The organism is Salinarimonas chemoclinalis (genome assembly GCF_041514305.1).
GTDB classification, from domain to species: domain Bacteria; phylum Pseudomonadota; class Alphaproteobacteria; order Rhizobiales; family Beijerinckiaceae; genus Salinarimonas; species Salinarimonas chemoclinalis.
Map to the genome: position 1 here is coordinate 1 of NZ_JBGMWH010000016.1, position 54,618 is coordinate 54,618.

54 protein-coding genes and 1 tRNA gene (2 of these 55 cut by a window edge) are annotated in these 54,618 nt (G+C 73.1%); 29 read left to right on the plus strand and 26 right to left on the minus strand.

What is annotated here, in order from left to right; all coding sequences use genetic code 11:
• Positions 1-3: 3 nt before the first annotated feature.
• From AB9M23_RS18525 to AB9M23_RS18540, 4 genes are all read left to right on the plus strand, one after another.
• On the plus strand, positions 4-1,503 hold the full coding sequence (locus tag AB9M23_RS18525; RefSeq protein WP_372426144.1) for a phosphomannomutase/phosphoglucomutase: 1,500 nt from the start codon (positions 4-6) through the stop codon (positions 1,501-1,503).
• A gap of 74 nt (positions 1,504-1,577) precedes the next feature.
• Positions 1,578-2,441, plus strand: coding sequence for a 3-deoxy-8-phosphooctulonate synthase (gene kdsA / locus AB9M23_RS18530; protein WP_372426066.1), 864 nt, complete (start codon positions 1,578-1,580; stop codon positions 2,439-2,441).
• Entirely contained in the window at positions 2,438-3,430 is a 993-nt protein-coding gene (locus tag AB9M23_RS18535; protein ID WP_372426067.1) for a KpsF/GutQ family sugar-phosphate isomerase, read from the plus strand. The genes kdsA and AB9M23_RS18535 overlap by 4 nt, the downstream gene beginning before the upstream one ends.
• Positions 3,427-3,678, plus strand: coding sequence for a type II toxin-antitoxin system prevent-host-death family antitoxin (locus AB9M23_RS18540; protein WP_372426068.1), 252 nt, complete (start codon positions 3,427-3,429; stop codon positions 3,676-3,678). The genes AB9M23_RS18535 and AB9M23_RS18540 overlap by 4 nt, the downstream gene beginning before the upstream one ends.
• A gap of 19 nt (positions 3,679-3,697) precedes the next feature.
• Here AB9M23_RS18540 and AB9M23_RS18545 read toward each other — a convergent pair whose 3' ends face one another.
• The 5 genes from AB9M23_RS18545 to AB9M23_RS18565 form a co-directional block, all read right to left on the minus strand.
• Positions 3,698-4,114, minus strand: coding sequence for a type II toxin-antitoxin system VapC family toxin (locus AB9M23_RS18545; protein WP_372426069.1), 417 nt, complete (start codon positions 4,112-4,114; stop codon positions 3,698-3,700).
• Entirely contained in the window at positions 4,096-4,323 is a 228-nt protein-coding gene (locus tag AB9M23_RS18550; protein WP_372426070.1) for a type II toxin-antitoxin system Phd/YefM family antitoxin, read from the minus strand. The genes AB9M23_RS18545 and AB9M23_RS18550 overlap by 19 nt, the downstream gene beginning before the upstream one ends.
• A gap of 61 nt (positions 4,324-4,384) precedes the next feature.
• Positions 4,385-5,791 carry a S8 family serine peptidase gene (locus AB9M23_RS18555; RefSeq protein ID WP_372426071.1) on the minus strand — a complete coding sequence of 469 codons (1,407 nt, stop codon included), beginning with the start codon at positions 5,789-5,791 and terminating at the stop codon, positions 4,385-4,387.
• Positions 5,792-5,943: 152 nt separating this feature from the next.
• Positions 5,944-6,663 (minus strand): S8 family serine peptidase, encoded by a 720-nt coding sequence (locus AB9M23_RS18560; protein WP_372426072.1) that lies wholly within the window; start codon positions 6,661-6,663, stop codon positions 5,944-5,946.
• Positions 6,660-7,220: a sigma-70 family RNA polymerase sigma factor gene (locus AB9M23_RS18565; protein WP_372426073.1), complete on the minus strand. Its 561-nt coding sequence runs from the start codon at positions 7,218-7,220 to the stop codon at positions 6,660-6,662. Before AB9M23_RS18565 ends, AB9M23_RS18560 begins: the two co-directional genes overlap by 4 nt.
• 226 nt (positions 7,221-7,446) lie before the next feature.
• Here AB9M23_RS18565 and AB9M23_RS18570 point away from each other — a divergent pair, with 226 nt between their 5' ends.
• Entirely contained in the window at positions 7,447-8,622 is a 1,176-nt protein-coding gene (locus tag AB9M23_RS18570; protein ID WP_372426074.1) for an autotransporter outer membrane beta-barrel domain-containing protein, read from the plus strand.
• Positions 8,623-8,686: 64 nt separating this feature from the next.
• On the opposite strand, the gene AB9M23_RS18575 is transcribed toward AB9M23_RS18570, so the two are convergent.
• The gene (locus AB9M23_RS18575) at positions 8,687-9,109 is read right to left on the minus strand and encodes a hypothetical protein (RefSeq protein WP_372426075.1); all 423 of its coding nucleotides are present in this window, start codon (positions 9,107-9,109) and stop codon (positions 8,687-8,689) included.
• 148 nt (positions 9,110-9,257) lie between these two features.
• Entirely contained in the window at positions 9,258-10,067 is an 810-nt protein-coding gene (locus tag AB9M23_RS18580) for an outer membrane protein (protein ID WP_372426076.1), read from the minus strand.
• A 333-nt stretch (positions 10,068-10,400) separates the two neighbouring features.
• On the opposite strand from AB9M23_RS18580, the gene rfbF reads away from it, so the two are divergent.
• Genes rfbF through AB9M23_RS18610 form a run of 6 tightly spaced genes read left to right on the plus strand, consistent with a single transcriptional unit; the run spans position 10,401 to position 15,654 of the window.
• Entirely contained in the window at positions 10,401-11,174 is a 774-nt protein-coding gene (gene rfbF, locus AB9M23_RS18585) for a glucose-1-phosphate cytidylyltransferase (protein WP_372426077.1), read from the plus strand.
• Positions 11,156-12,154 carry an NAD-dependent epimerase/dehydratase family protein gene (locus AB9M23_RS18590; protein ID WP_372426078.1) on the plus strand — a complete coding sequence of 333 codons (999 nt, stop codon included), beginning with the start codon at positions 11,156-11,158 and terminating at the stop codon, positions 12,152-12,154. Before rfbF ends, AB9M23_RS18590 begins: the two co-directional genes overlap by 19 nt.
• Complete coding sequence (locus AB9M23_RS18595; RefSeq protein WP_372426079.1) at positions 12,151-13,395, plus strand: methyltransferase domain-containing protein; 1,245 nt, start codon at positions 12,151-12,153, stop codon at positions 13,393-13,395. Before AB9M23_RS18590 ends, AB9M23_RS18595 begins: the two co-directional genes overlap by 4 nt.
• Positions 13,395-13,940 (plus strand): dTDP-4-dehydrorhamnose 3,5-epimerase, encoded by a 546-nt coding sequence (gene rfbC, locus AB9M23_RS18600; protein ID WP_372426080.1) that lies wholly within the window; start codon positions 13,395-13,397, stop codon positions 13,938-13,940. The genes AB9M23_RS18595 and rfbC overlap by 1 nt, the downstream gene beginning before the upstream one ends.
• Positions 13,937-14,887: an NAD-dependent epimerase/dehydratase family protein gene (locus AB9M23_RS18605; protein ID WP_372426081.1), complete on the plus strand. Its 951-nt coding sequence runs from the start codon at positions 13,937-13,939 to the stop codon at positions 14,885-14,887. Before rfbC ends, AB9M23_RS18605 begins: the two co-directional genes overlap by 4 nt.
• Positions 14,884-15,654, plus strand: a complete 771-nt coding sequence (locus tag AB9M23_RS18610; RefSeq protein WP_372426082.1) for a cephalosporin hydroxylase family protein — start codon at positions 14,884-14,886, stop codon at positions 15,652-15,654. The genes AB9M23_RS18605 and AB9M23_RS18610 overlap by 4 nt, the downstream gene beginning before the upstream one ends.
• A gap of 28 nt (positions 15,655-15,682) precedes the next feature.
• On the opposite strand, the gene AB9M23_RS18615 is transcribed toward AB9M23_RS18610, so the two are convergent.
• From AB9M23_RS18615 to AB9M23_RS18640, 6 genes are all read right to left on the minus strand, one after another.
• A complete protein-coding gene (locus AB9M23_RS18615; protein ID WP_372426083.1) occupies positions 15,683-16,909 on the minus strand; it encodes a molybdopterin molybdotransferase MoeA in 1,227 nt (408 codons plus the stop codon).
• A gap of 15 nt (positions 16,910-16,924) precedes the next feature.
• Positions 16,925-17,404: a cyclic pyranopterin monophosphate synthase MoaC gene (moaC, locus tag AB9M23_RS18620; protein ID WP_372426084.1), complete on the minus strand. Its 480-nt coding sequence runs from the start codon at positions 17,402-17,404 to the stop codon at positions 16,925-16,927.
• Positions 17,401-18,198 (minus strand): indole-3-glycerol phosphate synthase TrpC, encoded by a 798-nt coding sequence (gene trpC, locus AB9M23_RS18625; protein WP_372426085.1) that lies wholly within the window; start codon positions 18,196-18,198, stop codon positions 17,401-17,403. The genes moaC and trpC overlap by 4 nt, the downstream gene beginning before the upstream one ends.
• Before the next feature lie 11 nt (positions 18,199-18,209).
• Entirely contained in the window at positions 18,210-19,223 is a 1,014-nt protein-coding gene (gene trpD / locus AB9M23_RS18630; protein WP_372426086.1) for an anthranilate phosphoribosyltransferase, read from the minus strand.
• Between the two features lie 82 nt (positions 19,224-19,305).
• The gene (locus AB9M23_RS18635; protein ID WP_372426087.1) at positions 19,306-21,483 is read right to left on the minus strand and encodes a ComEC/Rec2 family competence protein; all 2,178 of its coding nucleotides are present in this window, start codon (positions 21,481-21,483) and stop codon (positions 19,306-19,308) included.
• A gap of 130 nt (positions 21,484-21,613) precedes the next feature.
• Entirely contained in the window at positions 21,614-23,146 is a 1,533-nt protein-coding gene (locus tag AB9M23_RS18640; protein ID WP_372426088.1) for a helicase HerA domain-containing protein, read from the minus strand.
• A 208-nt stretch (positions 23,147-23,354) separates the two neighbouring features.
• On the opposite strand from AB9M23_RS18640, the gene AB9M23_RS18645 reads away from it, so the two are divergent.
• The 3 genes from AB9M23_RS18645 to AB9M23_RS18655 all read left to right on the plus strand — a co-directional run bounded on the left by AB9M23_RS18645 (position 23,355) and on the right by AB9M23_RS18655 (position 25,019).
• Positions 23,355-23,528, plus strand: coding sequence for a hypothetical protein (locus AB9M23_RS18645; RefSeq protein WP_169728792.1), 174 nt, complete (start codon positions 23,355-23,357; stop codon positions 23,526-23,528).
• Between the two features lie 149 nt (positions 23,529-23,677).
• Complete coding sequence (gene fdxA, locus AB9M23_RS18650) at positions 23,678-24,016, plus strand: ferredoxin FdxA (RefSeq protein WP_372426089.1); 339 nt, start codon at positions 23,678-23,680, stop codon at positions 24,014-24,016.
• A gap of 406 nt (positions 24,017-24,422) precedes the next feature.
• On the plus strand, positions 24,423-25,019 hold the full coding sequence (locus tag AB9M23_RS18655; protein ID WP_372426090.1) for a CarD family transcriptional regulator: 597 nt from the start codon (positions 24,423-24,425) through the stop codon (positions 25,017-25,019).
• Between the two features lie 325 nt (positions 25,020-25,344).
• Here AB9M23_RS18655 and AB9M23_RS18660 read toward each other — a convergent pair whose 3' ends face one another.
• Positions 25,345-26,307 (minus strand): hypothetical protein, encoded by a 963-nt coding sequence (locus AB9M23_RS18660; RefSeq protein ID WP_372426091.1) that lies wholly within the window; start codon positions 26,305-26,307, stop codon positions 25,345-25,347.
• Between the two features lie 206 nt (positions 26,308-26,513).
• Here AB9M23_RS18660 and AB9M23_RS18665 point away from each other — a divergent pair, with 206 nt between their 5' ends.
• Positions 26,514-27,380, plus strand: a complete 867-nt coding sequence (locus AB9M23_RS18665; protein WP_372426092.1) for an RNA polymerase factor sigma-32 — start codon at positions 26,514-26,516, stop codon at positions 27,378-27,380.
• 18 nt (positions 27,381-27,398) lie between these two features.
• Here AB9M23_RS18665 and AB9M23_RS18670 read toward each other — a convergent pair whose 3' ends face one another.
• Both AB9M23_RS18670 and AB9M23_RS18675 read right to left on the minus strand, forming a co-directional pair.
• Positions 27,399-28,832 carry a M48 family metalloprotease gene (locus tag AB9M23_RS18670; RefSeq protein WP_372426093.1) on the minus strand — a complete coding sequence of 478 codons (1,434 nt, stop codon included), beginning with the start codon at positions 28,830-28,832 and terminating at the stop codon, positions 27,399-27,401.
• On the minus strand, positions 28,829-29,632 hold the full coding sequence (locus AB9M23_RS18675) for a thermonuclease family protein (RefSeq protein ID WP_372426094.1): 804 nt from the start codon (positions 29,630-29,632) through the stop codon (positions 28,829-28,831). The genes AB9M23_RS18670 and AB9M23_RS18675 overlap by 4 nt, the downstream gene beginning before the upstream one ends.
• 174 nt (positions 29,633-29,806) lie before the next feature.
• On the opposite strand from AB9M23_RS18675, the gene AB9M23_RS18680 reads away from it, so the two are divergent.
• Both AB9M23_RS18680 and AB9M23_RS18685 read left to right on the plus strand, forming a co-directional pair.
• Positions 29,807-30,460 (plus strand): hypothetical protein, encoded by a 654-nt coding sequence (locus tag AB9M23_RS18680; protein WP_372426095.1) that lies wholly within the window; start codon positions 29,807-29,809, stop codon positions 30,458-30,460.
• A 194-nt stretch (positions 30,461-30,654) separates the two neighbouring features.
• Positions 30,655-32,025, plus strand: a complete 1,371-nt coding sequence (locus AB9M23_RS18685) for a cytochrome P450 (protein WP_372426096.1) — start codon at positions 30,655-30,657, stop codon at positions 32,023-32,025.
• Between the two features lie 9 nt (positions 32,026-32,034).
• On the opposite strand, the gene copM is transcribed toward AB9M23_RS18685, so the two are convergent.
• Positions 32,035-32,421: a CopM family metallochaperone gene (gene copM, locus AB9M23_RS18690; RefSeq protein WP_372426097.1), complete on the minus strand. Its 387-nt coding sequence runs from the start codon at positions 32,419-32,421 to the stop codon at positions 32,035-32,037.
• Positions 32,422-32,497: 76 nt separating this feature from the next.
• Positions 32,498-32,713 carry a heavy-metal-associated domain-containing protein gene (locus AB9M23_RS18695; protein ID WP_372426098.1) on the minus strand — a complete coding sequence of 72 codons (216 nt, stop codon included), beginning with the start codon at positions 32,711-32,713 and terminating at the stop codon, positions 32,498-32,500.
• 118 nt (positions 32,714-32,831) lie between these two features.
• Between AB9M23_RS18695 and AB9M23_RS18700 the strand changes: the two genes are divergently transcribed.
• Positions 32,832-32,908: transfer RNA gene (locus tag AB9M23_RS18700), tRNA-Arg, on the plus strand.
• A gap of 45 nt (positions 32,909-32,953) precedes the next feature.
• Here the strand turns inward: AB9M23_RS18700 and AB9M23_RS18705 are convergent.
• Entirely contained in the window at positions 32,954-33,265 is a 312-nt protein-coding gene (locus AB9M23_RS18705) for a DUF1476 domain-containing protein (RefSeq protein WP_372426099.1), read from the minus strand.
• 276 nt (positions 33,266-33,541) lie between these two features.
• Between AB9M23_RS18705 and purC the strand changes: the two genes are divergently transcribed.
• Positions 33,542-34,336 carry a phosphoribosylaminoimidazolesuccinocarboxamide synthase gene (gene purC / locus AB9M23_RS18710; protein ID WP_372426100.1) on the plus strand — a complete coding sequence of 265 codons (795 nt, stop codon included), beginning with the start codon at positions 33,542-33,544 and terminating at the stop codon, positions 34,334-34,336.
• 333 nt (positions 34,337-34,669) lie between these two features.
• On the opposite strand, the gene AB9M23_RS18715 is transcribed toward purC, so the two are convergent.
• Positions 34,670-34,963, minus strand: coding sequence for a BolA family protein (locus AB9M23_RS18715; protein ID WP_372426101.1), 294 nt, complete (start codon positions 34,961-34,963; stop codon positions 34,670-34,672).
• A gap of 138 nt (positions 34,964-35,101) precedes the next feature.
• On the opposite strand from AB9M23_RS18715, the gene AB9M23_RS18720 reads away from it, so the two are divergent.
• The 6 genes from AB9M23_RS18720 (at position 35,102) to AB9M23_RS18745 (ending at position 42,388) form a co-directional block, all read left to right on the plus strand.
• Positions 35,102-35,755, plus strand: coding sequence for a J domain-containing protein (locus tag AB9M23_RS18720; protein ID WP_372426145.1), 654 nt, complete (start codon positions 35,102-35,104; stop codon positions 35,753-35,755).
• Between the two features lie 152 nt (positions 35,756-35,907).
• The gene (gene cobS / locus AB9M23_RS18725) at positions 35,908-36,909 is read left to right on the plus strand and encodes a cobaltochelatase subunit CobS (RefSeq protein ID WP_372426102.1); all 1,002 of its coding nucleotides are present in this window, start codon (positions 35,908-35,910) and stop codon (positions 36,907-36,909) included.
• A 30-nt stretch (positions 36,910-36,939) separates the two neighbouring features.
• Positions 36,940-38,859, plus strand: a complete 1,920-nt coding sequence (gene cobT / locus AB9M23_RS18730; protein WP_372426103.1) for a cobaltochelatase subunit CobT — start codon at positions 36,940-36,942, stop codon at positions 38,857-38,859.
• A complete protein-coding gene (locus AB9M23_RS18735) occupies positions 38,856-39,890 on the plus strand; it encodes an esterase-like activity of phytase family protein (RefSeq protein ID WP_372426104.1) in 1,035 nt (344 codons plus the stop codon). Before cobT ends, AB9M23_RS18735 begins: the two co-directional genes overlap by 4 nt.
• Before the next feature lie 81 nt (positions 39,891-39,971).
• Positions 39,972-41,081, plus strand: coding sequence for a serine hydrolase domain-containing protein (locus AB9M23_RS18740; protein ID WP_372426105.1), 1,110 nt, complete (start codon positions 39,972-39,974; stop codon positions 41,079-41,081).
• A 104-nt stretch (positions 41,082-41,185) separates the two neighbouring features.
• A complete protein-coding gene (locus tag AB9M23_RS18745) occupies positions 41,186-42,388 on the plus strand; it encodes a benzoate/H(+) symporter BenE family transporter (RefSeq protein WP_372426106.1) in 1,203 nt (400 codons plus the stop codon).
• 67 nt (positions 42,389-42,455) lie between these two features.
• On the opposite strand, the gene lexA is transcribed toward AB9M23_RS18745, so the two are convergent.
• On the minus strand, positions 42,456-43,169 hold the full coding sequence (gene lexA, locus AB9M23_RS18750; protein WP_372426107.1) for a transcriptional repressor LexA: 714 nt from the start codon (positions 43,167-43,169) through the stop codon (positions 42,456-42,458).
• Positions 43,170-43,453: 284 nt separating this feature from the next.
• Between lexA and AB9M23_RS18755 the strand changes: the two genes are divergently transcribed.
• The 3 genes from AB9M23_RS18755 to AB9M23_RS18765 are packed head-to-tail and all read left to right on the plus strand — an operon-like array spanning position 43,454 to position 48,716.
• A complete protein-coding gene (locus tag AB9M23_RS18755) occupies positions 43,454-45,244 on the plus strand; it encodes an acyl-CoA dehydrogenase C-terminal domain-containing protein (RefSeq protein WP_372426108.1) in 1,791 nt (596 codons plus the stop codon).
• A 44-nt stretch (positions 45,245-45,288) separates the two neighbouring features.
• A complete protein-coding gene (locus AB9M23_RS18760) occupies positions 45,289-46,497 on the plus strand; it encodes an acetyl-CoA C-acetyltransferase (protein WP_372426109.1) in 1,209 nt (402 codons plus the stop codon).
• A gap of 20 nt (positions 46,498-46,517) precedes the next feature.
• Complete coding sequence (locus AB9M23_RS18765; protein WP_372426110.1) at positions 46,518-48,716, plus strand: FAD-dependent oxidoreductase; 2,199 nt, start codon at positions 46,518-46,520, stop codon at positions 48,714-48,716.
• Between the two features lie 16 nt (positions 48,717-48,732).
• Here AB9M23_RS18765 and AB9M23_RS18770 read toward each other — a convergent pair whose 3' ends face one another.
• From AB9M23_RS18770 to AB9M23_RS18780, 3 genes are all read right to left on the minus strand, one after another.
• Positions 48,733-49,989 carry a type II toxin-antitoxin system HipA family toxin gene (locus AB9M23_RS18770; RefSeq protein ID WP_372426111.1) on the minus strand — a complete coding sequence of 419 codons (1,257 nt, stop codon included), beginning with the start codon at positions 49,987-49,989 and terminating at the stop codon, positions 48,733-48,735.
• The gene (locus AB9M23_RS18775) at positions 49,973-50,287 is read right to left on the minus strand and encodes a helix-turn-helix transcriptional regulator (protein ID WP_372426112.1); all 315 of its coding nucleotides are present in this window, start codon (positions 50,285-50,287) and stop codon (positions 49,973-49,975) included. The genes AB9M23_RS18770 and AB9M23_RS18775 overlap by 17 nt, the downstream gene beginning before the upstream one ends.
• Before the next feature lie 94 nt (positions 50,288-50,381).
• The gene (locus AB9M23_RS18780) at positions 50,382-51,389 is read right to left on the minus strand and encodes a GNAT family N-acetyltransferase (RefSeq protein ID WP_372426113.1); all 1,008 of its coding nucleotides are present in this window, start codon (positions 51,387-51,389) and stop codon (positions 50,382-50,384) included.
• A 153-nt stretch (positions 51,390-51,542) separates the two neighbouring features.
• Here AB9M23_RS18780 and AB9M23_RS18785 point away from each other — a divergent pair, with 153 nt between their 5' ends.
• The gene (locus AB9M23_RS18785) at positions 51,543-53,102 is read left to right on the plus strand and encodes a fused MFS/spermidine synthase (protein WP_372426114.1); all 1,560 of its coding nucleotides are present in this window, start codon (positions 51,543-51,545) and stop codon (positions 53,100-53,102) included.
• Between the two features lie 51 nt (positions 53,103-53,153).
• On the opposite strand, the gene AB9M23_RS18790 is transcribed toward AB9M23_RS18785, so the two are convergent.
• A protein-coding gene (locus AB9M23_RS18790) for a tripartite tricarboxylate transporter permease (RefSeq protein ID WP_372426115.1) crosses the window boundary here: on the minus strand, positions 53,154-54,618 show its 3' portion. It continues 2 nt past the right edge of the window; only the last 1,465 of its 1,467 coding nucleotides appear in the window; the start codon is cut by the window's right edge — 1 of its three bases falls inside, at position 54,618; the stop codon is at positions 53,154-53,156.
• On the minus strand, positions 54,617-54,618 hold a 2-nt sliver of the coding sequence (locus AB9M23_RS18795) for a tripartite tricarboxylate transporter TctB family protein (RefSeq protein WP_372426116.1). The gene runs 448 nt beyond the window's last position; just 2 of its 450 coding nucleotides fall inside the window; its start codon lies off the right edge, out of view; only part of the stop codon is in view: it crosses the right edge, with 2 bases visible at positions 54,617-54,618. The genes AB9M23_RS18790 and AB9M23_RS18795 overlap by 4 nt, the downstream gene beginning before the upstream one ends.

A 54,618-nucleotide genomic window follows, 5' to 3' on the forward strand; every position in this document is an offset into this window, starting at 1 on the left:
CCCATGCTCCCGACCCCGCAGCCGGCGCTCGCGCCGAACACCTACGCCTACGAGACGATCCCGCTCGTGAAGCCCACCGGCTTTCGCGAGTACGACGCGCGCTGGCTCTTCGGCTCCGAGCTGAACCTGATGGGCGTCCAGGCGCTGGGGCTCGGCATCGCGCAGCTCGTGCACGAGCGCGGGGTCGCACCCGAGATCGTGGTGGGCCACGACTTCCGCTCCTACTCCGCCTCGATCAAGCTCGCGCTCGTCGCCGGGCTGATGGCGGGGGGCATGCGGGTGCGCGACATCGGCCTCGCGCTGTCGCCGATGGCCTACTTCGCCCAGTTCGCGCTCGATTGCCCCTGCGTCGCGATGGTCACCGCCTCGCACAACGACAACGGCTGGACCGGCGTGAAGATGGGGCTCGACCGCCCCCTCACCTTCGGCCCCGACGAGATGAGCCGGCTGAAGGAGATCGTGCTGTCCGGCGCGGCGCCGGCACGGCCGGGTGGCGCATACGACTACGTCGAGGGGTTCGCCCAGACCTATCTCGACGACCTCGCGCGCGGGCGCTCGCTCTCGCGCACGCTCAAGGTGGTCGCCGCCTGCGGCAACGGCACCGCGGGCGCCTTCGCGCCGCGGCTGCTCGAGCGGCTCGGCTGCGAGGTGATCCCGCTCGACTGCGAGCTCGACCATTCCTTCCCGCGCTACAACCCCAACCCCGAGGACATGGAGATGCTCCATGCTCTGGCGGACAAGGTGCGCGAGACCGGCGCCGACGTCGGGCTGGGCTTCGACGGGGACGGGGACCGCTGCGGCGTCGTCGACGAGACCGGCGCGGAGATCTTCGCCGACAAGATCGGCGTGATGCTCGCCCGCGACCTCGCCGCGCTCCACCCGGGCGCGCGCTTCGTGGTGGACGTGAAGTCGACGGGCCTGTTCATGACGGACCCCGAGCTCGCGCGGCTCGGCGCGACGACGGACTATTGGAAGACGGGCCACAGCTACATCAAGGCGCGCGTGAAGGCGCTCGGCGCGCTGGCCGGCTTCGAGAAGTCCGGCCACTTCTTCTTCGGCGCACCCGTCGGGCGCGGCTACGACGACGGGCTCGTCACGGCCATCGCCGTGCTCGAGATGCTCGACCGAAATCCGGATCGCACGATGAGCGATCTCTACGCCGCGCTGCCGAAGACCTGGGGCTCGCCGACGATGTCGCCGCTCTGCCCCGACGAGGTGAAGTACGACGTCGTCGCCCACGTCACCGCCCGCATCCAGGCGATGTGCGCCGCGTCCGAGCCGATCGCCGGAACGGCGATCGCCGACGTGGTCACCGTCAACGGCGTGCGCGTGACGCTCGCAGACGGCACCTGGGGCCTGGTGCGCGCCTCCTCCAACAAGCCCGAGCTCGTGGTCGTCGTCGAGAGCCCGGTCTCGCGGGCGCGTCTCGAGGAGATGTTCGCCGCGATCGACGCGATCCTGCGCGAGAACCCCGAGGTCGGCGCCTACAACCAGACCATCTGAGGTGCCCGCGGCGTCGGTTCGGGGAGCGGCGAAGGCGCTTTGACCGGCGCCGCGAAACCGGCTAGAGCCGCGCCATGGCACATCCCGCTCCCGCCCCCGTCGTCGCCGCCGGGTCCGTGCGCTTCGGCAACGCCCTGCCGCTCGCGCTGATCGCCGGCCCCTGCGCCATGGAGAGCCGCGCGCACGCCCTCGAGACGGCGGCGGCGCTGAAGGAGATCTGCGGCCGGCTCGGCCTCGGGCTCGTCTACAAGTCCTCCTTCGACAAGGCGAACCGCACCTCGGCGGGCTCCGCCCGCGGCATGGGGATCGCGGCGGCGCTGCCGGTCTTCGCGGAGATCCGCGAGAGCCTGGACCTGCCCACGCTGACCGACGTGCACGAGGCCGGCCAGTGCGCCCCCGTCGCCGAGGCGGTGGACATCCTGCAGATCCCCGCCTTCCTCTGCCGCCAGACGGACCTCCTCGTCGCGGCGGCGAGGACGGGGCGCGTCGTCAATGTCAAGAAGGGCCAGTTCCTGGCGCCCTGGGACATGGCGAACGTGATCGACAAGGTGGTCGGCGCCGGGAACCCGAACGTGCTCGCCACCGAGCGTGGCGCGTCCTTCGGCTACAACACGCTCGTCTCCGACATGCGCGCGCTGCCCATCATGGCGGCCACCGGCGCGCCGGTGATCTTCGACGCCACCCACTCCGTGCAGCAGCCCGGCGGGCAGGGCGCGACGTCGGGCGGCCAGCGCGAGTTCGTGCCGGTGCTGGCCCGCGCGGCGGTGGCGGTGGGCGTCGCGGGCGTCTTCATCGAGACGCACGAGGCCCCCGAGCGCGCGCCCTCCGACGGGCCCAACATGGTGCCGCTCGCGCAGATGGAGGATCTCCTCGCCGAGCTGATGGCCTTCGACGCGCTCGCCAAGGGGCGCCTCTCCCGAGAGGCCGCGGCGCGATGAGCGCCGACGCGGTCCAGGCCGCCGGCGCCGATCTCCTCGCGCCGGCGCTGCGCACGATCGCCGTCGAGCGCGAGGGGCTCGCCGCGCTGGAGGAGGCGCTCGGCAACGGGCTCGGGGCGGCCTTCGCCGCCGCGGTCGAGACGATCAAGGACCGGCCCGGGCGCGTCATCGTCTCGGGGATGGGCAAGTCCGGCCACGTCGGGCGCAAGATCGCCGCGACCCTCGCCTCCACCGGCACGCCCGCCTACTTCGTGCATCCGGGCGAGGCGAGCCACGGCGACCTCGGCATGATCCTGCGCGAGGACGCGATCCTCGCGCTCTCCTGGTCGGGCGAGACGGGAGAACTCTCCGACCTGATCGCCTACGCCAAGCGCCACGGCGTCCCGCTCGTCGCCTTCACGGCGAACGCCGACTCGACGCTGGGGCGCGCCGCCGACATCTGCCTCGCGCTCCCCAAGGCGAAGGAGGCCTGCCCAAATGGGCTCGCGCCCACGACCTCGACGACGATGCAGCTCGCGCTCGGCGACGCGCTGGCGGTGGCGCTGCTCGAGGCGCGCGGCTTCACGGCGCAGGACTTCCGCCTCTACCACCCCGGCGGCAAGCTCGGCGCGCTGCTCAAGACCGCCAAGGACATCATGCACGTCGGCGAGCGCCTGCCGCTCGTGCCCACCGGCACGCCGATGAGCGCCGCGCTCGCGGTGCAGAGCGACAAGAGCTTCGGCTGCGTCATCGTGGTCGACGCCGAGGGGCGGCTCATCGGCATCGTCACCGACGGCGACGTGCGCCGCCACATGGCCAACGACCTCCTCTCGCGCACCGTCGACGAGGTGATGACGAGGCGACCCCTCACCATCGGCCCGGACATCCTGCTGGGCCAGGCGCTGGAGTTGGTGGAGAGCCGCAAGGTCTCGGCCCTCGTCGTCGTGCGCGACGGGCGGCCGGTGGGGCTGGTGCACGTGCTGGATCTCTTGCGGACGGGGGCGGCGTGATCGAGATCGACCTGTCCGACCCGGATTGGACGCTCGCTCGTGCGGTCGAAGCGGCGAACGCGGCAGGAATCGTGCTCGTCAAATCTGGGGGGCGACCCGTGGCGCGCGTGGCGGCGGTCCCGAGCACCGGAGCGGCTCGCACCAAGCGGCTCGGGTTCCTCCGAGGGCAGGCCACGATCCCCGACGACTTCGACACCCTCGCCGCAGATGAAATTGCCGACTCTTTCGAGGGGCGCACTGCGCCCTGACCCGATGCCGTTCGGGGCTTCACCAGATCCGCACGACCTCGGTGCCGGTTTCGGCCAGCGTCTCGAACGCGCGATCCGCGGTGATCAAAGCCACGCGCAGTTCCAGAGCGGTTACGGCGATCATGCGGTCGAACGGATCGCGGTGAGCCCAGTCGAGCCCCGCTGCGGCGGAGGCGATGGTCGCGGATACGGGCACGACGGTTCCGCCCTGCCTCGTGAGGAGCGTTGGGAGCGAGGCGACGTGCGGGACCATCTCCGGCCATTTTCCGAGGCGCGCCTTCAGCCCGATCTCGAAACAGCTGATCGCGCTCACGTAGACGACGGTCGCGGCGTCGATGGCCGCGCGCGCGGCGCCGCTGAGCGACGCTTCTTCGCTGAAGGTCCAAGCCCAGGCATGCGTGTCCAGCAGGACCGACGCTACTTCCCGCCTTCCCACGCGCTCAGCTCCTCCTCGCTCATCGGCTCCAGGAAGTCCGGCCCGGGACCGACCTCGGGGAGAAGACCGAACTCGAAGCGCTTGCGCACGACCGGGACGAGTTCGACCACCGGCTCGCGCCCACGGCGTATCACGACGCGCTCTCCGGCGAGCGCCGCCTCGATCAAGCGTGACAGCTGCGTCTTGGCCTCGTGAACGGTGACTTCCATGGCGTCCTCCAACCCAGGCTAACCTAGCTAATCAGAGGCCGTTCTTCAACGGTGCCGCCCCTCACCTGACATCCACCACCACCTCCCCATCCGCCGCCAGCCGCTCCGCCGCCGCGAGGGGGGCGACGAGGCCGTGGCCGAAGGCGGGGTCGCGGCCGGTCTCGCCGAGGTCGACCGCGGCCTGCGCGAGGGCGGCGCGGACGGCGTCGGCGCGCGCCTGCGGATCGCGCGCGAGCACCAGAGCCGCTGCCGCCGAGACGTAGGCGGCGGCGAGCGAGGTGCCCGAGCCGAGCGCGTAGCGCCCGCCGGCCGCGGGCGTGAGCAGGTCGACGCCGGGCGCGGCGAGGGCGACGTAGGCGCCGCGGTTCGCCTCCGGATAAAGCGCGTCCGCGGCATCCGTCGCCGTGACGGCGAGGACGGCCGGGTGCGATCCCGGGAAGGCAGGGGGCGCGCCGGCGCCGTTGTTGCCGGCCGCGGCGACGAGGACGACATCGCGCTCTGCGAGGATGTCGAGCGCCTGCGCCACCAGCGGGTCGTCGCCGCCGGCGAAGCTCATGTTGATCACCCGCGCGCCCTCCCCCGCGGCGAGGTCGAGGGCGCGCAGGAGGCGATAGCTCGTGCTCGCCGGCCGCCCGTCGTCGGGCGCGGCGTCGAAGGCGGCGACGGCGAGGACCTCGGCGGCGGGCGCGGCCCCGCGCAGGAGGCCCGCCCCGACGATGAGCCCCACGACCTGCGTGCCGTGGTCCATCGGCGCCGGCGCCGCCTCGTCGAGCACGCTCGCCGCCCGCACGGCCGACGGCGCGAACTCGGGATGGGCGAGGTCGGCGGCCGTGTCGATCACCGCGATCAGCGTGCCCCGCCCGGCCTCCGGCGGGGCGGGGTCGAGGCCGAGGCGGGCGAGGGCGTACTGCACCCCCGCCTGCGTGCGGTAGATCCGGTTCGGCCCGGCGCGCGCGACCCGAGCGTCCCCGGCGAGGGCGGCGACGACGGTCTCGACGGCCCGCGCGTCGTCGATGCGCAGGCGCAGCACACGCGCGCCGACGAGCGCGAGATCGACGCTCTCGACGAGGACGAGGTCGTTCTCGGCCGCGAGCGCCGCGGCGACATCGGCATCGAGACCCGCCGCGAGCGTGGCGACGACGATGCGCGCCTCGATCGCGTCCGGATCGTAGGCGCCGCCGGCGACGGGCTCCGGGGCGGCGAAGGAGCCGATGCGCGGCGGCGGCAGGGGAGCACCCTCGCCGATCACGGCGCGAGGGGGCGGGGCCGCGGGTCCGCGGTCGACGGCGCGGGGCGCATCGCGGCGCGGGGACGGCCGCGCCCGCTGCACCGGCTCGGGATCCGCATCGACGTTCGCCGGCGCGGACGGGCGCAGGCGCTGCGGATCGTCCCGGATCGGGCTCGGCAGCACCACGGGCGGCACGATGCGGGGCACCACCGGCCGCGGCGCGACGACCGGCGGGGCCATGCGGGGAGGCGCCATGGGAGGCGGAGCGACCGGCGGCGGAGCGACGGACGGCGGGGCGACGGGCGGCGGGGCCGTGATCTGGGCTCGCGCCGGGACCGAGGCGAGCAGAACGCCGGCGAGGAGGAGCGGGACGGCGATCGCCGCGCGCATGGTCACGATCCCGGCCCGGCGAAGCGCACGACGTCTCCGGCGTCGCGCAGCCGCGCGAGCGCCGCGTCGGCGTCCGAGCCCTCCGGCAGCGCGAGCGCGTAGAGCCCGCCCGCCCGCGGGCCGTCGACGATGCGGGCGTCGAGCGCGGCGAGGAGGTCCCCGATCGCGCCCGCCGTCGCCTCGGGCGCGAATACGACGAGGATCGACGCCCGCACCGGCGCCGCGGCGCCATCCCCCGTCGCCGTGCGGAACGTGGTCTCGGCGGGGGGCGCGCCGACGAGGCCGCCGATCACGCCCGCCTGCGCCACGGCGAGGAGGACGAGCGCGGCGATCGCCGCGCCGCGCAGCGGCGGCGAGAGCGCGTCGAGGAGCCCCGAGAGCCCGGCGAGCGCCCGCGCCGCGAAGCCGCGGCGGGCGGCGGCCGCGCTCGGGATCGCACCCGCAGCCGCACGCGGCGCCTCGCGACGCGCCTGCGCCAGGATCGCATCGATCGAGCCCGCGCCCGGCACGGGCGCGGCTCGGGCGAGGACCACCGTCGCCTCGCGCTCCTCGGCGATCGCCGCGAGATGAGCCTGCTGCTCGGGATTATCCGCCAGGAAGCGCTCGACGCGGGCGCGGTCGCCGGCGTCGAGCGTGCCCGCGGCATGCCAGGGCAGCAGCAGCGCCGGGTCGTCGGCGTCGATCCCCTCCGGCGGGTCGTCGTTCATGCGGTCGGCGGTCATGGCCACCCCCTGTCGATTCCGGCCTCGGCGAAGAGCCGGGCGAGCTGCTTGCGGGCATAGAACATCCGCGTCTTGACGGTGTTCTCCGGCACGCCGAGCACCACCGCCGCCTCGGCGACGGACTGTTCCTGGTAGTAGACGAGCTCCACGATCTCCCGGTGGACCGGCGAGAGGCCCTCGATCACCCGGCGCATGAGCGCCCCCTTGTCGCGCTTGGCGAGCTCGATCTCGGGATCGTCGGCCGCGTCGGGGATGCGGGCCGCGGCCTCCTCGTCGAGGGGCTCCTCGCCGCGCTTGCGCAGCCGGTCGATCGCCTTGTTGCGGGCGACGGACAGGAGCCAGGTTCCCACGGCGGAGCCGCCGCGGAAGCGCCCGGCGCCCTTCCAGATCTCGACGAAGGCCTCATTGGTCACCTCCTCCGCCACGGCCTCGTTGCGCACGAGCCGCAGCACGAACCGGAAGACCTTCGTCGCGTGGCGGGCGTGGAGCGCGCGCAACGCGCCCTCGTCGCCCCTGGCGATCGCGGCGAGATCGGCGAGATCGGCGTCGTTGCTCATCGGCGTCGGTCTTCCCGGCTCCTTCGACGGACGAGGGCCGCAAGAGGTTCACGGCCGAGTTTACACGATGATCGCTCGATCGTGCGGGGAGATCGGGCTCGGGCGGGCCGGATGTGCCCGCGCGGCCACGGCGCGCGGCGATCGCCCGCGCGGGCGGCGCGCCCCCTTCGCGCACGCCGCCCGCGCGGCTAATCTCGTCGCTCCCGCCCGTGCCCGGATGGTCGCGATGAGCCGCCGATCGATCGCCCTCGCCGCCTGCCTCGTCCTCGCCTCCTCGGCCGCGCTCGCGCAGCCCCCTGGAAGCGGCGGACAGACCGGCGGCGGGCAGACGGGCGGCGGGCAGACCAGCGGCGGGCAGACCAGCGGCGGGCAGACGGGCGGCGGCTCTCAAGGCGGCGGCGGAACGCAGGCCGCGACGCCGCAGGCGGCGGCCCCGGCCCCGATCCGCACCGGCGCCCAGGCCGCCGCGCTGCTGCGCGCGGGCCGGGCGCAGGCGGTGGATCTCCTCTCGAACGGCATCCGCACGCTCGTCGGCGGGCGGCTCGCGCCGGGCGCTCTCGACGCCGTGGCGGTCGCGCCCGCCCCCGGCGGGCCGCCGCCCGCGGCCTTCGCCTCCCTCGATGCGGCGTCGGCGCCGCTGTGGCACGCCTGGGTCTCGCCGCGTGCGACCCGGGCGGAGCGCGACCACCCGACATTCGGCTACGACGGGCTCCAGGCGGGCGTCTCCGCCGGCGTCGATCGCCGGGTGGGCGCGCGCGCCGTGGTCGGCGTGCTCGGCCTCTACGAGGCGTCCGACTTCGACACCGTCGGCTCCGGCTTCCTCCAGGGACGGCTCGGGGGCGCGGGCGTCTACGGCGGCGCGTCGCTCGGCGACGTCCTGGTCGGCGACGTCTCGGCGTTCTGGCAGGGCGGCGAGAGCGACGTGGGCAACGCCGTCGCGCGTGGGCGCTTCGACGCCGAGCGCCGGGCGCTCGCCGCCAACCTCACGGCCTACCTGAACGCGGGTGCGGTTCAGGTCGCGCCGACGTTGGGCGTGGTGTGGGTCTCCGACCGGCAGGGCGCCTATCGCGACGGCCTCGGTACGGCCTACCCGGCACTGACGGTCGAGACGACCACGCTGCGGGCGGGGGCCGAGGTGTCGCGCGCGTTCGCCGTCGCGGGCGGCGGCACGCTCACGCCCTTCGTCGCCGCCGCGGCGACGTGGGACGTCTCGCGCGTCGAGAGCCCGACGCCGACGACGCCGACCGACGACCTACCGGAGGGCGATCTGGTGCTGCGCGGGGGACTGCGCGCGGCGCCGACGCCGGCACTCGCGCTGTCGCTCGAGGTGGACGTGTCGGGGCTCGCGCGCCCCGACTATTCGGTCGTGACGGTCTCGGGCCGGCTCGGCCTGCGCTTCTGAGCGCTGCAGCGGACGCGCAGCCCGGCCGCCGCGGGGCGGCCGGCCTGCGGATCGCATCGGATCGTCAGCGACGGTCGCGACCGCCCTCCGGCCCGCCGGGATCGCCGTTGGGAGTGCCCGGGTCGCCTCCGGGGACACCGGGATCACCGCCTGGGACACCCGGATCTCCGCCGGGGCCACCCGGATCGCCGCCGGGGCCGGCGCCCGGATCGCCATGGTGGTAGGCGGTCGGGATCGGATGGCCGTGGCTCCAGCCCTGGCCCTGCGAGCCCAGGCGCGCCTCGCAGGCATGGGTCTCGTGGACGACGCAGCGGTGGGCGGCATCGACGTCGCGGATCTGGCTGCAGACGGGGGCGACCAGCTCGAGGCAGTCGTAACGGAGCATCCGCGCCTCGGCGGCGCCGGCGAGGGAGACGAGGGCGGTGAAGCCCGCCACGATCGTGGCCGCGGTGCGGAACGCGACGGGACGAGAGGGAAAACGGCGCATGGGATCGTCCTTCCTGGATTGTCGTACGGGCTGGCTGCCCGCTCGCATCCTTGGTCGGAGGAGCACCGTCACCGGTTCGCCGATTTCGAAAAAAAAGAGCCGGCCCCGTGGGGCCGGCTCGGGCATGGCTCGCACCTGCCGCGCGCGGTCAGAACTTGTAGCTCAGGCGGGCGCGCACGACGCCGAACTCGATACGGTCGTCGACGGTCTCGCTCGAGGCGGGGATCGCGTTCGCGCCGACGAAGCCGGCGACGCCGTTGGCGCTCTGGTCGCGGTCGAGGTTCACGTAGAGGCCCTCGAGGCCGACGACGAGGTTGTCGGTCCAGGCGTAGTCGACGCCCGCGCCGAGGGTCCAGCCGAAGGCGACGTCCCGATCCTCGAACAGGACGCGGTTGCCGGTCGCGGTCTCGTATCGGACGGAGTCGCCGCCGCCGTAGGCGAGGCCGCCGGTGGCGTAGACGAGCGTGCGGTCGAAGGCGTAGCCGGCGCGCAGGCGCGCCGTGCCGAACCAGTCGACGCCCGAGATGCCGCGGCGCAGCGGCTCGAAGCCGGCGGTCGCGGGGCTGACCGAGATCGGCGCCGTGGAGCGGTCGTTGCCCAGCCCGACGAACTGGATGTCGGCCTCCGCGCCGAGGACGAAGTTGTTGGCGAACTGGAAATTGTAGCCCAGGAAGCCGCCGCCGGTGAACGACGCGTCGTCCTTGTTGTCGCCGTAGCGGATCACGGTGCCCGCGGGCACGAAGGCGTTTGGCGCGACCACCACGGTCGAGCGACGGTCGTCGCCGGCGTTGAAGCCGACGCCCGCGTTCACGCCGGCATAGAAGCCGGTCCAGCTGAAGACCGGCTGCGGGATGAAGGCCGGGGCCGGAGCCTCGACGCGCGAGGGAAGATCCGCCGCGAGTGCGCCGGTGGCGAGGACGAAGGACGCCGCGCTCGCCAGGAGAATGGTTCTTGTCATCAGAGCACCTCTTTCGATGAGCCGCCAACCTAACGCATGTGACGGGGAAGATGCTGTTGTTTCTATGCATCAGGTCTACATTGCTTATTGCCAAGCTAGACTTATGTTATCGAAGATGTGGTGAAATTCTGTTCTCGACGAAGCACTCTTCATGGAACCAAATCAACCGACTTACATAGGTTACTCCGACGCGGGTCTCGGCGCGACGCACGGGTCGACCGGCGCCGCGCGGGCGATTTGGCCGCACCGCTCCCCGCGGCTATCCTGCGGCGGGAAAACACGCGATTCGGCCGGCAGGCGCGCCGGCGCGCGCACGCGACCCGGAGGTCCGTCGTGAAGGTCGTCATACTCGCCGGCGGGCTCGGCACGCGCCTCTCGGAGGAGACGGTCAACGTCCCCAAGCCGATGGTCGAGATCGGCGGCATGCCGATCCTGTGGCACATCATGAAGATCTACGCCGCCCAGGGCTTCGACGAATTCGTCGTGGCGCTCGGCTACAAGGGCGAGGCGATCAAGCGCTTCTTCTACGATTTCGACCGCCTGCGCGGCTCGCTGACCATCGATCTCGCGCAGGGTGGCGTGAAGCCGCACGCCGATCGCCCCGAGACCTGGCGCGTACACCTCATGGAGACCGGCCTCGAGACGCTCACCGCCGGGCGCCTGCTGCGCCTCAAGGACTTCCTCGGCGACGAGCCCTTCATGCTCACCTACGGCGACGGCGTCTCGAACGTCGACCTGAAGGCGCTCCTCGCCTTCCACCGGTCGCACGGGCGGCTCGGCACGATCACCGCCGTGCGACCGCCCGCGCGCTTCGGCGGCCTCGACTTCTCGCCGGACGGCGAGATCCGCGAGTTCATCGAGAAGCCGCAGATCGGCGAGGGCTGGATCAACGGCGGCTTCATGGTGCTCGAGCCCGAGATCCTCGCGCGCATTCCCGGCGACGACGCCGCGCTCGAAGGCGACGTGCTCGAGCCGCTCTCGCGCGAGCGCGCGCTGATGGCCTATCGCCACGAGGGCTATTGGCAGTGCATGGACACGCTGCGCGACCGGCGCATCCTCGACGACATGTGGGCGACGGGAGCCGCGCCGTGGCGGATCTGGGAATGAGCCCGCGCGCGCGCTTCTGGCGCGGCCGCCGCGTCCTCGTCACCGGCGCCTCCGGGCTCGTCGGCTCGCACCTGACGCGCGAACTCGTCTCGCTCGGCTGCGACGTGGTCGCGCTGGTGCGCGACTGGGTGCCGGGCAGCCCGCTCCTCTCCGAGGACTGGGCGCGCGCCGTCACCCTCGTGCGCGGCGACGTCTGCGACCAGGCGGCGCTGGAGCGCATCCTCGGCGAGCACGAGATCGCGAGCGTCGTCCACCTCGCGGCGCAGACCATCGTGCCCATCGCCAACCGCAACCCGGTCTCGACCTTCGAGACCAACGTGGCGGGCACCTGGCGGCTGCTCGAGGCGGCGCGGCGCTCGCCCAAGGTGAGCGAGATCGTCGTCGCCTCCTCCGACAAGGCCTACGGCCAGGCCGCGGTGCTGCCCTACACGGAGGAGACGCCCCTCGCCGGGCTCTACCCCTACGACGCGTCGAAATCCTGCGCGGACCTGATCGCGCAATCCTACGCGGCGACTTACGGGACCCCGGTCGCCATCACCCGCTGCGGCAACTTCTTCGGCGGCGGCGACCTCAACTGGAGCCGCATCGTGCCCGGCACGATCCGCTCGCTCATCGCCGGCGAGCGCCCGGTGATCCGCTCGGACGGCACGCTGGTGCGCGACTACATCTACGTCGGCGACGCGGTCGAGGCCTACATGACGCTCACCGAGCGCCTCGCCGAGAACCGGGCGCTCGCGGGGCGCGGCTTCAACTTCTCGACCGAGATCCCGCTCTCCGCCCGCGCTCTCGTCGACCTGATCCGCGCGCGTATGGGCAGCGACCTCGAGCCGATCGTGCTCGGGGAGGCGACGCACGAGATCGCCGAGCAGTATCTCGACGCCTCGCGGGCCCGCGCCGAGCTGGGATGGGCGCCGCGCTACGGCCTCGAGGAGGGGCTCGACCACACCATCGCCTGGTACCGCGAGAGGCTCGCGCGATGACCGGCTCGCCCGCCATGACGCGCGTGACGTGCTGCCGCTCCTGCGGCGGCGAGCGTCTCGCGCCGATCCTCTCGCTGGGGGAGACGCCTCTCGCCAACGCCCTCGTCGCGCCCGAGCGTCTCGCGGAGCCGGAGCCGCGCTATCCGCTCGCGCTCGTCTTCTGCCGGGACTGCACGCTCCTCCAGCTCACGGTGTCGGTGCGCCCGGACCTGATGTTCTCGGACTACCCGTACTTCTCCTCGGTGTCCGAGAGCTTCACCGCCGCGGCGCGGGCGCTCGCGCGCCGACTCGTCTCCGAGCGCGGTCTCGGGGCGGGGGCGCAGGTGTTGGAGATCGCGAGCAACGACGGCTACCTGCTCCAGGGCTACCGCGCGCTCGGCGTGCCGGTGCTCGGCATCGACCCCGCCGCGAACGTGGCGCGCGCGGCGATCGATGCGGGCGTGCCGACGCGCGTCGCCTTCTTCGGGAGCGATCTCGCCGAGGACCTCGCCGCCGAAGGCATCGCGGCGGACGTCATCCACGCCAACAACGTCCTCGCCCACGTGCCGGACCTCAACGGCGTCGTCGCCGGCATGAAGCGGCTCCTCAAGCCCGGCGGCGTGTGCGTGATCGAGGTGCCCTACGCCCGCGACTTCGTCGAGAAGTGCGAGTTCGACACGATCTACCACGAGCACCTGTGCTACTTCTCGGGGAGCGCGCTCGACGCCCTCCTCGCCCGCCACGGGCTCGTCCTCGCGCACGTGGAGACGACGCCCTTCCACGGCGGCACGCTGCGCGCCTTCGCGGAGCACGCGGGCGTCCCGCAGAGCCGGGCGGCGGCCGCGCTGCTCGCCGACGAGCGCCGGCTCGGCATGACGGACGAACCCTGGTACGCGAGCTTCGCCGCCCGGGTCGAGGGGCTGACCGCGACGCTCTCCCGCGTCCTGCGCGACCTCAAGGCCGGCGGGGCGCGCATCGCCGCCTACGGCGCCTCCGCCAAGGGCGCGACGCTCCTCAACTACGCCGGGCTGGGCGCGGACGTGATCGACTTCATCGCCGACCGCTCCCCGGCGAAGCAGGGGCTCCACGGGCCCGGCACCAAGCTGCCGATCGTCCCGCCCGAGCGGCTCCTCGAGGCGCGGCCGGACTACACGCTGCTGCTCACCTGGAACTTCGCCGAGGAGATCCTCGCCCAGCAGGCCGCCTACCGGGCGGCGGGCGGGCGCTTCGTGATCCCGGTGCCGGAGGTGCGGATCGTCTGATGCGCATCGAGGAGACGCCGCTTCCCGGGGCCTTCGTGATCACGCCCGAGCCGATCGCGGACGCGCGCGGCTTCTTCGCGCGCACCGTCGATCGCGCGGCCTTCGCCGCGCGCGGCCTGAGCGCGGACTTCGTGCAGGCGAGCGTCTCGTTCAACGCCCGCGCCGGCACGCTGCGGGGGCTGCACTTCCAGCGCGATCCGCACGGCGAGGACAAGCTCATCCGCGTCACCATGGGCGCGATCCACGACGTGATCGTCGACCTGCGCGAGGGCTCGCCGACGCGGGGGCGCTGGCATGCGCTGCGGCTCGACGCGGCCTCCCGGGCGGCGCTCTGGGTCCCGAAGGGCTTCGCCCACGGCTTCGTCACGCTCGTGGACGACACCGAGGTCCTCTACCAGATGACGACGCCCTACGTGCCCGGGGCGGCGGCGGGCCTGCGCTGGGACGATCCGTCGCTCGGCATCGACTGGCCGGTGGCCGACCCCATCCTCTCGGAGCGCGACGGCACCTGGCCGCTGCTCGAACGCTCGGATCGTCTCCCTTGAGCGGGCCCGGCACCCTTCTCCTCACCGGCGCGACGGGCTTCGTCGGCCGCCCGCTCGCGGCCGCGCTCGCCGCCCGGGGATGGCGCGTCGTCGGCACGACCTCGCGGGCCGATCCGCCGGCGGTGGCGGGCGTCGCGGCCTGGGAGCTCGTCGACCTGACCGACGCCGCCGCGTCCCGCGCGCTCGTCGCGCGCACCCGCCCGGACGCGCTCGTGCACGGCGCCTGGACGACGACGCCGGGCCGGTTCTGGAGCGATCCCGCCAATCTTCGCTGGCTCGAGGCCGGCGTCGCGCTCGTCGACGCCTTCGGCGCCGCGGGCGGGCGGCGCGCGGTCGGGCTCGGCACCTGCGCGGAATACGCCACGGGCGACCCGAGCCTCGACGAGGCGACGACGTTGCTCCGTCCCGCGACGCCCTACGGCGCCGCCAAGGCCGCACTCTTCCACGCCGGGACCGCAGCTGCGCTGGCGCACGGCGTCTCTTTCGCCTGGGCGCGGCTGTTCACGCCCTACGGCCCCGGCGAGCCGCCGGGCAAGCTGATCGGTTCCGTCGCCCGCGCGCTCGCCGCCGGCGAGCGGGTGGCGACGACCGAGGGGACGCAGGATCGCGATTTCCTCTACGTCGACGACGTCGCGGAAGCGGTGGCGGCGCTCCTGGAGAGCGGGGTCGAGGGGCCGGTGAATGTCGGCTCCGGCGAGGCGGTGCGGCTGCGCGACCTGATCGCGCGCGTCGCGGCCCTCGCCGGGGGCGCGGACAGCATCGACCTCGGCGCGCGCCCGCGCCCGCCGCACGATCCCGACCGACTGGTCGCCTCGATCGCGCGTCTCTCGGAGGAGGTCGGCTTCCGCCCGGCCGTCTCCCTGGACGAGGGGCTCGCGCGCACGGTGGTGGCGATACGAGACGAGACGCGGCGCGCGCGGACGCCGAACGAGGAGGCACGCCCATGAGGATCACCATCGACACCGACGCCCGCACCCTCGCGGTGGAGGATGACGGCGCGGCCCGCACCCTCGACCTTTGGGGCAAGGAGGCCTTCGAGCTGATCTCGGACGTCTGGCTGCGCACGAGCTGGAACGCGAAGTACCCCTACACCTTCACCTGGCTCGACCGGCCGATCATCCAGCATCCCGAGGACATGGTCCGCACGCAGGAGGCGATCTGCGCGCTGCGCCCCGACGTGATCGTCGAGACCGGCGTGGCGCACGGCGGCTCGCTCGTGTTCTCGGCGGGGCTGATGAAGGCGATGGGGTTCGGGCGGCTGGTGGTCGGCGTCGACATCGAGATCCGCCCGCACAACCGCGCGGCGATCGAGAGGCACCCGCTGGCGCCGATGATCGCCCTCGTCGAGGGCGATTCCGCCGCCCCCGAGATCGTCGACGCCGTGCGCGCGCTGATCCGGCCGGGCGAGACGGTGCTGGTGATCCTCGATTCGAACCACACCAAGGCCCACGTCGCCCGCGAGCTGGAGGCCTACGCGCCGCTGGTGACGCCGGGCAGCTTCATCGTCGCGACCGACGGCATCATGCGCGAGGTCGCCGACGCGCCGCGCGGCAAGCCCGAATGGGTCGACGACAACCCCGCCGCCGCCGCAGAGGACTTCGCCGCCCGCCGCCCGGACTTCGCCCTCGCCACGCCCGCCTGGCGCTTCAACGAGAGCCCGCTCGACCGCCCGATCACCGGCTGGCCGAGCGCATGGCTGAAGCGCATCGGGTAGGCGTTCGCCCCCGGCACGCCGGGGGGCGCTACATCATCCCGGCGAGCCGCACGATCTCCACCACGTCCCCCGCCTCCCGCGCGGGGTCGCGTACGGGACGCACGATCAGCGCGTCCGCGCGGGCGAGGACGCCGAGCATCGAGGAATCCTGCACGGGCGCGGGCGTCGCCTCCGGGAGCGCGCCCGGGCGGGGGGCGAGGCCGGCGCGGACGTAGTCCTCGCGCGCGTCGTTCGGCGCCATCGGCCCGCCGAGCACCGCCCATTCCGTCGGAATGCGCCCCGCCTGCGGGTCGCCCACGAGCGCGCGGATCGCCGGGCGCAGGAACAGCAGGCCGCAGACCATCGAGGAGACCGGATTTCCCGGCAGGCCGAGGAACAGCATGCCGTCGAGGCGCCCGTGCATCAGCGGCTTGCCGGGGCGCATGGCGATCTTCCAGAAGCCGAGTTCCATCCCCGCCTCGCGCAGGGTCTCCTGCACGAGGTCGTGGGCGCCCACCGAGGCGCCGCCGAGCGTCACGAGCACGTCCGCCCCCGCAGCGCGGGCCGCGGCGATCCGCTCGCGGATGGCGTCCTCGGTATCGCGCGCGATGCCGAGAACCCGCGCCTCGCCGCCCGCCGCCGCGACGAGGGCGGCGAGCGCGACCACGTTCGAGGCGACGATCTGGTCCGCGCCGGGCGTCTCGCCCGGCATCACGAGCTCGTCGCCGGTGGCGATGAGCGCGACGACGGGACGGCGCCGGACCGGGAGCGCGGGGTGGTTCATCGCCGCGGCGAGCGCGAGCGCGCGCGCGTCGAGCACGCGCCCGGCCGGGATGAGCACGTCGCCCTCGGCGAAGTCGAGCCCGCGCGGGCGCACGAACCGGCCGGCGGGGGCGCTCTCCAGGATGCGCACGCGCCCGTCCGCGGGCGCCTCGGCATTCTCCTGGACGACGATCGCGTCCGCTCCCTCCGGCACCGGCGCGCCGGTGTAGATGCGCACCGCCTCCCCCGGGCCGACGCGTCCGGCGAAGCGGCGCCCGGCGGCGGATTCGCCGATCAGCGCCAGCGAGACGGGCGGCGTCGCGACGTCGGCGGCGCGCACGGCGAAGCCGTCCATCGCGGCGGCGGCGAAGGGCGGCTGCGTGCGGGTCGCGACCACGTCCTCGGCGAGCGTGCGGCCGAAGCAGGCCTCGAGCGGCACGCTCTGCGCGGGGAGCGGCGCGCCGGCGGCGGCGACGATGCGGGCGCGGGCCTCGGCGACGGGGAGCAGGCTCACGACGCGCCCCCTCCCCTAGCCGTCGGCCCGCCAGGTACCGGAGCGGCCTCCGGTCTTCTCGAGGAGCCGCACGCCCTCGATGCGCATGTCCTTGTCCGCCGCCTTCACCATGTCGTAGATCGTCAGGCAGGCGACGGAGACGGCGGTGAGCGCCTCCATCTCGACCCCCGTCTGGCCGGCGACCTTCACCTCGGCGGTGACGCGAACGCCCGGCAGCGCCTCGTCGATCGCGCAGTCGACGCGCACCTTCGTGATCATCAGGGGATGGCAGAGCGGGATCAGCTCGTGGGTGCGCTTGGCCGCCATGATGCCGGCGATCCGCGCGACGCCGAGCACGTCGCCCTTCTTGGCGTCGCCCGCGCGAATGACGGCGATGGTCTCCGGCCGCGTGATCACCACGCCCTCGGCGATCGCCGTGCGGGAGGTGACGTCCTTCTCGGACACGTCGACCATGTTGGCGGCGCCCGACGCGTCGATATGGCTGAGATCGCTCAAGCGGCTTCTCCCAGCAGCGTGCGGGTGGCGGCCGCGACGTCGTCCTGCCGCATCAGGCTCTCGCCGACGAGGAAGGCGCGGATACCGGCCACCTCGAGCCGGGCGATGTCGGCGGGCGTGAAGATGCCGCTCTCGCCGATGACGATGCGATCGTCCGGGATCAGCGGGGCGAGGCTCTCGGCCACCGCGAGCGAGACCTCGAAGGTGCGGAGATTCCGGTTGTTGATCCCGATCAGCTGGGCGGGAAGCGCCAGCGCGCGCTCGAGCTCGGGGGCGTCGTGCACCTCGACCAGCGCGTCCATGCCGAGATCGTGGGCGGCCTGGACGAGATCGCGGGCGGCGGCGTCCGATACGCTCGCCATGATGACGAGGATCGCGTCCGCGCCCCAGGCGCGGGCCTCCATCACCTGGTAGGGCTCGAACAGGAAGTCCTTGCGCAGTGCCGGGAGCGCGCAGGCGTCCCTGGCGGCGGCGAGGTATTCGGGCCGGCCCTGGAAGGAGGGGGCGTCGGTCAGCACCGAGAGGCAGGCGGCGCCGCCGTCCTCGTAGGCCCGTGCCAGCGCCGGCGGGTCGAAATCGGCGCGGATCAGGCCCTTGGAGGGGCTCGCCTTCTTGATCTCGGCGATGAGCGCCGGGCGGCCGGCGTCGGTCTTCCGCCCCAGGGCGGCGGCGAAACCGCGGGGCGGGGCGGCGTCGCGCGCGCGGCGCGCGATCTCGGCGGGCGGGACCGCGACCTTGGCGGCGGCGATCTCCTCGCGCTTGTAGGCCTCGATCCTGGCCAGGATGTCGCTCACGGCTGCGGCCCTCACCCTCGCGACGCGCGCACGAGGCGCGCGAGCGCCGTCTTCGCGGCACCGTTGTCGACGGCTTCCGCCGCCTCGGCGACGCCCTCGGCGAGGTCCGCGGCGGCACCGGCCACCACCAGCGAGGCGCCGGCATTCAGCACCGCGATATCGCGGTAGGCCGTCTTCTCGCCGTCGAGCACGGCGCGCAGGGCCGCCGCGTTGTGGGCGGGGTCACCGCCCTTGAGGTCCTGCGGCTGCGCCAGGGCGAGGCCGACGTCGCGCGGGTCGATCTGGAAGGTGCGGATCTCGCCCCCCTCGAGCGCCACGACCTCGCTCGGCCCGGTGGTCGTCAGCTCGTCGAGCCCGTCCGAGCCGTGCACGACCCACACCCGATCCGAGCCCAACGCGCGCAGAGTCTCGGCGAGCGGGCGCATCCAGGCGCGGGAGAACACGCCGAGCAATTGCCGCTTGACGCCCGCGGGGTTCGAGAGCGGGCCGAGCAGGTTGAAGATCGTGCGCGTGCCGAGCTCCACGCGGAAGGGTGCGACGTGGCGCATGGAGGCGTGGTGCGCCTGGGCGAACATGAAGCACAGGTTCGCCTCGGCGAGGCAGCGGGCGAGGCCCTTCGGGTCGAGACCCAGCGTCACGTCGAGCGCCCCGAGCACGTCCGCAGCGCCGGACTTCGAGGACGCCGCGCGGTTGCCGTGCTTGGCCACCGGCACGCCGCATCCCGCGACGATGAAGGCGGCGAGCGTCGAGATGTTCCAGGAGCCGGAATGGTCGCCGCCGGTACCGACGATGTCGATGGCGTTCGCCGGCGCCTCGACCGCGAGCATCTTGGCGCGCATGGCGGAGGCCGCGCCGACGATCTCGTCGAGCGCCTCGCCGCGCACGCGGAGCGCCATCAGGAAGGCGCCGGCCTGGGCCGGGGTCACCTCGCCGGAGAGCAGCGCGTCGAAGGCGGCGCGGGCCTCCTCCTGCGACAGGGCGGCGCCCGTGGCGACCTTGGCGAGATAGGGCTTGAACGCATCCATGTTCGACCTGCGGCATGCTCGGGCGGGTCGCCCTCTCTAGCAAGGCGGGGCGGGCGGGGGAAGCCTCGCGGCGGAACGCGCCTCACTCCCGCGCCAGCCAAGGCCGCGTCTCCGGGGTGCGCCGCACGGTCTCGATCGCGATCGCCTCGTCGCGCAGGCGCAGGGTGGCGGCGCCTGTCCGCGCGAGCCGGGCGCGGTCGAGGACGTGCGGGGCCGCGCACCAGGCGGGCGCGGTCAGGCGGGAGACGACGATCGCCGCCCGCGCGCAGTCCTCGGCGAAGGCGCCGGGCGCGCGCACCAGCGCCACCGCGCCGACGTCGGGCAGCGGCGCGACACAGCCGAGCGGGTCGCAGGCCACGCCCGCCACGAGGCCGGGATCGTCGGGCGCGCGGGGATCGCCGTCGGCCTGGAGCCATTGCGCCAGCACGAAGTCGCCCGGCTCGCCCAGCACGACGAGCCGCCCGTCCGCCCCGCGCAGGGCGAGCCCGCGGCCGTCGCGATCGACGTAGAGGTCGGGCCGGGCCGGGTCGGACGCGGCGAGGATGCCCGCGGCGGCGAGCGGCAGCGCGAGGAGGCGCAGGGGCGAGACGCAGATCGTGACGACGAGGAGCGCCGCCACGAGCAGCGCCAGCGCCCCCACGCCGAAGGCGGGCACCACGACGCGCGCGCCCGGCAGCCCCGCCACCCATTCGGAGAAGGCGATCACCTGCGCCATGCCGGCGCCCATCGCGAGCCACGCGGGCGCGTCGAGGCCGAGGGGCGCGAGCGCCATGCCCAGCACCGCGGCGGGCATCACGAGCACGGTGACGATCGGCAGCGCCAGCACGTTGCCGAGGATGCCGTAGGGATTCGCCACCTGGAAGTGGAAGGCGGCGAAGGGTCCCGTCGCCGCCGTGGCGATGAGCGTCGTGACGACGATTCCGGAGAGACCGTTGCGCACGCCCCGCAGCGCCCGGCCGATCCGCCCCGGCGGCGGCGCCGGCCGGCGCGGCCGCGAAGCCTGCCATTCCGCCCCCGCGATCAGGCCCGCGACCGCCGAGAACGACATCTGGAAGGAGGGCCCAACCAGCGCCTCCGGCTCGCGGACGAGCACGATCAGCGCGGCGAGGGCGAGGTTGCGCATGGACAGCGCCGTGCGGTCGAGGAGGACCGCGCCGAACACGATCGTCGTCATGATCAGCGCCCGCTCGGTGGCAACCGCCGCACCCGAGAAGACGCAGTAGATCGCACCCGCCAGGATCGCCGCGACCGCCGCGATCTTCTTGATCGGCCACGCGAGCGCGAGCGCGGGCACCGCGGCGAGGAGCGCGCGCAGGCCGAAGAACACCGTGCCCGCCGCGAGCACCATGTGCAGGCCCGAGATCGAGACGATGTGATAGACGCCCGCCGCGCGCAGGATCTCGTTCGTCTCCTCCGTGATCAGCCCGCGCTTGCCGGTGACGAGGGCGGCCGCCACCGCGCCGGCTTGCCCGCCGACGATCTCCGCGATCCGCGTGGTGACCGCGTTGCGCAGCACGTCGAGCCGGGCGGCGAGGACGAGATCGAGTCCGGGCGGACGCGGCGGAGGCAGGACGCGGGGCGCGCCGACGACGCCGCCCACGGCGCCGATGCCGGCGAACCAGGCGCTCTTCGCGAAGTCGTAGCCGCCCGGGCGCACCGCCTCCGGCGGCGGCAGCAGCCGCACCCGCGCCTCGATCCAGTCGCCGGGCGCGAGCGCGCCGACGCCTGCGCCGCGCAGGGTCGCGCGCACGCGCAATCGACCCTCGCCCTCGACGGGCAGGTCGTGCGCCTCGAGGCGCAGCACGAGCCGCCGACCGCCCGCCCGGTCCTCCAGGCTCTCGACGAACCCCGCCACCGTCCCGCCGGCGGGCGCGACGAGGACCGGCGCCGCGACCGCCTGCTGGCGATGTACCGCCGCGGCGAAGCCCGCCGCGAGGAAGGCGACGCCCGCGAGCGCCAGTCCCCCCGCGAGCGATCGCGCGCGCAGCCGCAGCGCGCCCGCGCCCGCGGCGAGCGCCGTCGCGACGGCGACGAGGAGGCCCGTGCGGCCCGCGCCGATCTGGGTCTGGAAGAAGACGAGGACGCCGATCCCGAACAGCACCGCGCCCCAGGGCAGAAGCCGCCGGCGCTCGAGCTCCGACAGAAGCGCCCTGCCGATGCGCGTGCGCAGCGGCACCAGGCGCCATCGCCGCCAGGCGGCGCCGATCCGCGCCGGCACGTCGATCGCGGGGCGTCCCGCCCCGATCCGGCCCGCGATCATGCACCCCCGCCGCGCCTAGCGATACCCGCGTGCGAGACTAGCCTAGCGGCTGCGGCGAGGCGCCTCGGTGCACGCACTTATGGAATGGGGCGCGCAATCGGCATGAACACCACTTTCGCGTGTTCCGCGCTCAGCCGGTGGCGAACAGGTCGCCGCCGTTCTCCTGCGGCTCCTCCCAGGCGGCGGGGTCGCCGGCCTTGGTCTCGATGCCGAGATCGGGGAGCGCGACGATGCGGTGGCCGCGCATGTCGGCGCGGGTCACGACGTGGCCGCGGCTCTCCATGTACTGCACGAGCCGCCGCGCGCGCCCGGGCGAGCGCGAGCCGCAGGCGCGGGCGATCTCGCCGTCCGGCGGGCAGGGCGCCCCCTCGAAGGCCGCGCGCGCGAGGAGCAGGTAGACGCCCTGGATGTCCTCCGGCAGGTCGGCGGCGGCGGCCTCGGCCCGCGTCCATGCGTCCTGCGGGATCGTCCCGGCCTCGACGCCGGCGCGTGCGACCGACAGGCGCTTCTTGAAGGCGGCGAGGGTGAGCGCCTCGCCGGGCACGCGCTTGATGCGCATGCGCACGAGCAGGTCCTGGTAGAGCACCGCCACGGAACGGAAGGCGGCGTCCGGGTCGGCGAGGAGCTCGCGGACGATCTCGTCGATCGTCGCGTCGCGCTCCTCGGCCGCGAGCGCGACCTCCTCCGCGCTCGGCGGCGCGGCGGCCGCGGGGCGCGAGCGGACGAGCTCGGCGAGGATGTCGTTCGTCGAGGGCGGCGGGGGGGGCGCCGGCCGGCGCTCCGGGCGCGGGCGCATCGGCTCGGGCTCGAGCGGGGCGAGGATGAGGTCGCGCGCCGCCTCCATCGGCGTCTCCGGCAGGGGCATCAGCTTCGGGCTCGTCGAGCGCGCCTGCGTCTCGACGGTGCCGATCCGCACCGGCACCGGCCGGCGCGAGAGCGCGGGGCCGAGCGCCACGAAATGCCCACGGTGGAGGTCGCGGAAGCTCTCCGCCTGGCGCCGGTCCATGCCGAGCAGGTCGGCGGCCCGCGCCATGTCGATGTCGAGGAAGGTGCGGCCCATCAGGAAATTAGAGGCCTCGGCCGCGACGTTCTTGGCGAGCTTGGCGAGGCGCTGCGTGGCGATGACGCCGGCGAGCCCACGCTTGCGCCCGCGGCACATCAGGTTCGTCATCGCGCCGAGCGAGACCTTGCGGGCCTCGTCGGAGACCTCGCCCGCGGCCATCGGCGCGAACAGCTGCGCCTCGTCGACGACGACGAGCATCGGGTACCAATGGTCCCGCTCGGCGTCGAAGAGCCCGCCCAGGAAGGCGGCGGCCGCGCGCATCTGCTGCTCTGCGTCGAGCCCCTCGAGGCTGACGACCACGGAGACGCGGTGCTGGCGGACCCGCGCGGCGACGCGCACGAGGTCCGCCTCGGAGCGGTCCGCCTCGACGACGACGTGGCCGTACTTCTCGGCGAGCGTGACGAAGTCGCCCTCCGGGTCGACGACGCATTGCTGCACCCACGGCGCGCTCTGCTCGAGCAGCCGGCGCAGCAGGTGCGACTTGCCGGAGCCGGAATTGCCCTGGACCAGCAGGCGCGTCGCGAGGAGCTCCTCCAGGTCGACGAGCATGCGCCCGCCGCCGGGCGACGCGTTCTCGCCGATGTCGATGGCCACCGTCATGTCGCCGCCTCTCGCGCCTCCCCGCGCTCTTCGAGGGTGTCTCGCAGCGTCCTTTTCGCGGTCGCCCTCGATAGCACGCGGGCGTCGCCGCGCGAGCCCCCGCATCCGGACCCTCCACAGCTTGCGACGACCGGCCCGGGAGCCCATCCTGCGGTCTCCACCGTTCGAACGGAGCGAACCCGACCACACGCGACCCGAGGAGGCGACGATGAGCGACGTCGACAACGAGCGTCCCTGGACGTACGAGCAGGTGCAGGAGCTGATCGCGCTCGCGCGCGAGAACGTTCCCGCCTCGGTGATCAGCATGAAGACCAAGCGCTCCCAGGCGTCGGTGCACGCCAAGCTCTCGGAGCTGGGCCTCTCCGTCCCGCCCGAGGCGTGAGCGCGGACGCGCGCGCACCGCGACGGCGTGCCGCGGCGCGTCGCCGCGGGCACCCCAACCGAAGGTAGACGGCGCGGCTACGGTCTTGCGCCGCGAACGCGGCCGCGTTACGAGAAGCGGCCCAGAGGTGAGCGGATCGGGATCGCCAGATGACCTACGTCGTCACGGAAAATTGCATCAAGTGCAAGTACATGGATTGCGTCGAGGTGTGCCCCGTGGACTGCTTCTACGAGGGCGAGAACATGCTCGTCATCCATCCCGACGAGTGCATCGACTGCGGCGTCTGCGAGCCCGAATGTCCCGCCGAGGCGATAAAGCCGGATACCGAGCCGGGTCTAGAGCAATGGCTCAAGATCAACGCCGACCTGTCGAAGTCCTGGCCCAACATCACCCAGAAGAAGGACGCCCCCGGCGACGCCAAGGAATTCGACGGCATGGCGGGGAAGTACGACAAGTTCTTCTCGCCCGAGCCGGGCGAGGGAGACTGACCCAACGGCACCCGGGAGGTGCACCCACCGGCGCCGGCATCCCGCCGCGACCGGCGGTCGGTTGCGGTGCAACCTGTCCATTCATTGCGATTTTCTTTGATTTATCAGCCGGCTCGTGGTAGGTAACAGTCCTGCCGCTTGACGCGCCCCGCGCGCTGCAACCTCGCACGTGAAGCCATAAGCAGAACATGAGATCAGCTCACGCACCCCTCGCTCGGGTCCTTCCGCAACGCGTCCCGGCGAGGTCGAGAGGGCGCATTCCGTCACCGGCCGAATCTTGAAGGGGACGCCGCGGGAACCCGCTCGGGTCCCGCGGAGTCAAGTCTTTTCGACCGTCGGACCCCTTTCCGGCGGCGCTGTCTGTGTCGCGGTCCGTCCGCGGCGCGCAACAGGGAGCCTCCAACGCATGACGACCCCCAAGAAGACTGGGAAGCCTCTGGGTTTCAAGGCGGGCGAAGCGATCGTCTACCCGGCGCACGGCGTCGGCCGGATCACGGCGATCGAGGAGCAGGAGATCGCCGGGTTCAAGCTGGAGCTCTACGTCGTCAGCTTCGAGAAGGACAAGATGGTCCTGCGCGTCCCGACCGCGAAGGCGGCGGCCGTGGGCATGCGCAAGCTCGCCGAGCCGGACCTCGTCAAGAAGGCTCTCGACACCATGTCCGGCCGCGCCCGCGTCAAGCGCACCATGTGGTCGCGCCGCGCGCAGGAGTACGAGGCCAAGATCAATTCCGGCGACCTGATCTCCATCGCCGAGGTGGTGCGCGACCTCTACCGGTCCGACGCGCAGCCCGAGCAGTCCTATTCCGAGCGCCAGCTCTACGAGGCCGCCCTCGACCGCGTCGTGCGCGAGATCTCCTCGGTGAACAGGATCACCGAGACCGAGGCGCTCAAGCTCATCGAGGCCTCCCTGGCCAAGTCACCGCGCCGCGGCAAGGGCGCGGATGCCGAGGCCGAGGCCGCCGAGACCGGCGAGGGCGAGGACATCCAGGAGGAGGCCGCCTGATCGGCGGGCCTTCGAAGGCCAAGGAACGGAAAGCCCGGCCGCGAGGCCGGGCTTTTTTCGTCTTGCGACAGCGAGCCTCGCCACGTCGTCGGCGGCGCCTCCATCGTCACCGGCGACAACGGCACCACGCCGGTGACGAACGTGCGCGTTCAGCTGCCGCCGCCGGAGCTGGGCGACCTCGCGGCGGAGATCGCCACGCTCTCGGGTGCCCTACGCGCCGCCGTGGACGAGGGCGCCACATTGATTGGGGCACCTCGGTGCGACCGCCTCGGAATTCGGGCGAGACGGCCAGCCGCTCCTCGCACTGCCGAGCCTCTGAACGCGCTCAGCCGCAATACCGCGTGCGCAAGCCTCCGTCCTCCCAGACGATCGAGAAGGTGCCGCGCCCGTCCGCGCAGGGCGCATGCAGGCCGGTGGCGTCGAAGGCGTACCAGTCGCCGAGGAGGACGGAGCCCGTCTCCCAGCGCCCGTCCGGCAGCGAGGCGAAGACGTCCACGGGACAGTTCGCGGCGCCGCAGAGGAACCAGCCGGCGGCGCAATCGACGTGATGGGCGGAGAAGAGGTAGTCCGGCCGCCCGTCGCCGTTGAGGTCGACGCTCAGGAGCGCGCCTTCGCGAAAACGGGTGCCGGGTCCGCAGGTCTCGCGCGAGAAGCCGATCTGCTCGCGCACCTCGGCGGGCAGGTCCTCCGCCTCGACGCTCACCGGCTCGGCGGGCGCGGGCATGCCGTAGCGCTCGGTCCAGTCGCGGGCGAGGGCGCGCCGGTCCGCGGGGGCGTTCGGGTCGATCTCGTCGGCGATCGCCTCGAGCCGCAGGCGCGTCACGAGCGGCGGCGGCGCGCCCACCGGGCAGCCTCGTGCCATCTCGGTGATCGCGCGCGAGGAGCCGGCGAGGGACACGGCGCCGAGATCGCCGCCGTCGACGGAGATCCGCACGCTCGCATCCCGGCCACCGAGCATGCCGACGAGCGTCTCGATCGCCCGCTCGTCGGCGAAGTGGTAGGGCGTCTCGTCCGAGAGCCGGCGGAAGGGCACCGTCATGCGCACGTTCCGGAACTCGAAGTCGACGGCGACCGCCGGCGGCGTCGCGGCCCCGAGGTCGGTGGTGACGCGCAGCCCGTCGACCCGATGGCAGAACACCGCCAGCCAGCTCATCCGGCCGACCCCGGCGCCGACCGCGCCGGGCTCCCCGGAGGCGACGGCGATTTCCCATTGGGCCTGCGCCGCCGACGCGACGCCGAGCCCCAAACACGCGGCGACGCAGGCCGCGAGACGCGATCCGAACTGCATGCGAGCCCCCGTCACTCAACCCGGGGAGGATGAAACCACGGTCGAGCGACGAGGACAACCGCCGCGTCACCCGTGCCGCCGCGATCGGCGACGCCCGCATCTCGTCCGCACCCCTGCAAGCATCCCCATGCGAGTGCGCCCGATCCGGCGTGATCCGGAGGAACGATACGGGCGTAGACCCACTTGAAGAGCATGGGGAGAACGCTATGGCCGAGATCGCCGGAGTTCGCCGTCAGTTCGTCCGCGCCGCGATGGCGGCGCCCTTCCTCGAGCGCGAGGAGGAACGCGCGCTCGCCGCACGCTGGAAGGACGGGAGGGATCAGGAGGCGCTGCACAAGCTCACCTCCGCGCACATGCGCCTCGTGATCGCGCTCGCGTCGCGCTTCCGCCACTACGGCTTGCCGATGGCGGACCTCATCCAGGAAGGTCACGTCGGCCTGCTCGAGGCCGCCGCCCGCTTCGAGCCGGAGCGGGAGGTGCGCTTCTCGACCTACGCGACGTGGTGGATCCGCGCCTCGATCCAGGATTACATCCTGCGCAATTGGTCGATCGTCCGCGGTGGCACCTCGTCGGCGCAGAAGGCGCTGTTCTTCAACCTGCGCCGCCTGCGCGCCAAGCTCACCCGCGCCGGCGACGACCGGATGTCGGAGGAGGTCTACGCCGAGATCGCCGAGGCGATCGGCGTGTCGCTCAAGGACGTGGCGACGATGGACGCCCGCCTGTCCGGCCCCGACGCATCGCTGAACGCCCCCGTGGCGGACGCCGACGCGGCGAACACCACCGAGAAGATGGACTTCCTCGTCGACGACGGGCCCCTGCAGGACGAGACGGTGGGCGAGACGATCGACGCCGAGCGGCGCATCCGCTGGCTGCGCACGGCGCTCTCGTGCCTCAACGAACGCGAGCTCGACATCGTCAAGGCACGACGCCTCGCGGAGGAGCAGTCGACGCTCGAATCGCTGGGAGACCGGCTCGGCATCTCCAAGGAGCGCGTGCGCCAGATCGAGAGCCGCGCGCTCGAGAAGCTGAAGAAGGCGCTCACCGAGAACCATCCCGAGATCGCGGCCGGGTGACGCGGCGACGGCCGCCCCTCACCCCGCGACGATCTTGTACTTGCGCCCCGGCTCGATGCGCGTGTGATCGAACAGGCCGTTGAGCGTGCGGAAGGTCTCCACCGGGCGATCCACCTGCATGCGTGCGGCGAGCGATTCCAGCGTGTCGCCGGCCCCCGCCGTCACGATCCGCAGGCGCAGCCGCGTCAGCGCGGCGATCTCCGCCTCGCCGATGCGGCGGACCGTGGAGAGCGTGCGCTGGAAGGCCGCCTCGGCGCCGGCGTCGGCGGAGCGGTAGGCGAAAATCAGGCGGTAGACGGCGTCGCCGGCCCGCACCGCGGCGACGCGGAACAGCCATTCCTGGCCCCGCGAGCTGGCCACCGCCGCCGCGAGGCCGTTGACCTCCCGCTCCTCCACCGCCCCCGTGACGACGGAATCCGTCCAGGTCGCGCGCACCACGTCCGCGAGGCTCTGCCCGGACGCGGGCTCGACGGCGTCGAACATCAGGCGGCGCCCGCCGTCCGCGGAGGTGCCGAGCACCGCACGCGAGGCGTTGTCGAGGGTGAAGCCGTCCGGCGCGGTGAAGCCGATCCCCAGCCGCGCGTTGAGGTAGCGCGTGCCGCGCACGATCCCGTCGCGCGGGTCCTCGCCGAAGGCGATGCCGTCGATCGCCGCGAGATAGGCGTCGCGATCCCCCGCGCCGAGCCCCGGCGCGCCGATGCGGCGTGCCCCGTTGCGGGCTTCCGCGATGCGCTCGGGCGTCGAGGGATGGCTGGCGAGCCGGCTCGGCGGGCCACCGGACCCGCCGTGCATCGCCTCCGAGAGCGCCATCCAGCGGTCGAGCGCGGTGAGGAAGCGGGCGGCGCCGAACGGGTCGAAGCCGGCGCGCGCGAGGGTGCGCACGCTCACCGCGTCGGCCTCGAGCTCCTGCGCGCGGGAGAAGCTCGCGAAATCGTAGCGCGAGGTCTCGCGGATGTCGGCGCTCGCGCGCTGGTCGCGCAGCACGTCCGACACGACGCGGCTCACCAGGACGGAGCGCGCCTCCAGCTCGCTGCGCGCCGCCGCATGGGCGAGGGTGACGTGGGCGATCTCGTGCGCCATCACCGCGGCGAGCTCGGAGGCGTCGTCCGCGAGCGCGATGAGCCCGCGGGTGACGTAGAGCCGGCCCGAGGGCAGCGCGAAGGCGTTGATCGCGGGGGAATCGAGGATGGTGACGCGGTAGCGCACGTCCGGCCGATCGGTCGCGGCGACGAGCCTCGCGGTCATGCTCTCGAGCAGCGCCTGCGTCTGCGGCGCGCGGTACTCCCCGCCGAAGCTCGCGACGAGCTGCTCGTGCTCGCCGTCGACGCCGGTCACGGCGGGGGCCTGTACCTGCGGGCGCGGATCGCCGCCGAAGATCGGATTGCAGCCCGACAGGCCGACGCCCGCCGCGGCGAGGGCGGCGAGCCGGACGATGATCGATGCTCTCGTCATGGAAGGGGGCGCCGCGGCTGTGCACTCGTCATCGACAGGATCTCGATCGCCTCCGCCGCCCCGACGCGCAGGGCCGGGCCTCGCCAGACCTCGATTATACCGCGCACGCGCATTCGTCGAGCCTCCAGCGCATCCGCGTCGAGCCCGGACGCCCCGAGCCGCGCCCAGACGTCGTCGGGCACGATCGCGGTGAAGCCGCCCTCCCAGGCGAAGCCGAAGTCGAGATAGGTACGCCGCTCGCGCACGCCCACGCGCCGCACCACGCCCTCGACGACGGCGAAGCGCCCCGCCCGCGCGAGGATGGCCTCGGTCTCCTCCGCCCGCAGCACCCGCTCGGCGGGGTCCGCCCACAGGCCGAGGCCGTCGCGCCGAGCCGCGGCCTCGAGATCGAGGAGGCCGGGTCGGCACAGGAGCGCATCGGGGCCCGGATCGACGCGGGCGAGGCCGCGGGTGACGAGATCGGCGGCGAGGTCGCCGACCTCTGCCGAGACCTCCAACGCGCCAGGGCGACGGCCCCAGCGATCGGGCTCGGCATCGAGCGTGCGCACCGCGACGCGCGCGCCGACCAGGCGATCCAGCGCCGCGCGCGCCGCGACGCCGGCGGGCCCCGCGTCGGCGAGCCGCACCCCCGCGAGGCGGATCGTGGCGCCGCTCTCGAGCAGCACCTCCCCGCGTGCGGGAACGGCCGCGATCCGCTCCGAAGCCGGCGCCGCCGCGCAATCGAGCGCCGCCGCGGGAGCGATCACGGCGGCGAAGGACGCCACGAAGGCGACGAGGACGGTGTATGAGAGACGCGGCATCGGGCTCGTTCCGGCTCCGGACGGTGGCGTGCCGAACCTAGCCGCAATCGCCGGACGATGCACGCGGCATCGCGGGCGCGAACGAAGCGCGGCCGACGATCGCGGCACGCGAGCGGCCGGGTTGCGGCGCTCCCGCGGATGCGTTCTGCTGGCGCCCTCGGGAGACCGCCCGCCATGCCGCTGCAGAACCGCGTCACGCCCTTCGGCACGTTCGTCGCGACGGCGCACCGCGGCACGCTGATGGGCAACCGCGGCTGCCTGCACGACGCCGAGCGGCGGATCGGGACGGCGCGCTGGCGCAGCCGCGCCTGGATCGCCTGCCTGACCGCCTTCGCGGGGCGTCGGCGTGCGTTGATGCAGCCGGGGCGCTACACCGAGCTGTTCTTCCTCGACGAGGCCACCGCGTTCGCCGCCGGGCATCGCCCCTGCGCGGAGTGCCGGCGCGCCGACTGGCGCCGTTTCGCCGCCGCCTGGCGTGCCGGCAACGGGCTACCGCCGGACGCGCCGCTGCGCGCCGGCGAGGTCGACCGCGTTCTCCACGAGGCGCGGGTCGATCCGCGCACGCGCGCGCAGCTCCGCACGCCCGCCCGCCTCGGCGACCTCCCCGACGGTGCGATGGTCGTTCTGAACGAGAAGGAGGCCGAGGCGGGCGACGGGGCCCGCCTGTGGCGGGGCGGGCGGCTCGCACCGTGGTCGCACGCGGGCTACGGTCCGCCGCGCCCCGCCGATCCCGCCCGCACCGTCCTGTCGCTCACGCCGGCGCCGGTGCTGCGCGCCTTCGCCGCCGGCTACGCCCCGGACCTTCACGAGACGGCGCAACCCGAGTAGCGCGCGGATCGCGTCGCGCCGCGCGCTTCCGCCATGACCGGGACGTGCGACGGCGGGGCGGACGGAGCATGGCGCGGGACGGCTGCGGCGCCTCCGAGCTCACGCTGCGTGACGCGCGGGAGTTGCTCATCTATGCTTATCCTGAGTTTTGCCAACGCCGCGCCCCCCAGGCCCAGTCCCGAGGACCCGACCGCATGCGTCACGAGCCCGCAACGGCCGCCGCTCGTCCCCCTTCTCCGCCGCGGCCACCCGCGTACCCGCTGCTCGGCCATCTGCCCTGGATGGCGAAGGACGCGCCGGGCTTCTTCACGCGCTGCGCGCGTGAGCACGGCGGCGTCGTCTCCCTCGCGCTCGGGGGCTGGCCGGCGCTGCTCGTGACGGATCCGGACGAGATCGAGCCGATCCTGGTGCGCAACCACACTTCCTACGTCAAGCACCGGTTCTTCTGGCGGCACGTGCGCGCCATCTTCGGCGAGGGGCTGCTGACCAGCAACGGCGCGCTCTGGCAGCGCCAGCGCCGCCTCGCCGCCCCCGCCTTCGCCGGCCGCAAGCTCGACGGCTACGGCCCGATCATGGTGCGGATGACGCAGGAACTGCTGGAGACCTGGACGCCCGGGGAGGTGCGCGACGTCCACGCCGACATGATGGGGCTGACCCTGCGCATCGCGGCGCGGACGCTGTTCGGCTCCGAGGTGAAGGAGGAGGTCGAGCGGATCGACGGGGCGGTGACGCTCCTCATGGACGAGATCGCCGCGCGCTACGCGCGGCCGTTCCTGATCCCCGACGCGGTGCCGCTGCCCGGCCACGTCCGCTACCGGCGCGGCCTGAAGGTGGTCGAGGACGTGATCGCGCGGATCGTCGCCGAGCGCCGCGCCCGCCCGACCGAGGCGAGCGACCTTCTCACGCTCTACATGCAGGCCCGCGACGAGGACGGCGGCGGCATGTCCGACCGCCAGCTGCGCGACGAGATGGTCACCCTGCTCCTCGCCGGGCACGAGACGACGGCGCTCGTGCTCTCCTGGGCCTGGTACGAGCTCGCGCGCCACCCGCGGGCGCAGGAGCGTCTCCTCGCCGAGATCGAGGATGTCCTCGGCGACCGTCCGGCGGGCGTCGAGGACGTGCGCCGCCTCCCCTTCGCGACCTGCATCGTGAACGAATCGATGCGCCTCTACCCGCCGGGCTGGGCGGTGGGCCGCGAGACGACGCAGCCCGTCGAGATCGGCGGCTGGCCGGTCGCGAAGGGCACGACGGTGATCATGGCGCCGTGGGTGCTCCACCGCGATCCGCGCTGGTTCGACGATCCCGAGGCGTTCCGACCGGAGCGCTGGGAGGACGGGCTCGAGGAGCGCCTGCCCCGCTTCGCCTACATGCCGTTCAGCGGCGGGCCGCGGGTGTGCATCGGCGGGCGCTTCTCGATGATGGAGGCGATCCTCATCCTCGTCACCATCGCCCGCCGCTTCCGACTCGCGCCGGTGCCGGGCCGGGAGACGACGCCCTTCCCGTCGATCACGCTGCGCCCGAAAGGCGGCGTGTGGGTCGAGCCGCAGGCGCGCGGCGGGGCATGAGCGTCGCGCTCAATGACCGCGCGCCGCGAGCCAGGCTTCCATCTCGGCGATTTCCCGCTCCTGCTCGCGGATGACGGCCTCGGCCAGCGCCCGGATCTCCGGGTCGGCCCCGTGATCGAGGACGACCCGCGCCATGTCGATGGCCCCGCGGTGATGCGGGATCATGCCGCGGACGAAGTCCACGTCGGCGTCGCCGGTGAGCGGGATGTCCATCTCCGCATGCATGCGGGCGTTGGCCGCGCGAAACGCGGCGACCGCCGGGCTCTCGGCCGCGACCACGGGGGCGGCGTGGGCGCCGTGGGCGCCGTGGGAGGCGTCCTGGGAGGCGATCGCGGGGGGCGTAGCGGATGCCGCGACGAGGACGAGGGCCGCAGCGGCGACGCGAAGGGACTTCATGAGTTTGCGCTTTCGTCGATTGGACGGGTGGGATGGTGGCTTGGAGTCGGAGCGTGATCGATCGCGGACCCGCTCTTCAGCCGGCCTCGGCCGGCTCGACCGGCGTCGCCTCGTAGCCGCCGCGGGCGAGCGCGGCGCGCAGGTCGGAGTCGCTCGCCCGGGAGACGATCGAGACCCGCTTGGCCGCGACGTCGGCGGAGACCTCCGCGGCGGGATCGACGCCCGCGACGATGCGGGCGATCGCCTTGGCGCAGCCGCCGCAGCTCATGTCTGGAACGCTGTAGAGACGCACGGGACCCCTCCTCGTCGGGTGTGGCCCCATGCTCATCGACCTTCCCATCATGGCAAGGTCAAGCGGATTCGTGCGGGTGGAATCGCGCGCGCGCGCATGCTACATACGCCGCCGCGACGGTCCCGTAGCTCAGCAGGACAGAGCAGCGGTTTCCTAAACCGTTGGTCGGAGGTTCGAGTCCTCCCGGGATCGCCAGATCGTCGCACCGGCCGAGGCCGCGCGGCGGCGGGCTCTCGAACGTCAGCCCGTCTCGATCTCGTGCACCGCGCGGGCCAGCAGGTCGAGCATCTGCTTCCTGATCTCGGCGTCGCTCACGTCGGCCGGCAGGTCGGCACGCAGCTTCTCGTAGACGACCTCGTCCCCCGGCTTCGTCAGGTTGACCGAGACCACGGAGCGGGCGTAGGCCTCCGCCTCGTCGCCGGTCCTGCCGAGCTTCTCGGCGGCCCACAGGCCGATGAGCCGGTCGCGGCGGGCCATCGCCTTGAAGCGGAGTTCCTCGTCGTGCGCGAACTTGTTCTCGAAGGCGGATTCGCGGTCGTCGAAGGTGGTCATGGTCCGATCCGATGCGCGTTGCGACACGCGGGCCCGTGCCCGCGAGGCCGGTATATCGCCCCCGCCCGCCGCGCGCCACCCGGCATGCTGCGTAGGAGCCCGTGCACGGGGTTCCGCGCGGGCGTTTACCCGAGCGTGAAAGGCGCGTTGTGCATCCCCATCTCTTCGGATAGGGTCCCCGCGAACGGGCGGCCCTCATTGCCGCTCGACCGTGCCCGCCATCATGCGTTCCCCCGGCGGCGGGCCGTTCGAGAGCCAGGAGCCTCAGGCCTTCCCATGGATTTCAACAAGCCACGGTACACGCCCATGAATCGCCGCCGTCGGATCTACGAGGGCAAGGCGAAGGTCCTGTTCGAGGGACCCGAGCCCGGGACGCTCATCCAGCACTTCAAGGACGACGCGACCGCCTTCAACGCCAAGAAGCACGAGGTCATCGACGGCAAGGGCGTGCTGAACAATCGCATCAGCGAGTTCGTCTTCCAGCACCTCAACGACATCGGCGTGCCCACGCACTTCATCCGCCGGCTGAACATGCGCGAGCAGCTCATCCGCGAGGTGGAGATCATCCCGCTCGAGGTCGTGGTCCGCAACGTCGCCGCCGGCTCGCTGTCGAAGCGGCTCGGGCTCGAGGAGGGCACGCAGCTGCCCCGCTCGATCATCGAGTTCTACTACAAGAACGACAAGCTCGACGACCCGATGGTGTCGGAGGAGCACATCACCGCCTTCGGCTGGGCGACGCCGCAGGAGATCGACGACATCATGGCGCTCGCCATCCGCGTCAACGACTTCCTGTCCGGGCTCTTCCTGGGCGTCGGCATCCGCCTCGTCGACTTCAAGATCGAGTGCGGCCGGCTGTGGGAGGGCGACATGATGCGCATCGTCGTCGCCGACGAGATCTCCCCGGATTCGTGCCGGCTGTGGGACATGAAGTCCGCCGAGAAGCTCGACAAGGACCGCTTCCGCAAGGATCTCGGCGGCCTGATCGAGGCCTACACGGAAGTGGCGCGCAGGCTGGGCATCCTCGCCGAGACCGACGGCGTGCCGATGGGCGGCCCGCGCCTGGTTCAGTGAGGATCGAGACGTGCCGGCAGGGTGACACCTGCTCTCGGGGCGCACTTCGAACGCCCTCCAGGGAGATCGGTGGATCGCCCAACCGGCTGAAAGCTCTGCACGCGCGGGCTGCGCGAGCGTTCTCCTTCCCTGTAGGGGAAGGTGGCTCGGCGAAGCCGAGACGGATGGGGCGCGCGGCACGCGCGTTCGGCGAAGCCGAAATGCGACGGCGGCAGCGGAAACCGCCCCTTCCGCTTCGCGGAACGCGTCTCTTCGCGCCGCGCCCCATCCGTCACGCGGCCTTCCCCTACAGGGAAGGGGCAGGGCCTGCGCGGCTGCTCGTGGCGGCTTCACTCACGACGACGCCGCCTCCGCCTTGACCGCCAGCGCGTGGAGCCCCCGGTCGAAGGCCTCCTTCAGGGCGGCGTTGACCAGCCGGTGGCGCTCGACCCGGCTCTTGCCGGCGAAGGCGTCCGAGACCACCTCTATCCGGAAGTGGGTCTCGCCACCCTCGCGCCAGCCGGCATGGCCGGCATGGAGGTGGGATTCGTCGACGACCGAGAGGCGCACGGGCGCGAAGGCGTCGGAAAGCCGCGTCTCGATCAGGCTCTTCATCGTGGGCGTCGTTTCGGGCGTCGTGTCGCTCATGCCGGGCCGTCTCTCCGCGCGTGGGGAATGCCTGCCTTGCGTCGCCCGCGCCGCATCGCCGCGTCAAGCCTTCATTGCGACGCGCACGCCCCTCTCGGCCCTTGCCCGCGCGCGGTCATGGCTCATAATCACCGGACCATGGACCTGAACTCGCCCCTGTTCGACCGCATCCGCATCAAGCCGAAGGCCGAGAAGGTCGACGCCCATGCCGAGAGCGCGGCCAAGACCGCGCAGGCCCCCGCCTGCGAGCATCCCGGCTGCGACGGCCAGGGCCTCTATCGCGCGCCCAAGGGCCGCGGCCAGGAGGGCAAGTACTGGCGCTTCTGCATGGACCACGTGCGCGCCTACAACGCCTCGTACAATTACTTCAAGGACATGCCGGAGGAGGCGGTCGCCGCCTACCAGAAGGACTCGGTCATCGGGCATCGCCCCACCTGGTCGATGGGCGTGAACCCCGCCGCCCGGGAGCGTGCGGCGAAGGGCGCGCGCGCCGGCGCCTACGCCCGGGACTGGGCCTATCACGACCCGTTCGACGTGCTGCGCGAGGGCGGCGTCGGCGAGACGCGGCGTGCGCCGGAGCCGCCGCGCCCGCGCTATTCCGGCCCCGTGCGCCAGGCGCTCGACGTGCTCGGTCTCGAGGAGGGCGCGGACGCGCCGACCATCAAGGCGGCCTACAAGGCGCTGGTGAAGCGCTTCCACCCGGACGCCCACGGCGGCGACCGCGCCTACGAGGAGCGGCTGCGCGACATCATCCGCGCCCACGACACGCTCAAGACCGCCGGCCTGTGCTAGGAGACCGACCCGTATCACGAGCCGACGCACCGGCGTCGAAACCGGCCCCGACGTTGCATGGCGCGGCGGCGGGGCGTAACCAGGACCGCGAGCGCGAGACGCGGGCGGCGCGAGGAGCGCGCCGCGCACCGGTCCGCGAGAGAGAGGCGTTCATGCAGGCGACGACCGACACCCGAGCCGAGACGACGAGCGGCATCCCGGACCTGAAGCTGTCCGTGCGCCAGGCCTTCGGCATCGACAGCGATCTCGAGGTGCCGGCCTTCTCCGCGGGCGAGGAGCACGTGCCGGAGGTCGATCCGGACTACATCTTCGACCGCGAGACCACGCTCGCCATCATCGCCGGCTTCGCCTTCAACCGGCGCGTCATGGTCACGGGCTACCACGGCACCGGCAAGTCGACGCACATCGAGCAGGTGGCGGCGCGGCTGAACTGGCCGTGCGTGCGCGTCAACCTCGACAGCCACGTCTCGCGCATCGACCTGATCGGCAAGGACGCCATCGTCCTGCAGGACGGCAAGCAGGTCACGGAGTTCCGCGACGGCATCCTGCCCTGGGCCTACCAGCACAACGTCGCCCTCGTCTTCGACGAGTACGACGCCGGGCGCCCGGACGTGATGTTCGTGATCCAGCGCGTGCTGGAGAGCTCGGGCCGCCTGACGCTGCTCGACCAGAGCCGCGTCATCCGCCCGCACCCGTCCTTCCGCCTGTTCGCGACCGCCAACACGATCGGGCTCGGGGACACGTCGGGGCTCTATCACGGCACGCAGCAGATCAACCAGGCGCAGATGGACCGCTGGTCGATCGTCACCACGCTGAACTACCTGGAGCACGACCGCGAGGTCGAGATCGTGCTCTCGAAGGTGAAGTCCTGGCAGGGGACGGACAAGGGTCGCGACACCGTCGACAAGATGGTGCGCGTCGCCGACCTCACCCGCAACGCCTTCGTCAACGGCGACCTGTCCACGGTGATGAGCCCGCGCACGGTCATCACCTGGGCGGAGAACGCCGCGATCTTCGGCGACGTCGGCTTCGCCTTCCGCCTGACCTTCCTCAACAAGTGCGACGAGCTCGAGCGCAACCTGGTCGCCGAGTTCTACCAGCGGTCCTTCGGCAAGGAGCTGCCGGAGAGCTCGGCCAACGTCGTGCTCTCCTGAGGCACGAAAGCAAGCAGCGACAGGGTCCGCATGGCCATCTCCAACCGCAAGCCCGGCGAGAAGCGGGACGCGCCCAACGAGGGCCTCAAGCGCTCGGTGGCCGCGTGCCTGCGCGCCATCGCGCGTGCGCCCGAGCTGGAGGTGACCTACGCCTCCGACCGGCCGCTCCTCACCTCGGACCGGGCGCGCCTGCCCGAGCCGCCGCGCAAGGCGTCCTCGCAGGACGTCGCGGTGATGCGCGGGCACGCGGATTCGATGGCGCTCAGGCTCGCCTGCCACGACGGCGCGATGCATCGCCGGCTCACGCCCGAGGGCGCGGCGGCGCGCGCGGTGTTCGACGCCGTCGAGCAGGCGCGCTGCGAGTCGATCGGCTCGCGGCGCATGGAGGGCGTCGCCGACAACCTCGACGCCATGCTCGAGGACCGCTACCACCGCGGTGGAAAGTACGAGGACATCACCGATCGCGCCGACGCGCCGATCGAGGACGCGCTCGCGCTGATGGTCCGCGAGCGGCTCACCGGCCGCAAGCCGCCCAAGGCGGCCGCGAAGATCGTCGACCTCTGGCGCGGGCACATCGAGGCGAAGGCCGGCACGAGCCTCGACGGCCTGCTCTCGACCATCGAGAACCAGCGCGCCTTCGCCCGGGGCGTGCGCGACCTCCTCGTCTCCCTCGACATGGTCGAGGAGAGCGAGCTCGAGCCCGAGGAGAGCGAGGACGAGCAGGAGCAGGAGGGCGAGGACCAGTCCGACGAGAGCCGGGAGGGCGAGACCGAGGAGGACGCGCAGGGCCAGCAGGCGGAGATCGAGATCTCCGACGAGGCGACCGACGAGATGGAGGAGGGCTCGCAGGAGGCGGCCGACGGACCGTCGGGCGAGATGCCGGAGGACGCGCAGGACGCCGACAGCGAGGAGGCCAACGAGAGCTGGCGGCCGCCGCCCCCGCGCGCCAACGAGCCGCGGATCCCCGACTACAAGGCCTTCGCCACCGCGCACGACGAGATCGTCCACGCCGAGGACCTGTGCGACGCCGAGGAGCTGACGCGGCTGCGCGCCTATCTCGACAAGCAGCTGTCGAATCTCCAGGGCGTCGTCGGGCGCCTCGCCAACCGCCTGCAGCGCCGGCTCCTCGCCCAGCAGAACCGCTCCTGGCTGTTCGACATCGAGGAGGGCATCCTCGACCCGGCCCGGCTGCCGCGCATCATCATGGACCCGATGACGCCGCTCTCCTTCAAGCAGGAGAAGGACACGGAATTCCGCGACACGGTCGTCTCGCTGCTGATCGACAATTCCGGCTCGATGCGCGGGCGCCCGATCACGGTGGCGGCCACCTGCGCCGACATCCTCGCGCGCACGCTCGAGCGCTGCGGCGTCAAGGTCGAGATCCTCGGCTTCACCACCCGCGCCTGGAAGGGCGGGCAGTCGCGCGAGCAATGGCTCCAGGCCGGCAAGCCGGCGAACCCGGGCCGGCTCAACGACCTGCGCCACATCGTCTACAAGGCCGCGGACGAGCCCTGGCGGCGCGCGCGGCGCAACCTCGGCCTGATGATGCGCGAGGGGCTGCTCAAGGAGAACATCGACGGCGAGGCGCTCGACTGGGCGCACAAGCGCCTGCTCGGTCGGCCCGAGCAGCGGCGCATCCTGATGGTGATCTCCGACGGCGCGCCGGTCGACGATTCGACCCTCTCGGTGAACCCGGGCAACTACCTCGAGAAGCACCTGCGCTTCGTCATCGAGGAGATCGAGACCCGCTCGCCGGTGGAGCTGATCGCCATCGGCATCGGCCACGACGTGACACGCTACTATCGCCGCGCGGTCACCATCGTCGATGCCGAGGAGCTCGGCGGCGTGATGACCGAGAAGCTGGCCGAGCTGTTCGAGGACACCGGCGCCGCGCCGCGGGCGGGCGTGATGCCGCGTCGGGCCGCCGGCGGTCGCCGGGGCGCGCGTTGAGGCTTCCCCGCCGGGGGCTGCTGGCCGGCTTGGCGACGGTCGCCGCCGGCGCGATCGCCCCCGCGCCGCGGGCGCGGGCGGATCTCTCGGGGCCGCTGCCGCTGGCGCTGCGGACCTACCCGATCCGCGACCTGGGCGCGAACGGCCTCGTCGACGGCCGCCACGGGCGGCTGCGTTATCGCGGCGGGATCGAGGTGCAATCCGGCGAGCGCACGTTCGGCGGGTTCTCGAGCCTCGTCGTCCTCGACGACGGCGGCGCGCTGCTCGCCGTCTCCGACCACGGCTACTTCCTCGCCGCCGACATCCGGCGCGGGGGCGACGGCGCCATCGTCGATCTCGCGAACGCGGTGCTCGCGCCGTTGCTGGGACCGGAGGGCGGGCTCCTGTGGCGCCAGGGGCTCCACGACGCGGAGGCGCTGACGCTCGACGGCGGGACGGCCTACGTCGGCATCGAGCAGGAGCAGGTGGTCTTCGCCTACGATCTGCGGGCCGGCATCGCCGCGCCGGGAACGCCGCTCCCGCTGCCGCCGGCCGTGCGGGCCGTGCTCGACCGCTGGCCCGGCAACAAGGGAATCGAGAGCCTCTTCGTCGCGCCCGCGCCGTCCGCCTTCCCCGGCGCCCTCGTCGCCATCGCCGAGCGCGCGCGCCGCGGCGACGCGACGCCGACGGTCGGCGTCGTCCTCACCGGGCCGGCCGCCGGGGCGACCTTCGCGGTCGCGCGCTCCGATGCCTTCGAGATCACCGATTGCGCCGTCCTGCCGGACGGCGACCTCCTGCTGCTCGAGCGCCGCTACGCGCTGATCAGCGGCGTCGCCGCGCGCATCCGCCGCGTGTCGGGCGCGGCCCTCGCGCCCGGCGCGACCCTGGACGGCCCGACGATCTTCGAGGCGGACTGGACGAACGCCATCGACAACATGGAAGGGCTCGCGGTCCACCGCGGCCCGGGCGGCGAGACCATCCTCACGATGATCTCCGACGACAATTATTCATTGCTCCAGCGCACGCTGATCCTGGAGTTCGAGCTGGTGTGATCGACCCCGGCGCCTCTTGCGGGCCGGCACGGCCGAGCTAAGCTCGCACGACCGATCCGCCAGCGCACCGGACCTCTCCCGATGACGATCCCGCACCTCCCCGCCCGCCGCGCTCGCGCCGGTGCGCGCATCGCCTCCTGCCTCGCCGCCGCGCTGCTCGCGGCCCCCTCCGCCGCCCTCGCCCAGCGCCTCGCGGACGTCGACGCCCTCGTCGCCCCGCACGTGGGGTCGGACACGCCCGGGCTCGCCGTCCTCGTCGCGGAGGACGGGGTCGTGCGGCACCTCGCGGGCTACGGCGTCGCCGACATCGAATCGCAGGAGCCCGTCACCCCGGATACGCTGTTCGACCTCGCCTCGGTCTCCAAGCAGATGACGGCGCTCGCCGCGGCGCTCCTGGTCGAGGACGGCACGCTCGATCCGACCGCCCCCGTCGCCGACGTGCTGACGATGCTGCCAGCGCTCCCGGAAGGGGCGAGCCGGGCGATCCTGCTCGAGGATCTCGTGCGCCACACGAGCGGCCTGCCGGACTACCTCGGTGACGCGCCGGGGCTCGGCTTCGACGAGACGACGACCAACGGCGACGTGCTCGCCTGGGTCGCGGGCATGCCGCTCGACGCCGAGCCGGGCACCGTCTTCGCCTACTCGAACACCGGCTATCTCGTGCTCGGCGCCCTCGTGGCCGCGGCCGACGGCGTCGAGAGCCTCGACGCGGTGCTGCACGCCCGCGTCTTCGAGCCGCTCGGCATGACGTCCTCCGCCTCCGGCTACCCGCGGGACGAGGCGCGTCGCGCCTCCGGCCATGCCGGGACGGACGGCGCCTTCGAGGCGAGCGGATGGGATACGTCGGTGGAGGGCGACGGCTCGATCTGGACGAGCCTCGCCGATCTCGCCCGCTACGAGGCCGCGCTCGCGGAGGGGTTCGCACCGGGCGAACTCCTGGTCTCGCAGGGTGCCTTCGACGACGGGGAGCGGATCGCCGACGAGAGCGGCGCCGGCTACGGCTGGGGCTGGTCGCTGTACACCGACGACTTCGACAGGACGGTCGCGGCGCACGGCGGCTCCTGGTACGGCACGGCGGCGTACTACTATCGTGGGCTCGACACCGGGGTCTCCGTGGTGGTGCTCGCCAACGGCGAGGATCTCGACGCGGAGAGCCTCGCCTGGGAGATCGCGCGGGCGCTGGAGGAGTGACGCGCACCGCCCGCGGCGCAGCCCTGGTCGGCGCGCGCGGGGTGGCGTGCGTGCCCGCCGGGCGGCAGTCTCGCACGGCTGGACGAGCGGGACGTAAGCGGGACATGAGCGATATGGCGGGCGGCACGGGGACGGCGGAGGCGCGCGCGCCGGCGGAGGGGGGCGGCGGGCCGATCCAGCCGGTCTCGGCGGGGGCGCTCGCGGCGCTCGTCGGCTTCGCCTCGACCTTCGCGCTGCTGCTGCAGGGCTTCGTCGCGGTGGGCGCCACGCCCGCCCAGGCGGCGTCCGGGCTGCTCGCGGTATGCCTCGTCAAGGGCGTGCTGGCGATCGGCCTGTCCTGGCGCACGCGGCTGCCGATCTCGATCGCCTGGTCCACGCCCGGCGCGGCGCTGCTCGTGGCGACCGGCGCCTACCCGGGGGGCTTCCCGGTCGCGGTCGGCGCCTTCCTGGCGGCCTCCGTCCTCGTGATCCTGGCGGGGGTGATCCGGCCGTTCGGCCGCGCCGTCGAGCGCATCCCGATGCCGCTGGCCGCCGCGATGCTGGCGGGCATCCTGCTCGACCTGTGCCTCGCCCCGGCGCGCGCGACGCTGGTGGAGCCGGCGCTGGCGCTGCCGATCGTCGTCGTGTGGGCGTCGGCGCTGCGCTTCGCGCGGCCGTATGCCGTGCCGCTCGCGGTTCTGGTGACGATCGGCCTCGTCTTCGCGGCGACACCGCTGCCCGAGGCGTCCTGGGCCGCGCTCGCACCCCGGCCCGTGCTCGTCGCTCCGACCTTCTCGCTCGACGCGCTCGTCGGTCTCGCCCTGCCGCTCTTCCTCGTGACGATGGCCTCGCAGAACGTGCCGGGGCTCGCGGTGCTCGCCGCCAACGGCTACCGACCGCCGGTCGGGCCCGTCTTCGTCGGCACCGGCGTCGCGAGCGCGATCGCCGCCCCCTTCGGCGGCCATCTCGTGAACCTCGCCGCCATCACCGCGGCGCTGTGCGCGGGACCCGAGGCGCATCCCGACCCGGCGAAGCGCTGGGTCGCGGCGGCGACGGCGGGGGCGGTCTACGTCGCGCTCGGCCTCTCCGCGGGCGCGGCGGCCGCCTTCATCGCGGCCTCGCCGCCGATCTTGATTCAGGCGGTGGCCGGCCTCGCGCTGCTGACGAGCTTCGCGGGCGCGATCCAGGCGGCGCTCGCGGACGAGAAGGCGCGCATGGCCGCCCTCGTCTGCTTCGTCACCACCGCCTCCGGCGTGGCCTTCTTCGGCATCGGCGCGCCGTTCTGGGGATTGCTCGCCGGCGGGGCGATGTGGATGCTCCGGCGGTGATCGGGGGCTCGGCGCGGGAGCGGCATCGCCGCCGATAACCGTCCGATCCCGGATACGCCGACCCCGCTCAATACCGCCGGAACAGGCTCACCAGCTTGCCCTGGATCTTCACCCGGTCCGGCCCGAGCACGCGCGTCTCGTAGGCGGGGTTGGCCGCCTCGAGGGCGATGGAGGAGCCGCGGCGGCGGAAGCGCTTCAAGGTCGCCTCCTCGTCGTCGATCAGCGCGACGATGATGTCCCCGGTGTTTGCCACGTCCTGCTTGCGCACGACGACGATGTCCCCGTCGAGGATGCCCGCCTCGATCATCGAATCGCCGCGGACCTCCAGCGCGAAATGCTCGCCCGAGGCGACGAGGTCCGGCGAGACGGTGATCGAGTGGCTCTGCGACTGGATCGCCGAGATCGGCACGCCCGCCGCGATCCGGCCCATGACCGGGATCTGGATGCCGCGCTCCTCGTCCGGAACGCTCGGCGGCGCCGCGGGCGCCGACGCGGCCTTGGGCTTCGCCGCGAGCCCGCCCTCGACGACGCTCGGGTTGAAGCGCCGGCTCGACGGCACGCCCAGGCCCTCGGGCAGGCGCACGACCTCGAGCGCCCGCGCCCGGTTCGGCAGCCGCCGGATGAAGCCGCGCTCCTCCAGCGCCGTGATCAGCCGGTGGATGCCCGACTTCGACTTGAGGTCGAGCGCGTCCTTCATCTCGTCGAAGGAAGGCGGGACGCCGGTCTCCCGCACCCGCTCGTGGATGAAGCGAAGCAGTTCGTGCTGTTTGCGCGTGAGCATGGAGCGACCCCGTCCTCGAGCCTTCCGCGCCGCCGGCCGAATCGCGATGGCGGTCACGCGGAAAACAAACGCGGAACTCATACCCGTTCCCCATGCGTTCCGCAACCCCCATCGCGGCGACTCGTCGCGGGACGGTGAACGGATCGGCGACGACGGGGTCCCCGGGCGGCGGCCCGCCGGGACGCGGCCTCCCTCTAGCCAGCGGCGACGAGATAGTTTATATATGAACTATCCACGGCGCGCATCCGTGCGAAACGCCCGCCCGATCCCTAGGGAGAGAGCCCATGCCGGTCTACAAGGCCCCCGTCGCCGACACGTCCTTCATCCTCGACGACGTCCTGAAGCTGTCGCGCCACGCCGATCTGCCGGGCTTCGCCGACGCCACGCCCGACACGGTGGCGGCGATCCTCGAGGAGGGCGCGAAGCTGACCGAGACGTCGTGGGCGCCGACCAATCTCGCGGGCGACCAGGAGGGCTGCACGCGCAACGCCGACGGCAGCGTCGCCGCGCCCAAGGCGTTCAAGGCGGCCTACGAGGCCTACGTCCAGGGCGGCTGGCTCGGGCTCTCGGCGCCCGAGGAGTTCGGCGGCCAGGGCCTGCCCACGACCCTCAACACGGTGATGCAGGAGTTCGCCTCCTCGGCGAACCTCGCGCTCGCCATGTACCCGGGCCTGACGATGGGCGCCATCGCCGCGCTGATCGAGCACGGCTCCCCGGAGCAGAAGGCGACGTACCTGCCCAAGATGATCGAGGGCACCTGGTCGGGCACGATGAACCTGACCGAGCCGCATTGCGGCACCGATCTCGGCATGATCAAGACCAAGGCGGTCCCCAACGGCGACGGCTCGTACGCCATCACCGGCACGAAGATCTTCATCTCGGCGGGGGAGCACGACCTCACCGAGAACATCGTCCACCTGGTGCTCGCCCGCATCGAGGGCGCGCCGCAGGGCACCAAGGGCATCTCGCTCTTCGTCGTGCCGAAGATGCTCGTGAACGACGACGGTTCGCTGGGCGCACGCAACGGCGTCTCCTGCGGCTCGCTCGAGCACAAGATGGGCATCCACGGCAACGCCACCTGCGTGATGAACTACGACGGCGCCACGGGCTGGCTCGTCGGCGAGGAGAATCGCGGGCTCGCGGCCATGTTCGTGATGATGAACGAGGCGCGGCTCGCGGTGGGCGTCCAGGGCCTCGCGGTCTCCGAGGTCGCCTACCAGAACGCCGTCGCCTACGCGAAGGACCGCCTCCAGGGCCGTTCGCTCACCGGCCCGAAGAACCCGGACGGCCCGGCCGACCCGATCATCGTCCACCCGGACGTGCGCCGCACGCTGATGACGATCCGCGCCATCAACGAGGCGGCGCGTGCGCTCATCCTGCGCACGGCGCTCGAGAGCGACATCGCCCACCGTTCGCCGGACGCGGCCGCGCGCCAGAAGGCCCTCGACTTCCTCGGCCTGATGACGCCCGTCGTGAAGGGCGTGTTCACGGATCTCGGCTTCGACAACGCGGTCAAGGCCCAGCAGATGTTCGGCGGGCACGGCTACGTCGAGGAGTGGGGCATGTCGCAGTTCGTCCGCGACGCCCGCATCACCATGATCTACGAGGGCGCCAACGGCATCCAGGCGATGGATCTCGTCGGCCGCAAGCTCGCCAAGGACGGCGGGCGCGCGGTGATGGCCTTCTTCGGCGAGGTCGAGGCCTTCTGCAAGGCGAACGCGTCGGACCCCGCGATGCAGCCCTATATCGGGCCGCTCGGCGAGGGCCTGGGGCGCCTCCAGCAGGCCACGATGTGGTTCATGAACAACGCCATGGCCAAGCCCGACAACGCCGGCGCCGGAGCGACCGACTACATGCACATGTTCGGGCTGGTCGCGATGGGCTGGATGTGGGGGCTGATGGCCGAGGCGGCGCTCGCGAAGGAGGGTGCGCCCGGCATGGAGCGCATTATGGCCGAGAAGCTCGTCGTCGGGCGCTTCTACATGGAGCGTCTGATGCCCGAGACCGCGGCCCAGCTGGCGCGCATCTCCGCGGGCGCGGACACGACGATGGCGCTGCCGGCGGAGGCGTTCTGAGCGAGCCACGGCGCATACGAACCGAACGCCACAGGGAGGCATCCATGACCGACGCCTACATCTACGACCACGTCCGCACGCCCCGCGGACGCGGCAAGCCGGACGGGTCGCTGCACGAGGTGCCGGCGGTCGATCTCGCCGTGACCGCGCTGAAGGCGATCCGCGACCGCAACCGGCTGCCCCCGGTGATGATCGAGGACGTCGTGCTGGGCTGCGTCGACCCCGTCGGCGAGGCCGGCGGCGACATCGCCCGCGCCGCCGCGCTCAAGGCCGGCTTCGGCAAGGAGGTGCCGGGCGTCCAGATCAACCGCTTCTGCGCCTCGGGCCTCGACGCGGTGAACCTCGCCGCCGCCCAGGTGATGAGCGGCATGAAGGAGATGGCGATCGGCGGCGGCGTCGAATCCATGTCGCGCATCGGCATGGGCGCGTCGGGCGGCGCCTGGCCCGTCGACCCGAAGCTCGCCATCGACACCTACTTCCTGCCCCAGGGCATCTCGGCCGACCTGATCGCCACCAAGTACGGCTTCTCCCGCGACGACGTCGACGCCTTCGCGGTGGAGAGCCAGAAGCGTGCGGCCAGGGCCTGGGACGAGGGCCGCTTCGCGCGCTCCGTCGTGCCGGTGCGCGACGTCAACGGCCTCACCATCCTGGCGAAGGACGAGCACATGCGGCCGTCCACCGACATGCAGTCGCTCGGCGGGCTCAAGGCGGCCTTCGAGCAGATGGGCGACATGGCGGGCTTCGACGCGGTGGCGATCGCAGCCCATCCCGACGTCGAGGCGGTGCGCCACGTCCACCACGCGGGCAACTCGTCCGGCATCGTCGACGGCGCGGCCGCCGTCCTCGTGGGCTCCAGGAAGGCCGGCGAGATGGCGAGCCTGACGCCCCGCGCGCGCATCAAGGCCTTCGCTTCGATCGGCTCCGACCTCGCGCTGATGCTGACGGGCCCCGTCGACGTGACCGAGCTCGTGCTGAAGAAGGCGGGCATGACGAAGGACGACATCGACCTCTTCGAGATCAACGAGGCCTTCTCGTCTGTGGTGCTGCGCTACATCCAGGCCTTCGACCTCGATCCGGCGATCGTCAACGTCAACGGCGGCGCCATCGCCATGGGCCATCCGCTGGGCGCCACCGGCGCCATGGTGCTCGGCACGGTGCTCGACGAGCTCGAGCGCCAGGGCAAGCAGACGGCGCTCGTCACCTTGTGCGTCGCCGCCGGCATGGGCACCGCCGCCATCATCGAGCGCGTCTGAGAGAGCCGGGAGACAAGACCATGGACCTCACCAACTTCCGCTTCGAGACCGACGCCGACGGCATCGCACTCCTCACCTGGGACATGCCCGGGCGCTCGATGAACGTCATCACCCCCGAGGTGATGGAGGAGCTCGCCCGCGTGATCGAGCACGTCGCCGAGACCGCCGAGATCGAGGGCTGCGTGATCGCGTCCGGCAAGAAGGACTTCTCCGGCGGCGCCGACCTCGGGATGCTCCAGGGGCTTCGCGCCATGCACGCGAAGCTCGCCGCGGAGAAGGGCGCGGAGGAGGCGATGCGCGTCTTCTTCGAGCAATCGCGCCGGCTCTCGCTGCTCTACCGACGGCTCGAGACCTGCGGCAAGCCCTTCGTCGCGGCGATCCACGGCACCTGCCTCGGCGGCGCCTTCGAGCTCGCGCTCGCCTGCCACCAGCGCATCCTGTGCGATCACGACCGCACCAAGGTCGGGCTTCCCGAGATCAAGGTCGGGCTCTTCCCCGGCGCCGGCGGCACCCAGCGCGTGGCGCGGCTGATGCAGACGGGCGACGCGCTGCAGATGCTGTTCAAGGGCCAGCAGATCAAGGGATCGATGGCGCGCAACATGGGCCTCGTCCACCAGGTCGTGCCGCACGACCAGCTGATCGACACGGCCAAGGCCTGGATCCGCGACGGCGGCTCCGCGGTGGCGCCGTGGGACCAGAAGGGCTTCAAGCTGCCCTCGAACAAGGTCTACTCCCCCGCCGGCATGCAGATCTGGCCCGCGGCGAACGCCATCTATCGCCGCGAGACGAACGACAACTACCCCGCCGCGAAGGCCATCCTGCAATCGGTCTACGAGGGCCTGCAGCTGCCCATGGATCTCGCGCTCAAGGTCGAGTCCCGCTATTTCGCCCACATCCTGCGCTCGAAGGAGGCAGCGGCGATGATCCGCACGCTCTTCGTCTCGATGGGCGAACTCAACAAGGGCGCCCGGCGCCCCGCCTCCGTGGGCGAGACCTCGCTGAAGCGGATCGGCGTCGTCGGCGCGGGCTTCATGGGCGCGGGGGTCGCCTACGTCGCGGCGAACGCGGGCTTCGAGGTCGTGCTCGTCGACCGCGACAGGGAGGCGGCCGAGAAGGGCAAGGCCCATTCGCACGAGCTCATGACCGACCAGGTCATGAAGGGCCGCGCCAAGACCGCCGACCGCGACGCGCTGCTGGCGCGCATCACCGCGGCGGACGACTACGCGGCGCTCGCCGGCTGCGACCTCGTGGTCGAGGCCGTGTTCGAGGACCCGAAGGTCAAGGCCGAGGTCATCTCCAAGGTCGAGGCCGCCGTCGGCGAGACCGCGATCTTCGGCTCGAACACCTCGACGCTGCCGATCTCGGGGCTGGCGAAGGCTTCGTCGCGTCCGGAGCGCTTCGTGGGCATCCACTTCTTCTCGCCGGTCGAGAAGATGATGCTCGTCGAGATCATCCTGGGCGAGAAGACCGGAGACGAGGCGCTCGCCGTCGCGCTCGACTTCGTGCGCGCCATCAAGAAGACCCCGATCGTCGTCAACGACGCGCGCGGCTTCTTCGCCAATCGCTGCGTGGGCGCCTACATCCTCGAAGGGCACAAGATGCTCGTCGAGGGCGTGCCGCCGGCGATGATCGAGAACGCCGGCAAGGCCGCGGGCATGCCGGTCGGACCGCTCTCGCTCAACGACGAGGTGGCGCTCGATCTCGCGCTGCGGATCGTCAAGGCCACCGAGGCGATAGCGGGCGCGGGCGCGATCGACCCGGACCAGAAGGCGATGCTGGTCGCCATGGTGGAGGGCGAGGGCCGGCTCGGGCGCAAGAACGGCCGGGGCTTCTACGATTATCCCGAGGGCGGCAGGAAGCGGCTCTGGCCGGGCCTCGCCGGCATGGCGAAGGCGCGCCGCGAGGGCGAGACGATCGACTTCGCCGAATTGCAGGATCGCCTCCTCGTCGCCCAAGCGCTGGAGGCGGCCCGCACCGTCGAGGAGGGCGTGATCGTCGACCCCCGCGAGGCGGACGTCGGCTCGATCCTCGGCTTCGGCTTCGCGCCGTTCACCGGCGGCGCGCTCTCCTGGATCGACTTCATGGGGGCGAAGGCCTTCGTGGAGAAGGCCGACCGCCTCGCCACCGTCCACGGCACCCGCTTCGCCGTCCCGGCTCTGCTGCGGCAGATGGCCGATGCCGGCGAGACGTTCTACGGGCGCATGAAGCCCGCCGCGTGAGCGGCCGGGCGCGACGTCACGGGACCGGGGCCGCGCGATCGAGGCGCAGCGCCGGGACCGCCTCGCGCAGCATCGCCACGTCCCGAGCCCGGACGCCCCGCCCGTCGAGGAACTCGGCGAAGCGGCGGACGCCGGCCATGACCTCCTCGTGAATGTCGCGGGCGCGCGCCTCGACGAGGCCGAACGCGCGGTGGCTGGCCGCGGCAGCGGCCGGGTCGCAGGCCGGGCTCGTCCCGCGCGCCGGCGCGCAGGCGTGCCGATCGACGCCCGGATGCGGCACGATGTCGAAGGCCGGCGACAGCTCCCACCCCGCGCCCCGATCGATCATCGCGTGGTTGCGCAGGTGATCGTCCGTGTTCCTCAGCCACGCATTGACCAGGAGCCGGCGGTACATGTCCGCCTCCGGCGACGCGGCGCCGATCCGGCGCGCGACGAGCGCCATGTCCACGTAGGTCTTGTCGGTGCGGTACTCGGTGGAGGGCTGGCGCAGCAGCGTCGCCATGCTGAGATAGCCGTGGGCACGGCCCGCGTCGTCGCGGTCGAAGCGGCACACGAGCAGAACGGAGCGCCCCGCCACGTCGAGGACGACGCGCTCGGCCACGGGCACGCCCGCCGCCTCCGCCGCGTCGAGGCACGCCGCCTCGACCCGCGGCTCGTCGAACCGATCGCCCCAGGCGGGAAACTTGGCGATGTACTCTCGAGCGTCCCGGCGAAGCCGCGCCTTCGGCCGTGCGCCACCGACGTCGCGCGAGCTGCGGAAGAGGAGACCGAGGTGATCCGCCGTCGCATCGCCTTCGTCCGCCGCGCGCGCGGCGGCGAGCAGGGCCTCCAGGTCGTCTTCCGCGTCGGGTAGCCGCGCGAGCGCGCGCGTGGCCGGCCGCCAGGTCTCCGGGCCGTCCGGCGTCGGCCCGAAGAGCAGGTCGCCCGTACGCTCCGCCCCGCCCAGCGCCAGCATCTCCATCATTCCGAGATCGAGGTCGGGGTAGGCCTGCCGCAGGATGCCCTTTCCCCACCCGTCCGGCCCCGCGTCCAGGAAGGCGAGCGGCACCTCCTCGGGGGCCGAGGGGTAGGAGCGTGCGCTCGGGGGCATGCCGATCGGGTCGACGGCCCGGCGATCGGGACGCGCGAGGTAGCTTCGCGCGTAGCGGAAGCGCGACTGCCTGCGCGGGCCGCGCCCTTCCGCTACGAGCTCGCCGACCGGTACGGCGCCCGCCGACGTCTCGCGGAACACGACCAGACGCTCGACCAGGCCCGCGTCAGAAATCCGCCACATCGGCCTTCGCTCCCGCACGGCGTCGCCCGAGGTCGAGGCCGTCCCCGATCGGGTCCGACCCGACGAGCTCCGCCAGCCGCTCGGGATAGCCGAGCACGGTCAGCGCCCGCATGAGGATGCCGATCGCGACGCCGGGGCGTCCCTTCTCTAGCGCGACGACCGACGAGCGAGCGACCCCGATCCGCTCCGCCAGCTCCACCTGGCTGAGGTTGCGCCGCAGCCGCGCGAGGCGGATCGTCTCGCCGAGCCGCGCGAGCGCGTCGTATTCGTCCCCGGACAGAGGGGTGGTGATCCGCACCTGCATGAAACTCCAGACATTAACGGCCTTAATGTATCAAACTCCACTCAAAATGCAAGGGTGCCGTGAGGTTCCGCTCTGGTAGTGCCGCTCCTTACGTCGCCCGCGCCATCGGTGCGATCAGCCGGCGGGCGGCGGCGAGGAGGCCTCGAGCGGGCGCGCCGGGACGACCGAGCGCGCTCGGGGCGAGCGTCCAGTCGTTCCGAACGGGAGGCGGGGCGATGGGCCGGCGCGCGAGGAGCGCGGCGAGGGCCGACGCCTCGCCGGGCACGGCGGCGGTGAGCCAGGCGTGGTCGCGCACGAGGATCGCCGCGGCGACCGCCGCGCCGTCGCGCCTGGTGATCGCCACGCGGCACGTGCGCTCGCGGGCGGCGCGGCGGGTCGCCGTGCGCACGAGGTTGGCGTGGCCGGGGTCCTGGACGAGCGCGAGCCGCCGCTGCGCGGCAGCCGCCTCGACGTCGAGCGCGAGGAAGACCTCGACGGCGTCGCGTACCTCCGTGGCCGTGCGGGCATTCTCGAAGGAGAGATCGGCGAAGGGCACCACGGTCCGCTCCGGCTCGGCGTCTCGCGCCTGTGCGAGCGCGTTCGGCGAGAGGCCGGCGCCGCGCAGGAGATGGGCGAGCGCCGAGCCGAGCGGCGCGTCGGCGAGGACGAGCGGCGTGCCGCGCCCGCGGGCGTAGCGCAGCATCGCGTCGAGCACCGACCCGGCGGCCTCGGCGTCGAGGAGCGGCGTCGCGGCCGGCAGGAGGTCGACACGCCAGGGCACGAGCCGCTTCGCGCCGAGGGGGCCGCGCGCGGCCGTCACCGGAGCGACGCCGACGAGGCGCGCGCCGCTCCAGACGAGGAGCGTCTGGAGCCGGCGGCCCTCCGGCAGGTGGCGCGCCGCGGCGGCGAGGAGCGCGTGCTCCGCGAAGGGACTCGGCACGAGCGCCCGGCGTGCGAGCGCCGCCCAGGGCGCGGCGATCGCGTCGAGATCGAGGGGTCCGCGCAGCTCGATGCCGAAGCCGCCCACCTCGACGCGGGGGATCGCGGACGTCTCGGGACGGCCGCGCGTGCCGCCGCGGGACGCCTGGCCGAGGGGGGACGCGGACGCGAACATCATGGCTGTGCTCCTGCCTGATCACGATCGTCCCGCTCCGGGACGGCGGGTCGCTCGAAAGCGCCGCGCGTCGTTCACGTTTCAGAAACCATGCCAGGGACGGCCACCGCGTGCCGCGCGGCTGGACCCCCGCGCCCCGCCGCGCTACGACGGCGCGTGCCGCACGCCCCCGCCCGCCCCGTCCGCCTCGTCGTCCACGCAGCGCTCCTCGTCACCGGCGCGGCGACGCTGGCGCTCGAGCTGATCGCGTCGCGGCTGCTGACCCCCTACGTCGGCGGCGGGCTCGTGGTCTGGACGGCGATCCTCTCGGTGACGCTGCTCGCGCTGGCGCTCGGCTATCACGTCGGCTCGCGTTGGTCGGCGCACGCGCCGGCGCGGCGTTTCGCGCGCATACCCGCGCTCGCGGCGATCGTGCTCGGGGTCACCGGCGCGTTGGCGCCGATGCTGCTGCCGCAGCTCGCGGTGGGCGGCGCGCTCACCGGTGCCTTCGTCGGCGTGGTTCTGGTGCTCGCGCCGGCGCTGGTGCTGCTCAGCGCCATGGGGCCGCTCGCGATCGCGCTCCTCTCCACCGGCGCGGGCGATTCGGGCGCGGGCGAGGTCTTCGCCATCAGCACGGTCGGCTCGGTGGCCGGCGTCTTCCTCGCGGCCTTCGCGCTGTTGCCCCACATGGCCCCGCCGGCGACGCTCGCCGTGCTCGCGGGGGCGCTCGTCGCCGTCGCGCTCCTCGCGGCGCGGGCGCTCGGCGAGCTCCGGGCGGTGGCGGTCCTGCTCCCGGGCGCCGTCGCCGCGATCGCGCTCGCCGGCGCGGCCCTGCTCTCGGCGCCGGACGCGGTCGCCTTCGGCGCCTGGCGCGTGACGCACGTGGCGACCGAGCGCAGTGCCCACGCGACCGTGATCGTCGCGGACGTGACCCGGCCCGGGCGCGACGGCACGGTGCGGCTCTACCTCGAGGAGAACCAGGTCCAGAGCGCGGCGGGCCGCGACCTGCCGGGCACGCCGCTCGTCTACGCCGCGCTGTCGCGGGCGCTGATCGCCGAGACGGTGGCGCCCGGCGGGCGCGTGCTGGTGCTCGGCCTCGCCGGCGGAGTGATCGCGAGCGACCTCGTGCGCGCGGGCTTCTCGGTGACCGCCGTCGACGTCAACCCCGCCGCGGCCGACGTCGCGAGGCGCTGGTTCGACCTCGCGCCGGAGATCGACCTGCGCATCGCCGACGCCCGCCTCTTCCTGGAGGATTGCGCGGGCGCCTACGACGCGATCTTCGTCGATGCGTTCTCCGGGCTCGAGATCCCCGAGCACCTCGTGACCCGCGAGACCTTCGCCGCCGCCTCCGCCTGCCTCGCGCCGCGGGGCGCCCTCGTGGTGAACGCGGTGGTGCCGCCGCTGGACACGCGGCCGTCCCGCCGCCTCCTCGCCGCGATCGCGGCGGCGATGGGCGGGCCGGTGGCCGTCTACGAGGACGTGCGCGGGGCGGCCGGGCGCCTCAACCGCGTGGTGCTCGCCGGGCCGGCCGCGCGCACGCCGCCGACGCTCGCCATCGCCGACTGGCCGAGCGACCTCTTCGCCCGCGCGCCCCGCCGCCTCGTGCCCGAGCTGGTGACGCCCGCCGACCTCGCCGGGACGCCGCCGCTCACCGACTGGAGCAACGACTTCGCGCTCGCCATCGCCCGCGCGACCCCGGCGCCGACGGTCTTCCCCGTGCCGGCCTCCTGGTACTGAGGCGACGCACCGCGGGCTCCGGTGCGCGCGGCCCGAGGTCGCGCGGGCGGTTCAGCGCGCCCCGCGCCGCGCCAGCGTGAGGGCGAGCGCGAGCACGGCGGCGGCGGCGAGCGTCCCCGCGATGGGCTGGCTCGCCAGCGTCGCGGCGTCGCCGCGGGCATGCGCGATCGCGCGGCGCAGGTGGTCCTCGAAGATGGGGGCGAGCACGAATCCGACGAGGAGCGGCAGGAGCGGAAAGCCGGTCCGCCGCAGCGCGTAGCCGAGGCCTCCGAAGGCGGCGAGGAGCACGACGTCGAAGGCGAGCCCGTCGCTCGCCAGCACGCCGACGCCGGAGACCAGCACGATGCCCGGCACGAGCCAGAGCGGCGGCACCGTGACCAGGCGCGCCCAGAGCCCGACGAGGGGGAGGTTCAGCACGACGAGCATCAGGTTGGCGATCAGCATCGAGCCGACGAAGGTCCAGAACAGCGTCGGCTCGCGGTCCATCAGGGCCGGCCCCGGCGGCAGGCCGTGGATCATCATGGCGCCGACGAGCACCGCGGTGACGGCGTTCGACGGGATGCCGAGCCCGAACAGGGCGACGAAGCCGGTCTGTGCGCTGGCGTTGTTGGCCGCCTCCGGCGCGGCGACGCCGGCGATGTCCCGCCGGACGTCCGGCGCGCGGCGGGAGACGCGCTTCTCCAGCGACCACGCGACGAAGGACGACACGAGGGTCGTCGCGCCCGGCACGAGGCCGATGGCGGCGCCCACGAGCGACCCGCGCAGCGCCGGCGCGAGCCAGCCGCGGATCGCGGCGGCGCCGGGCCACCAATGCGCGATCCTCGCGACCGCACCGCCGCTCGTGCCGCGCGCGGCGAGCGCGAGCGCCTCCGACATGCCGAACAGGCCGACGACGAGCGGGACGAAGCCGATCCCGTCGAAGAGCGCGCGCACGCCGAAGGTGAAGCGCGGCAGCCCGTCGGGACCCGGCGTCCCGATCAGGCCCAGCAGCCCGCCGAGCCCGAGCATGGCGAAGCCGCGTGCGAGCGGCGCGGCCGAGAGCACGACGGCGAGCACGCAGGCGAGCACCATCATCGCCGCGACGTCCGCGGGCCCGACCGCGAGCGAAGCGCGCGCGAGCGCGGGAGTGGCGAGCGCCAGCACGAGCGCCGACAGGATGCCCGCCACCGCCGAGGCCAGGGTCGCGACGGCGAGCGCCTCCACGGCGCGTCCCTCCCGCGCCATCTTGTGGCCCGAGACGGCGGTGATCGCGCCCGAGGCCTCCCCGGGTACGTTCAGCAGGATCGCCGTCGTCGAGGAGCCGTACTGCGCGCCGTAGTAGATGCCCGCCAGCATGATGAGCGAGCCCGTCGGCGGCAGGAAGAAGGTCGTCGGCAACAGCAGCGCGATGGTCGCCACCGGGCCCAGGCCCGGGAGAACGCCCACCAGCGTGCCGAGGAACGCGCCGGCGAAGGCCCAGCCGAGATGCTCGAGGGTGAGCGCGGCCGCGAGCCCGGCCGCGATGTCGCCACCGATC

Bases quoted from the DNA above. Each gene is read 5' to 3' on its own strand.
- AB9M23_RS18595 (WP_372426079.1), top strand. From the start codon at position 12,151: ATGACCGGCTCGCCCGCCATGACGCGCGTGACGTGCTGCCGCTCCTGC.
- AB9M23_RS18720 (WP_372426145.1), top strand. From the start codon at position 35,102: ATGGACCTGAACTCGCCCCTGTTCGACCGCATCCGCATCAAGCCGAAG.
- kdsA (WP_372426066.1), top strand. From the start codon at position 1,578: ATGGCACATCCCGCTCCCGCCCCCGTCGTCGCCGCCGGGTCCGTGCGC.
- AB9M23_RS18660 (WP_372426091.1), bottom strand. From the start codon at position 26,307: ATGCAGTTCGGATCGCGTCTCGCGGCCTGCGTCGCCGCGTGTTTGGGG.
- AB9M23_RS18580 (WP_372426076.1), bottom strand. From the start codon at position 10,067: ATGACAAGAACCATTCTCCTGGCGAGCGCGGCGTCCTTCGTCCTCGCC.
- cobT (WP_372426103.1), top strand. From the start codon at position 36,940: ATGGCCATCTCCAACCGCAAGCCCGGCGAGAAGCGGGACGCGCCCAAC.
- AB9M23_RS18745 (WP_372426106.1), top strand. From the start codon at position 41,186: ATGAGCGATATGGCGGGCGGCACGGGGACGGCGGAGGCGCGCGCGCCG.
- AB9M23_RS18780 (WP_372426113.1), bottom strand. From the start codon at position 51,389: ATGATGTTCGCGTCCGCGTCCCCCCTCGGCCAGGCGTCCCGCGGCGGC.
- AB9M23_RS18655 (WP_372426090.1), top strand. From the start codon at position 24,423: ATGACGACCCCCAAGAAGACTGGGAAGCCTCTGGGTTTCAAGGCGGGC.
- AB9M23_RS18570 (WP_372426074.1), top strand. From the start codon at position 7,447: ATGAGCCGCCGATCGATCGCCCTCGCCGCCTGCCTCGTCCTCGCCTCC.
- lexA (WP_372426107.1), bottom strand. From the start codon at position 43,169: ATGCTCACGCGCAAACAGCACGAACTGCTTCGCTTCATCCACGAGCGG.
- AB9M23_RS18670 (WP_372426093.1), bottom strand. From the start codon at position 28,832: ATGACGAGAGCATCGATCATCGTCCGGCTCGCCGCCCTCGCCGCGGCG.
- AB9M23_RS18715 (WP_372426101.1), bottom strand. From the start codon at position 34,963: ATGAGCGACACGACGCCCGAAACGACGCCCACGATGAAGAGCCTGATC.
- AB9M23_RS18740 (WP_372426105.1), top strand. From the start codon at position 39,972: ATGACGATCCCGCACCTCCCCGCCCGCCGCGCTCGCGCCGGTGCGCGC.
- fdxA (WP_372426089.1), top strand. From the start codon at position 23,678: ATGACCTACGTCGTCACGGAAAATTGCATCAAGTGCAAGTACATGGAT.
- AB9M23_RS18635 (WP_372426087.1), bottom strand. From the start codon at position 21,483: ATGATCGCGGGCCGGATCGGGGCGGGACGCCCCGCGATCGACGTGCCG.
- trpD (WP_372426086.1), bottom strand. From the start codon at position 19,223: ATGGATGCGTTCAAGCCCTATCTCGCCAAGGTCGCCACGGGCGCCGCC.
- AB9M23_RS18685 (WP_372426096.1), top strand. From the start codon at position 30,655: ATGCGTCACGAGCCCGCAACGGCCGCCGCTCGTCCCCCTTCTCCGCCG.
- AB9M23_RS18535 (WP_372426067.1), top strand. From the start codon at position 2,438: ATGAGCGCCGACGCGGTCCAGGCCGCCGGCGCCGATCTCCTCGCGCCG.
- AB9M23_RS18575 (WP_372426075.1), bottom strand. From the start codon at position 9,109: ATGCGCCGTTTTCCCTCTCGTCCCGTCGCGTTCCGCACCGCGGCCACG.
- AB9M23_RS18550 (WP_372426070.1), bottom strand. From the start codon at position 4,323: ATGGAAGTCACCGTTCACGAGGCCAAGACGCAGCTGTCACGCTTGATC.
- AB9M23_RS18525 (WP_372426144.1), top strand. From the start codon at position 4: ATGCTCCCGACCCCGCAGCCGGCGCTCGCGCCGAACACCTACGCCTAC.
- AB9M23_RS18765 (WP_372426110.1), top strand. From the start codon at position 46,518: ATGGACCTCACCAACTTCCGCTTCGAGACCGACGCCGACGGCATCGCA.
- AB9M23_RS18640 (WP_372426088.1), bottom strand. From the start codon at position 23,146: ATGACGGTGGCCATCGACATCGGCGAGAACGCGTCGCCCGGCGGCGGG.
- AB9M23_RS18705 (WP_372426099.1), bottom strand. From the start codon at position 33,265: ATGACCACCTTCGACGACCGCGAATCCGCCTTCGAGAACAAGTTCGCG.
- rfbC (WP_372426080.1), top strand. From the start codon at position 13,395: ATGCGCATCGAGGAGACGCCGCTTCCCGGGGCCTTCGTGATCACGCCC.
- purC (WP_372426100.1), top strand. From the start codon at position 33,542: ATGGATTTCAACAAGCCACGGTACACGCCCATGAATCGCCGCCGTCGG.
- AB9M23_RS18680 (WP_372426095.1), top strand. From the start codon at position 29,807: ATGCCGCTGCAGAACCGCGTCACGCCCTTCGGCACGTTCGTCGCGACG.
- AB9M23_RS18610 (WP_372426082.1), top strand. From the start codon at position 14,884: ATGAGGATCACCATCGACACCGACGCCCGCACCCTCGCGGTGGAGGAT.
- AB9M23_RS18760 (WP_372426109.1), top strand. From the start codon at position 45,289: ATGACCGACGCCTACATCTACGACCACGTCCGCACGCCCCGCGGACGC.
- AB9M23_RS18675 (WP_372426094.1), bottom strand. From the start codon at position 29,632: ATGCCGCGTCTCTCATACACCGTCCTCGTCGCCTTCGTGGCGTCCTTC.
- AB9M23_RS18645 (WP_169728792.1), top strand. From the start codon at position 23,355: ATGAGCGACGTCGACAACGAGCGTCCCTGGACGTACGAGCAGGTGCAG.
- AB9M23_RS18770 (WP_372426111.1), bottom strand. From the start codon at position 49,989: ATGTGGCGGATTTCTGACGCGGGCCTGGTCGAGCGTCTGGTCGTGTTC.
- AB9M23_RS18755 (WP_372426108.1), top strand. From the start codon at position 43,454: ATGCCGGTCTACAAGGCCCCCGTCGCCGACACGTCCTTCATCCTCGAC.
- AB9M23_RS18565 (WP_372426073.1), bottom strand. From the start codon at position 7,220: ATGAGCAACGACGCCGATCTCGCCGATCTCGCCGCGATCGCCAGGGGC.
- AB9M23_RS18555 (WP_372426071.1), bottom strand. From the start codon at position 5,791: ATGGCCCCGCCGGTCGTCGCGCCGCGGCCGGTGGTGCCCCGCATCGTG.
- cobS (WP_372426102.1), top strand. From the start codon at position 35,908: ATGCAGGCGACGACCGACACCCGAGCCGAGACGACGAGCGGCATCCCG.
- AB9M23_RS18665 (WP_372426092.1), top strand. From the start codon at position 26,514: ATGGCCGAGATCGCCGGAGTTCGCCGTCAGTTCGTCCGCGCCGCGATG.
- AB9M23_RS18560 (WP_372426072.1), bottom strand. From the start codon at position 6,663: ATGACCGCCGACCGCATGAACGACGACCCGCCGGAGGGGATCGACGCC.
- copM (WP_372426097.1), bottom strand. From the start codon at position 32,421: ATGAAGTCCCTTCGCGTCGCCGCTGCGGCCCTCGTCCTCGTCGCGGCA.